The sequence below is a fragment of the Bacillus cereus group sp. N6 genome (genome assembly GCF_016483705.1).
Classification (GTDB): domain Bacteria; phylum Bacillota; class Bacilli; order Bacillales; family Bacillaceae_G; genus Bacillus_A; species Bacillus_A wiedmannii.
Genome location: NZ_JAEHBI010000043.1, coordinates 1 through 46,985 on the forward strand (window position 1 = coordinate 1; position 46,985 = coordinate 46,985).

A 46,985-nucleotide genomic window follows, 5' to 3' on the forward strand; every position below is an offset into this window, starting at 1 on the left:
TTCCGCAGTAGCTCAGTGGTAGAGCTATCGGCTGTTAACCGATCGGTCGTAGGTTCGAGTCCTACCTGCGGAGCCATGGCCCGTTGGTCAAGTGGTTAAGACACCGCCCTTTCACGGCGGTAACACGGGTTCGAATCCCGTACGGGTCATAAAAAAAAGAGTCAGCAATATGCTGACTCTTTTTTTATTTTGTGGAATCCTCCTTTATCAACTGATTTTCCTGAAATAAATAAAGGGATTTAGGAAAAGCTATGGTATGTATAAAAAGGAGGAGACAAAAATGACACGAGTGAGAGACTTTATGAGTACTGATGTTGTACATTGTACACCGCTAGACAATGTATATGAGGCTGCTGTAAAGATGAAAGAAGAATCGATTGGATTGATTCCGGTTGTTGAAAATGAGCAAGTTGTTGGTCTTGTTACGGATCGAGATTTAGTTGTTCGAGGGATTGCTGAGAAACATCCTGGATCTAATAAAATTACAAATGTAATGACAACAAACATTGTTTCAGTTTCTCCAGATGAACCTATTGAAAAGGCTACAGAGTTAATGGCACAGTATCAAATTAGACGATTGCCAGTAGTTGAGAGTGGTCAACTCGTTGGGATGTTAGCACTAGGAGATTTAGCTATAAAAGAATCGGCAGATGATCAAGCGGGATTTGCTTTAAGTGAAATATCAGAGCATACGGAATGAAGTGAGACTTTAATTAGTGGAATAAGTTACGTATAAAAATCAGATACATTATTCTAGTATATAGGGTTAAGCTAATATGTTAGCATGATGTATCTGAGCCATTATATAATAAGTATACAGTTAGTAATTTCAACAGTTTATTTAAATTTGTCATTCCTAATTTTAAATAAGAGAAAAAATGATATACTGATAGATATAAGTATTATGATAGATTTCGAATATAACAATATTTATTGTTAATGATGTAATAATGGATTAATATTTCCTATGTAGACAAAAGGGAAGGGGAATTATATGAGGGCTATACAGCGCGATCCAAATTGGAATTTGGTTACAGATACATATATAGAACCAAATAATTTCGCTGAATTATTTTCTTTACTTGTACCTTGTCATCCGAAAGGTGAAGGGAAAGAAAGAACTATATTAGTGTGGAAAGAAAAAGAATTTTATAAAGAAGAAAATTTAGCGGCATTTATCGTATATGGAATGGATAAAGCAAAAAATTTACCACAGTTTCATAAAGATGAAATTCCAACTTTATTACGTATTCTTCGTTTATGCCAAGAGATTGGCTGGTATGAAGAAGCAAATACTTTTATGGTAACTCAAGGCCTAGCTGAGTTTGTTCACACTTCATTGGAATATGAAACGTGGGATCTTTTGACACAAGCGGTTGCTTTAAACTATTTAATTATTAAATATCGTATTGGTGAATTAACTGATGAGGATGTAGCAATTTGGGATAGAGTTAAATTTAATGAGAAATGTATAACGGACTGTAAACATTTATTATCCCATAAAGAAGTATTAGAATTTACATTCTTTTATATGTGTAAGAGAGCTAAATCTCTATCAAAAGAGCAATTAAATAGTGATATGATGAGTCTAGCAATGTATTGTAATACTTTTGTATATGACTTATATACACATGACTTATTACGAAAATATCGTAAGTGTACAGACTTCCTATCATACTATGGACCTAGTCAAGCGGTGTTAGCTTGTCAAAGAGCTGTACTTTCTCAAATTTCAGATCGATTAGACCCACTCAAGACTACTCATGTAGATGATTATTTATATGTAATGAAAGATATGATGGAGCACATGACGATAGGAATAATGGATCGATATGATCATTTCATCGGAAAACTATTATCATATGTGCCATTTTTCGAAATGATTCAAGTTCCACAACATGCGTATTATTGTGAAGAATTATTGTATATTTGTAAGGGCATTGAATATAAAGAAGAAATATTACGCAATTATATATTTATACAATTACATGATTGTTTACCATCATTCTTTAAACTATTTCTTAAAAATAAGCGTTATGCAACAATTCATGATATTCTGTTCTATTGGTGTGATGATGAACAAAGAATGAGCTTAGAGAAAAAATATAATCTTAGCTTTATTTATGAAAAATATGCTTGCGGATAAAGAGCATTTTCTATATAAATTAAAAAGGATCTCAAGTTTATGTGAGATCCTTTTTTTATTAGTAAAGCAAGGAGAACGCAATTAAGACGAGAAATAACATTCCATAAAGGAGAAATTGTGCCGTATTACTTCCTTGTATACCAAAAAAAGTATTTATTTTTGTGTATAAATTCAATATATATTTTATCGGATTATCTTTGAAAGATCGGTACACAGTGTCTCCTCTTTCTAAGCTTCTTGTTCGTGTTTTTTGGTATTAGGGACATGAATGTATCTAGCTATGAATAATAAAACAGCCATAAAGAATACAGGAAATACGGTAGATAAATAAAAACCATTACTAATAATATTTGTTATTAGGGCACTTAATAGAAAGATGGCATTATATATATGAGCAATTTTTTGTTTTAGTTGTACTTGAAAGGATTCCATCATAATTTCTAAAGTAACAAAAGCAATGATAATAGATAAAAATACAGTGTTTGTATTGTAAATGATTAAACAACAGATTAAACCTAAAAAGGCGAAGTATTCAATTAAGAGAGGTATATTGATATTGCGTTGCATACAATTTACCTAACTAAATATGGCAGTGGGTTTACTGCATTTGTTTTTTCAAAATTCCATTCTCCATTGTGTAATTCAAAATGAAGATGTTGCCCGTATGAATGACCTGTGTTTCCCATATGACCTACTAATTGTCCAGCTTGTACTTGATCACCAGCTTGTACAGTGCGATCTTTCATGTGTGCATAGACTGTTGTATATAATTTCCCGTTTATTTGATGGGCGATGAACACAACATTGCCATAGCTAGCTGAATAATATGATTTCACAACTTTACCTGCAGCTGCCGCCTGGATTGAGACATTACCTTGAGCCGCAATATCTATACCATAATGCATTTGTTCCCAACGTATATCAAAGGTTGAGCTAATTCTTCCTTGAGTAGGGAATTTGAAAACTGCTGGAATGGAAGTAGGTTGAGCCGTTTGAGCTTGTGATTGCATTTGATTTTGCACCACATAATGTTTTGCCACGTATCCGTATCCTGTGCCAAAACGAATTTTATACCAAGTTCCTACAGTTTCCACTACTTGTATTTGTGTACCATTTTGTAATGAACCAAGTAGTGCACCACTTGTACTAGCGTTGCCACGTACATTAAGTTTAGGTGTTGCAACTGTGTATTTCGTATTAGTTTGAACTGTGATGCCTTTTACTAAAGGCTGTGAACCATTAGATACGAATGCTTTTTGTACGTAACCTGTTTTGCCATTATGTAAAATTTTATACCACTCGCCTTGTTCTTCTTGAATGGTAACGAATTTCCCATTTGGTAATACATCTAAAATTGAAGATTCTAAATTAGGTTCAGAACGAACGTTTAATGCATTGGCATTAACGATGTATTGATTATTAGATTGAAGTTTGTTTTTTAGTAGAATAGCATCTTTTTGTACGTAACCTACTTTATTATTAACAGATACTTTATACCAGCCATTAGTTGTTTCAAGTATGTTTACCTTCGTATTAAAGCGAATTGTATCAATTGATGAGCTATTTGCGTTATCTTTTGTATGTAAGGCTACTTGATCGACTTTGACATATCCAGTTTTCACATTAGATAATTGTTCAGCGTTGGCTGTTTGTACATTTGTTTCTCCCATAGAAGGAAGTAAAGAGGCAATTGCGACAGTAGTTGCTGTTAAAGCAGTAGCTTTCATATTCATATAATAGAGACCTCCTCTAGTTGTATAGTTGTAATTTTATTATAGTATAAAGATATAATATAGTGGGTGTATTCACATAAATGTAATATGAAATCAATATAAAAATAAATTTTTTGAGGATAATGATTCCTTTTTATCCAATTAATTAGGATAATAATTTCTAAGATAGAATATAAGTATTATATAGTTTTGTTATTTTGTTGACAATTGGGAAAATTAAAACAGTTGATGATGTCTTATTACGATGTTATACTGACAGTGTTAATTTCATAGTTTGCTAGGAGAGCTGGTGTTGCCAGCTGAGAGTAGGCCGTAAGCCTTTGATCCTTTTCATTACCTGATCTAGATTATGCTAGCGTAGGGAAGCAATTCGGACACTAATAATGAGTCCCCGTTTCTTTGCGTATAGAAACGGGGCTTTTTTGTTTGAAAATTTCATATTGAAACCACTAGGGGTGCTTGTTGTGCTGAGAGAGGAATAATCCTTAACCCTTACAGACCTGATCTAGGTAATACTAGCGAAGGGAAGTGGAACAACGAATAAATTATAATTTTATTTGCTGTAACCACTTCTTATTTAGAAGTGGTTTTTTATTTAGATATATAAATTGAAAGGGGATAGAGAAATGAAATTTTGCGATAGATTATTAGAAACTGTACAACCAGTTTGGGAGATGAGTCATAATCACCCGTTTGTAGTAGGTATGGGAGATGGCACGTTAGAAAAAGATAAGTTTCAGTATTATATTATTCAAGATTATTTATATTTGTTAGATTATGCAAAGCTATATGCGATTGGTGTTGTAAAAGCAACGAATCCACAAGTAATGGGGAAATTTGCTGAACAAATTGATGGCATATTAAATGGAGAAATGACGATCCATAAACAATATGCAAAAAGACTTGGTATTTCTATAGAGGAGATAGAATCTGCAAAACCATCTGCTAAAAATTTAGCCTATACAAATTACATGATGTCTGTATCTCAAAATGGCACACTTGCGGAATTAATAGCAGCACTTCTTCCATGTATGTGGAGTTACTGGGAAATTGGAAAGCGTTTAAACGATATTCCTGGAGCAAGAGATCATGAGTTCTTTGGTGAGTGGATTCAAGGATATAGTTCAGAAGAATACGGTAGCCTTTGTATTTGGTTAATAGATTTATTAAATGAAATGGCAGTTGGAAAGTCTGACAAAGAGTTAGATCGATTAGAGGAGATATTCCTATATTCCAGTCGATTTGAATATTTATTCTGGGATATGTCCTATCGTAAGGAGATGTGGGGATTTGAGGAGCAAGAACATACTACAGTTTCATAATGTTTCTTTTCATTATGATGAGAAAACAATCATCAATGAATTAAATGCTTCTATACAAGATAAAGAGTTTGTAAGTATTATCGGACCGAGTGGATGCGGGAAAAGTACTTTATTTCGCCTTATTACAGGTTTAGAAGAGGTGAGTACTGGACAGATAGAGCTGACAGAAACAAAGAGCCATCCTGTAGGCTATATGCCCCAAAAAGATATGCTCCTGCCATGGAGAACGATTATTGAGAATGCTGCCCTGCCGCTAGAGTGCCAAGGTGTACAGAAGAAAGAAGCGCAAATAAAGGCAAAGGAACTGTTACATAAATTTGGTTTACAAGGGTATGAGACAAAATATCCGAAAGATTTATCTGGTGGTATGAGGCAACGCGTATCTTTCATTCGAACTTTATTAACAGGCGGGGAGATATTGTTGTTAGATGAACCGTTTAGCGCGTTGGACGCTTTAACGAAGGCATCTTTGCAAGAATGGTTGTTTGAACAATGGAAAGAGTGGGAAAAAACAATTTTATTTATCACTCATGATGTGGAAGAAGCGTTGTTTCTTTCTAATCGAATTTTAGTAGTAGAGCAGCAACCGATAACTACTTTAACCGAGAGGGTTGTACCACTTGATCGTAATCGAACAAGAAAAGATTTATATAAGCCTGAAGTGTTAGCGCTTAAAGATGAGCTTCTTAGTATGTTACAAAGGCAGGTACTCGTATGATGAACCGGTTGAAGGAGCTATTACCTGCCCTTACACTTACTAGTATTTTACTTGCCTTTTGGGAAGTAGGCGCAAGAATCATAGACGAAATGTACATTTTACCGTCACCGTCTGCAATTGTGATGAAGATATGGAAACTAAAAGATATATTATTTACGGTTCATTTGCCGGCAACCTTATCCGTCGTTTTAATAGGGGTGGCTATTTCTATCGTACTTGGGGTAGGGCTAGCGATGTTAATGAATGCGAGTAATTGGATGGAGAGAGCATTTTATCCACTATTAGTTGCCTCACAAACGATTCCGATTACAGCGCTTGCTCCGCTCTTCGTTTTATGGTTTGGATATACGATTTGGAGTAAGGTTGTTGTTACTGTTTTAATTACGTTTTTCCCAATTGCGGTCAATACGTATGATGGACTACGCAGTACGAAAAAAGAATGGGAGGAGCTATTAGTTACGTATGGGGCAACGAAAAAAGATGTTTTTCTTAAATTAAAATTGCCGTCTGCTCTTCCTTATTTTTTCTCAGCTTTAAAAATTGCAGTTCCGCTTAGTGTAATTGGGGCAGCAATTGGTGAATGGCTCGGTGCACAAGCTGGGCTAGGGTATTTCAGTAAAAGAATGATGACGCAGTTAGACGGCGCAGGTGTATTTGCACCCATTGTATTGTTATCATTATTAGCTATTTTCTTCGTCATACTTATTTCGATTTTAGAAAAGAAATTTATTAGTTGGAGGAAGCATGCATGAAATTTTTAAAACGCATCTTTGTGTTGACATTATTAGTTGCAATGATTACTGGATGTTCTAGTAATTCAGCGTCAGATAAGGGGAAAAAGGAAAAAGAAATAACGGTCATGCTTGATTGGTACCCAAATGCGGTACATAGCTTTATTTATGCAGCAATTGAAAAAGGCTATTTTAAAGAAGAAGGAGTAAAGGTGAATATAAAATTCCCTTCTAATCCGACTGATCCATTAACTTTAGCAGCTGCAGGAAAAGTAACGGTTGGCTTATATTATCAGCCAGATGTTGTCATGGCAAAAGCAAATGAACAAATTCCAGTGAAATCAATTGGAGCTGTCGTACGTTCACCATTAAATCATGTTGTATCGCTGAAATCAGCAGGCATTCAATCGCCAAAAGATTTAGAGGGGAAAACAGTTGGCTATTCTGGAACACCTTTAAGTGAGATGTATTTAAAAACGATGGTAAAAGAAGCTGGTGGTAATCCAGATACAGTGAAAGTAGTCGATGTTGGCTTTGATTTAGTACCGGCATTAATTACGAAAAAAGTGGATGCGGTAACAGGGGCATACATTAACCATGAAGTACCTGTTATGCGTCATGAAGGTCATGAACCAGCGTACTTTAACCCAGCAGATTACGGTGTACCGAATTACCATGAGCTTGTATTTGTAACAGGTGATAAAACGTTGAAAAAAGATAAAGAAGCGTTACAAGCCTTCTTACGTGGTACGAAAAAAGGCTATGATTTCATGAAGAAAAATCCAGATGAAGCATTAAATATTTTATTAAACCATCAAGAAAAAGAAAACTTCCCGCTTGTACCAGAAGTTGAAAAAGAGAGCATGAAAATTTTATTAGAGAAGATGGAAACGAAAGATGAGCCATTCTTATCGGATTCAAAAGAGTCATGGGAGAAACAAAATAAATGGCTGAAAGATAAAGGAATGACGAAAAAAATCGTTCCGGCCGATGAGTTATTCGAAAATATTTTAAAGTAGGCGAATGAATATGAAAAATGAGCTTCATGTAATCTCAAATGGTCACATGTCATTCGAAGAGTTAGTGAATGTAGCGATGCAAATTGAAAGTGAGGTTGACTATTTGCATATTCGTGAGCGTGAGAAAAGTACGAAGGATTTGTATGAAGGTGTGGAAAGTCTTTTGAAGAAAGGCTTTCCGGCATCAAAAATAGTGATAAATGATCGAATTGATATCGCTATTTTATTAAACATTCCACGCGTGCAGCTCGGATATCGAAGCGCAAATGTAAGGTCAGTGAAAGAAAAGTTTTCTTATTTGCATGTCGGCTATTCTGTACATTCTTTAGAAGAGGCGATCGATGCATTTAAGAATGGAGCGGATTCACTCGTCTATGGTCATGTATTTCCGACAGATTGTAAAAAAGGTGTACCAGCGAGAGGGCTTGAAGAGCTTTCAGACATTGCAAAGTGTTTATCCATACCGATTACAGCAATTGGAGGAATCACCACGGAAAACACTAGGGATGTTCTTGCTAACGGTGTCAGTGGTATTGCTGTTATGTCTGGGATTATAAGTAGTAGTAACCCGTATAGCAAAGCGAAATCTTATAAGGAATCAATAAGAAAGTGGGCGGAAAAACATGTGTAAGAAGTATGATGTAGCAATAATTGGCGGTGGTGTAATTGGTAGTTCAGTTGCACACTTTCTAGCAGAAAGAGGGCATAAAGTAGCGATTATAGAGAAGCAAAGAATCGCATCTGAAGCTTCGAAAGCAGCTGCTGGTTTACTCGGGGTTCAGGCAGAATGGGATGCATATGACCCGTTATTTGAACTTGCTAGAGAAAGCCGTGCTATATTTCCACAACTTGCAGCAGTTTTACGTGAAAAAACAGGCATCGATATTGGGTATGAAGAGAAAGGCATTTATCGCATTGCCCAAAATGAAGATGAGAAGGAAAGAATTCTTCACATTATGGATTGGCAGCAGAAAACAGGTGAAGATTCTTATTTTCTAACGGGAGACCTTTTACGAGAGAAAGAGTCGTTTCTATCGGAGTCAATTATAGGTGCTGTATATTATCCAAAAGACGGTCATGTTATTGCACCGGAGCTTACGAAAGCATTCGCACATTCCGCATCATTCTCGGGTGCTGATATATATGAACAGACAGAAGTGTTCGATATTCGTATTGAAAATAATAAAGTGACTGGGATTGTTACAAGCGAAGGTATTATCGCGTGCGAGAAGGTTGTGATTGCGGGTGGTTCATGGAGCACGAAGTTACTAGGTTATTTTCACCGCGAATGGGGTACATATCCAGTTAAAGGAGAAGTAGTAGCGGTAAGAAGTAGAAAACCACTTTTAAAGGCGCCTATTTTCCAAGAAAGATTTTACATTGCCCCAAAGCGTGGTGGACGTTACGTAATTGGAGCAACGATGAAGCCTCATACGTTTAATAAAACAGTGCAACCAGAAAGTATTACTTCTATATTAGAGCGTGCTTATACAATATTGCCAGCTTTAAAAGAAGCAGAGTGGGAAAGCACATGGGCAGGATTAAGGCCACAATCAAATCACGAAGCTCCTTATATGGGAGAGCATGAAGAAATAAAAGGTTTATATGCTTGTACTGGACATTATCGAAATGGCATTTTATTAAGCCCGGTTTCTGGTCAGTATATAGCTGATTTAATAGAAGGAAAGCAGGAGAATCATTTGCTAGATTCATTGCTTTCTAAACCGGTTTAGAAAGGGGATGGAAGTTTGAATTTAAAAATTAATGGTAATCAAATGAAAGTGCCAGAGAGTGTAAAAACAGTAGCTGAGCTACTTACACATTTAGAATTAGATAACAGAATTGTAGTAGTAGAGCGTAATAAAGATATTTTACAAAAAGATGATCATGCAGATACATCTGTTTTTGATGGAGACCAAATTGAGATTGTAACTTTCGTAGGAGGCGGTTGATTATGTTAAACATTGGACCATTTTCATTTCATTCTAGACTTTTATTAGGAACAGGAAAATTCCCTGATTTTGATGTACAGCAAAAGGCAATCGATGTATCTGAGGCTGAGGTTTTAACGTTCGCAGTACGTCGTATGGATATATTTGATGCAAAGCAGCCTAATTTATTAGAGAAACTTGATGTGAAAAAATATAAGTTATTACCGAATACAGCTGGAGCAAAAAATGCTGAAGAAGCTGTTCGTATTGCAAAACTAGCAAAAGCTTCGGGGCTTTGCGATATGATTAAAGTGGAAGTTATTGGTGATGATAGAACGTTATTACCTGATCCAGTAGAAACGTTAAAGGCATCTGAAATGTTACTAGAAGAAGGATTTATCGTTCTTCCGTATACATCTGATGATGTTGTATTAGCACGTAAATTACAAGAACTAGGTGTGCATGCAATTATGCCAGGAGCATCACCAATTGGTTCAGGACTTGGTATTGTAAATCCGTTAAATTTAAGCTTCATTATTGAACAAGCGACAGTACCAGTTATCGTTGACGCTGGTATTGGTAGCCCAGCCGATGCGGCATTTGCGATGGAATTAGGAGCGGATGGTGTGTTATTAAATACTGCTGTATCGGGAGCAAAAGATCCAATAAAAATGGCACAAGCAATGAAGTTAAGTATTGAAGCAGGACGATTAGGATTTGAAGCAGGTCGTATTGCACGTAAACGTTGTGCAACAGCAAGTAGTCCTTTAGAAGGAATGAGCGTAGTTGAATAATCGATATTCTCGCCAAGAATTATTTTCTCCAATTGGAGAAGAGGGGCAACGAAAGATAAGAGAAAAGCATGTACTCATTATCGGTGCAGGTGCATTAGGTAGTGCAAATGCAGAGATGTTTGTAAGAGCAGGTGTTGGCACAGTAACGATTGTTGACCGAGATTATGTCGATTGGAGTAATTTACAAAGGCAACAATTGTACGCAGAGAGTGATGTAGAAAATAATCTTCCGAAGGCTGTAGCGGCAAAAAAACGTCTAGCAGAGATCAATCGTGAAGTAAGAGTAGAGGCTCTCGTTCAAGATGTAACAGCTGAGGAATTAGAAGAGCTTGTTACAAACGTAGATGTAATGATTGATGCAACTGATAATTTCGAAACACGTTTTATTGTGAATGATATAGCGCAAAAACATTCTATTCCATGGATTTACGGAGCATGTGTAGGGAGTTACGGCCTTTCTTACACAATTCTTCCTAGTAAAACGCCATGTTTATCTTGTTTATTACAATCGATTCCGCTTGGCGGGGCGACATGTGATACAGCGGGCATTATATCACCTGCTGTATCTCTCGTCGTTTCTCATCAAGTAACGGAAGCTCTTAAATTGTTAGTGGAAGATTATGAATCACTTCGAGATGGACTTGTGTCGTTTGATGTGTGGAAGAATGAATATTCATGTATGAATGTGCAAAAGCTTCGTAAGCATAATTGTCTTTCGTGCGGAGAGAATGCGATATACCCGTATTTAAATAAAGAAAACACATCGAAAACAGCAGTTTTATGCGGGAGAAATACAGTTCAAATTAGACCACCTCATAAAGAGGAAATGGATTTTGAACGATACAAAGAGCTGCTGAATGATCGTGTGCATGATTTAAATGTAAATCCATATTTATTATCATTTTCTGTGGAAGAAAAGAGATTAGTTGCTTTTAAAGATGGTCGTGTACTTGTACATGGAACGAAAGATATAAGCGAAGCAAAAACAATTTATCATCGCTATTTTGGATAGAAAAGGATGAGTGGGATGAAAGTAAATAAAGCTTTAACAATTGCAGGATCTGATAGTGGTGGCGGTGCCGGCATTCAAGCAGATTTAAAAACATTCCAAGAGCTTGGTGTGTATGGGATGACGGCTATTACGGCAATTACTGCTCAAAACACGCTTGGCGTTCAAGGGGTATATCCAGTTTCGTTAGAAGGTATTACGGAACAGTTGAATTCAATTGGTACGGATTTAACACCAGATGCTGTGAAACTAGGAATGTTATTTAGCAGTGAAATTATTCAAATTGTAGCAGAACATATTAATAAATTTGGCTGGAATAATATTGTACTAGATCCTGTTATGATTGCTAAGGGCGGTGCATCATTATTACAACAAGAAGCAGTACAAGCATTAAAAGAATATTTATTACCAGTAGCAACTGTTGTAACACCGAATGTTCCTGAAGCAGAAGTGTTAACTGGAATGGAGATTCATAATATTGAAGATAGTAAGGAAGCTGCGAAAGTACTGCATGAATTGGGTGCAAAATATGTGCTTATGAAGGGCGGACATGCAGAGTATCAAGGTAATGAAGTAGTTGATTTACTCTTTAATGGTGAGCAGTTTATCGAATTTAAAAGTGAAAGAATTCCTTCAAAGCAAACGCATGGAAGCGGGTGTACATTTGCTTCAGCGGTTACAGCAGGGCTTGCTAAAGGATACTCAATTGAAGAGGCAGTTCAAGAAGCAAAACAATTTATTAGTATAGCAATTGAAGAGCCGCTGCATATTGGAAGTGGTCATGGACCGACGAATCATTTTGCATATAAAGTGAATAAAACGCGTGTATAAGTAAGTGGAAAGTCAGTTTTGTAACTGGCTTTTTTTCTGTTTACTTTTTCAAAATACAGGAGTAATATATCAGCCAGAATATATTTTTTGTAATACGCTGAGTCCAATTATATGGAGCGGAGGAGCCAATTTGTGCAGTGTCACTAGGGGTGAATCTTTCAGTTTTGAAAGTAGGGCTACTCTCAAAGTCCGAATCCGACAGCTAACTTCGTAAGCGTCTTGAGAGAGGACGGTGCCATGATGGATACATCACTTCATCGATCTGATTAGTATAGGGGAATATCAATCTATGTTTGAGTTCTTTTATGCTAAGGAGGATGAGGTATATGGAATTAACACTTATTTGTGTTGGGGAAGAAAGCAAGGTAAATAGTTTAAGAGATTTAGTAGCATTTCAACATGAGTTAATTATTTTTACAGCAAATGAAGAGATAGCTGCTGAAGTTAGGAATTGTGGGTTTGATTGGACTTATAGCTGTAGTAAGGCACAAGATTTTACTAGTATTTGTGAGTGTATTAAGAAGGTGATTTTACTAGGGGATGAGCTTCCAATCATTAGTTTCTTCACAGAACACATTCGCTTTTCTTTTCAAGCACCTATTACTGTTGTTACAAAGAATAAACGATATCCAACGAGGCTCTATGAAACAATTGGAGCTACATTTGTCGTGTTTACGAATTGTGATAATATTTCTTTTTTATTTTTTGAATAGGGCGGGGGAAAAAGATGAAGGTGTTGTTACTAGGAGATATAGCGAATCGTTGGGCGGTATCAGTAGAACGAGTTCAAGAATTGGTGGTGCTTGATCCCATTTTTCCGAGGCCCTATATCATATTGCCATCGAAAGATGCTTTATATTTAAAAACAGATGTTATCGAATATGAGCAGCTACATGCAGAATTGTCACAAGTTTATATTCGTGGGAGAAATTTGCGCGCGTTTTTGCGTGGAGAATAAATAGTGAAAAAAAAGAGCGAATGCTAAGTGCAACAAGCTATGCACTTCATGTCATTCGCTCTTTTTGTTTCGTATTTAAAAGATCATTTCTGTGAAAAAGAAAGAAAAGGCGAGAAAACAGATGAAATAATATTAATAACACTCAATGTAAGCGTTTAAATAGATGGATATTTTCTTATTTTAAGTAATTTGACTCTTTACAAGTTAAATATAGAGGAGTATATTTACTCTCATAAATCATTCGTAAAATTTCCAAAAAAACCTAAAATCGCTGAGTTCCAGAAATGGAGCGGGGGAACCAATTTTGTGCATCGTCACTTGGGGTGAATCTTTCAGTTTTGAAAGTAGGGCTACTCTTTAGGCCCGAATCCGACAGCTAACCTCGTAAGCGTTTAGAGAGGAGGTTTACTTTGTGTTGTTCATTTCGAACACTAAGTAGAGCTTAGTGTTCTTTTTTTAATAATTTAATGGTAAATTTTTACAGCAGGGAGAGGGGTAGCTATGTTAGATGTTGTAATGATCGGGATTTTTGTTGTGTTAGTCGCATCGATGGTAAGTCTTGCAAGTTGGTCAGATAAAGTTGTGAAAGAAGGGAAGCAATCATGACGGTTGCCTTATCGGTTATTGTTGCAGCAATTACTGTGTACTTAGTGTATGCATTATTAAATCCAGAAAAGTTTTAATTAGGGGGAATCATTCATTATGATTTGGGTCGCAGTTGTTATTACAATGCTGTTGTTTATTCTTGTGGCAAAGCCAATGGGGATTTATTTAGAGAAAGCCTTTCAAGGTAGTAAAAAGTTAGATAAAGTATTCGGGCCTTTTGAAAAACTTATTTTTAAAATTACGGGTGTAAAAGAATACAATCAAACGTGGAAACAGTACGCATTGTCATTAGTTTTATTAAATGGATTTATGATTGTTGTCGTATATTTCATTTTCAGACTACAAGGAGTATTGCCATTAAATCCAGCGCATATTGAAGGGATGGAGCCTACGCTTGCTTTTAATACAGCAATTAGTTTTATGGCTGATACAAACTTACAGCATTATAGCGGTGAAAATGGTTTATCTTATTTATCACAATTAATCGGAATTACATTTTTAATGTTTGCAGCACCAGCAACGACTTTAGCACTTGTAATGGCGTTTATAAGAGGGCTTGCTGGGAAGGAACTCGGTAACTTTTTCGTTGATTTTACGAGAGCTTTAACGAGAGTATTTCTTCCTATTGCGTTTGTTGCAGCGCTAATCTTTGTCGCACTTGGTGTACCACAAACGTTAGACGGGGCAGTTACAGCACAAACAATTGATGGGGCAAAGCAAAGTATATTACGTGGGCCTGTTGCATCATTCGTGTCCATTAAGGAACTCGGAAATAACGGCGGTGGATTTTTCGGAGCAAACTCTACACATCCTTTCGAAAATCCAGGGCAAATGAGTAATATTTTACAAATGATGCTTATGATGTTATTGCCAACAGCACTTCCATTTACGTACGGACGAATGGTAGGAAATAAAAAACAAGGTCGTATCCTTTTCGTATCACTATTCATGGTGTTTTTACTAGGATTTATAACGATTACTACATCTGAATTACATGGGAATCCAGCGTTAAATGGAATGGGCATCGAACATGTACAAGGGAGTACAGAAGGAAAAGAAGTACGATTTGGAACAGTATTTTCTTCCCTATACGCAACAGTGACGACAGCTGCTGAAACAGGAGCCGTTAATACGATGCATGATACGTTAACACCAATTGGCGGGTTAGTACCACTCGTAAATATGATGTTAAACACAGTGTACGGCGGCGTTGGGGCAGGTTTTGTGAACATTATTATGTATGCGATTATCGCAGTCTTTATATCTGGATTGATGGTTGGACGGACACCAGAGTTTTTAGGTAAGAAAATTGAAGGTAAGGAAATGAAATTAATTGCGGTAACGATACTATTTCATCCACTGCTTATTTTAGGGTTTTCAGCATTAGCTCTTTCAACAAGTTTAGGAACGGATGCCATTTCTCATTCTGGTTTCCACGGTTTAACGCAAGTGGTATATGAATACACATCGTCAGCTGCGAATAACGGATCTGGATTTGAAGGGTTAGCGGATAATACACCGTTTTGGAATATTACAACTGGCTTAGTTATGTTTTTAGGGCGCTATTTCAGTTTAATTACGATGCTAGCTGTTGCAGCTTCATTGAAAGAAAAGACGGTAGTACCAGAAACAGTCGGAACGTTCCGTACGGATAATAGTTTATTTGGCGGCATTTTCATCGGAACAATTGTAATTGTCGGTGCATTAACATTCTTCCCGATGTTAGTACTCGGCCCAATTGCAGAATTTCTTACATTGAAGTAATGGAGGGTAAATGATGAGACCGGTAGTAGTAAAAGAAAAGAGAGTAAATGAGTCACAAATACATGCTGTAGAAGATGAAGTTAGACAAGCGAAAACGATGGATCGTGATATCGTGAAACATGCGATGAAACAATCCTTTGCGAAATTGAATCCGAAAGTCATGATAAAGAATCCGATTATGTTTGTTGTAGAAATTGGATTTATCATTACGTTCATTTTATCGTTTCTTCCAAGTCGTTCTAGTAGTGTACCAGGATGGTTTAATATAACAGTTTCTCTCATTCTATTATTTACAGTTTTATTTGCTAACTTTGCAGAAGCGTTAGCGGAAGGACGGGGGAAAGCTCAAGCCGATTCTTTAAAACAGTCGAAGAAAGATGTGTTTGCAAATGTTGTAAAAGAAAATGGAGACATTGTTCAAGTTTCAGCAACTGATCTAAGAAAAGATGATGTTGTTATTGTAAAACAAGGAGAAATGATTCCGAGTGATGGGGAAGTAATTAAAGGATTAGCGTCTGTTGATGAATCTGCGATTACAGGGGAATCAGCTCCTGTAATAAAAGAAGCGGGCGGCGATTTTTGTTCCGTAACAGGCGGGACGATGGTCGTCAGTGATGAGATTACAATTGTCATTACGAGTAATCCTGGTGAATCATTTATTGATAAAATGATTTCGTTAGTAGAAGGAGCTGCTCGTCAAAAAACGCCGAATGAGATTGCTTTAAATACAGTATTAACAAGTTTAACGCTTATTTTCTTAATTGTTGTTGTGACGTTGCCGATTTTTACAAACTATTTAGGGTTTCAAATTGATACAGCTGTACTTGTAGCGTTGTTAGTTTGTTTAATTCCAACGACAATTGGTGGTTTATTATCAGCAATTGGTATTGCCGGGATGGATCGCGTGACAAAGTTCAATGTGTTAGCGATGTCGGGTAAAGCAGTAGAAGCTGCGGGTGATATTAATACAATCATTTTAGATAAAACAGGTACGATTACTTTCGGGAACCGAATGGCTCATACATTGCTTCCTGTAGGAAATGAAACGATTGAGCAAGTAGGAAAATGGGCTGCGATTAGTTCAGTTTTAGATGAAACACCAGAAGGTCGATCAGTTATAGAATATGTAAAAATGAAATCTATATCATATAATCGAGAAATTGCAGAACAAGGTGAGTTTGTTCCGTTTAAAGCAGAAACGAGAATGAGTGGTGTCGATTTACAGGACGGAACGAAAGTGAGAAAAGGTGCTGTAGGTAGCGTAATTGAATGGGTTAGGTCACAAGGTGGAACGATTCCGAAAGATGTAAATCAAAAAGCAGATTCCATTTCCAAAGAGGGCGGGACACCACTTGTAGTTGCAGTGGATAATCGTATTTACGGTTTAATTTATTTAAAGGATACAGTAAAGCCAGGTATGCGTGAGCGTTTTGAGCAATTGCGCCAAATGGGGATTAAGACGGTTATGTGTACAGGTGATAACCCGTTAACAGCAGCAACGATTGCAAAAGAAGCAGGGGTAGATGAGTTTGTTGCTGAGTGTAAGCCAGAAGATAAAATTGCGGTTATTAAAGCAGAGCAAGATAAAGGGAAACTTGTAGCGATGACGGGTGATGGTACAAATGATGCGCCGGCATTAGCGCAGGCTGACGTTGGATTAGCGATGAATAGTGGTACGACAGCTGCGAAAGAAGCAGCGAATATGATTGATTTAGATTCGAACCCGACAAAAATTATTGAGGTTGTAGGGATTGGTAAGCAATTGTTAATGACGCGTGGTGCGTTAACGACGTTTAGTATTGCGAATGATATCGCAAAATATTTTGCAATCATTCCAGCAATGTTTACACTTGCGATTCCGCAAATGGAAGCATTAAACATTATGAAACTAACATCACCACTGTCAGCGATTTTATCAGCATTAATATTTAATGCAGTTATTATTCCATTACTCATTCCATTAGCGATGAAAGGTATCGCATATAAACCGATGAGTTCGAATGCACTACTTAGCCGAAACCTACTTATTTATGGACTTGGCGGGGTTATTGTACCGTTCATTGGAATTAAAGTAATTGATATAATTGTCGGCTTGTTCATATAAGGGAGAGGGGAAAAAGATGGTGAAGAAACAAAGTATACTATCACCGATTGTCCGTATTACTTTTACATTTTTAGTGTTGTGCGGCCTTGTATACCCGCTTATTGTAACTGGTATTGCACAAGCGGTAATGAAGGATAATGCGGATGGAAGTCTAATATATAATGATAAAAATGAAGTGATTGGTTCTAAATTAATCGGTCAAAATTTCACAGATCCACGTTATTTTCATGGGCGTGTTTCTAGTATTGAATATAAGGCAGAAGCATCTGGTTCAAATAACTATGCACCGTCTAATCCAGATTTAGAGAAACGAGTAGAGAAAAGTATTGAAGAGTGGAAGAAACAAAATCGGGCTGTTCCGGTAACAGAAGTGCCGATTGATCTAGTGACGAATTCAGGTTCAGGGCTAGATCCTGATATTAGTCCGCAGGCAGCTTCTGTGCAGGTGGATCGTATCTCTAAATTAACGAATATTCCGAAAGAAAAGCTAAATCAGTTGATTAAAAATCAAACAGAAGGTGCTGCACTTGGCTTATTTGGAGAGAACCGCGTAAACGTTTTAAAGTTAAATTTAGAATTGCAGAAACTACTGAAATAGTAACAGTGCTACCTCAATCTAACGGATTGAGGTAGTGTTGTTTCGAAAGAAAGGTTGTGAGTGTGTTGTATGCGGATGACTATAAACCAACGTTTCAAAGGCGAACACCAGAAGAGTATTTAGAATATATTCGTCAGCAAAACCGCGGGAAGTTAAAGCTATACGTAGGAGCGGCTCCAGGAGTAGGGAAAAGTTATAAAATGCTACTTGATGCTAGAGAGATGAAAAAGGACGGTATGGATATTGTAATTGGTTTAATTGAAACGCATGGAAGAAAAGAGACAGAAGACGCAATTGCTGATTTAGAAAAGGTTCCTTTAAAAGAAATAGATTATAAAGAGAAAGTGTTTTATGAACTCGATGTAGAAGGAATTATAAAACGTGCACCACAAGTAGTTGTTGTGGATGAACTTGCGCATAGTAATATTCCTGGATCTAAAAATAAGAAACGTTATATGGATGTACAGGAATTGCTAGACGCTGGTATATCCGTATTATCAGCGTTTAATATTCAACATTTAGAAAGCGTACATGACATTGTAGCTCAAATTACGAATGTTAAAGTGCGAGAACGTATTCCAGATTTTATTTTACAAAAAGCAAATGAAATTCAGCTCGTTGATGCAACCCCAGAAGTATTAAGGAAGAGATTAATAGACGGGAAGATATATAAGGAAGAAAAAATAGAGCAAAGCTTACAAAATTTCTTCACGCTTAATAATTTAGGGGCACTAAGAGAATTATCACTTCGGGAAGTTGCCGATGATATGGACGAGAAAATTAGCCAAACCGTTATAGAACCGATTGGTGTGAAAGAAAAAATTCTCGTTTGTGTACAATACAGTTCAACAGCAGAGAAGTTAATACGAAGAGGTTGGCGCATGGCGGATCGGTTAAATGCTGAATTGTATGTATTAAATGTTGAAAGGGAAAATATAGAGTCCCTTTCAGCAGGGAAAAAGCAAACGATTGAAGAGTGGAAGTTGCTAACGAATCAATTTGATGCGAGTTTTGTTTTAGAAGAGGCAAAAGGAAGAAAGCCAGCGGATGTTATTATTGAAGTCGCGAAAAGGCTACAAGTAACGCAAATTTTACTCGGACAATCAGCAAGAACAAGATGGGAAGAAATTCGAAAAGGTTCAATTGTAAATGAAATTATGAGGCAAACGAAGTATATTGATATTCATATTGTTGCGGATCAAAGAGTTTAGAATAGAGACCATTTGTAGGTCTCTATTTTGCTTTTTGTGTGGCAGGGAAGCGTAGCAGTTTCATCGCATATAAGATTATGAGTAGAAACATAATTGCACCTATGAAGAAAATCCAAAAGTAATTTTGATTAAATAAAAGAAATCCACCTACAAGTGGTCCTGTTCCCATACCGAGATAGCGAATAAAGTTGTACATACCGATAGCAGTTGCGCGTTCTTGTACGAATTCTTCTGTTAATAAAGTAGTGTGAGTTGGCATAGAAAGTCCCATACTAAAACCGTATAAAGATGTAACGATAATGATGAATGAGATATTGATGTTATATGTGAAAGAGAATAAAGTGACACATATAATATTGAAGAAACTAGTGATGAATAAAGCTTGCTTTGTTGTGAGGCGTTTTTGCAAAAGCTTGTAGCAATAACTTCCTAACATAATAGAAAGGGACATCGGTACAAATATAAGACCAATTTCACTTGCAGTTAAGTGAAATAAATTTGTTAAAATGCTCGGTAAAAAAATGAGGAAGCAAAAGTAAATACAAAATTGAATAAAGCCAATAAGAGTAATAGAAAATCCAGTTTTATTTTTTAAGATAAACCAGTAATTCTTTTTTGCTTGCGGTTGCTTAATTACAGTGGGTTTTGTTTCTGGAAGTAGTGAAATGTTTATAATTAATAAGAGAATGCCAAGTGTAGATAAAAACAAAAATACGTATAAATGGCCATTTATACTGCCGAGATAACCACCTATAAGAGGGCCAATTGCAGGTGCGAGAGCAAGTAACATTTGATACAGGCTCATCGCCTCTCCGCGTTCTTTTCCTTCAAATAAATCACCGATAATCGTTGCTGCAACTACAGGTATAGCCGCTATTCCTATTGCTTGAACAGCTCTAAAAAATAGAAATAAATAAACGTTCGCCGAAAAAGCACATCCGATTGAACCAATTGTACTAATGATTAAACTAGGGATAAGGATAGATTTTCTCCCTTTTGTATCAATTAAAGGTCCATATATGAGCTGCATAATTGCAAGAACGAATGTGAATAGTGAAACTGTTAAATTTACTAGATAAAGAGAAGTGTGAAAAGAAGCTTGAATCATAGGCAAGATAGGTGTGTAAATATTTTGAGCGAAGGAACCGAGTAAGGCACTCATACAGACAACGTATAAAATGAAATGTAGTTTGGATTTTTTCATTATGTTAACCTCCTTGTGATTTAGTTTCCTTGGAAACTAAATTTATTTTAACATGTTTTTCTCACTTGTAAATATGAAAAAATGATTTTAAAATGGTATATAGTTAAATTGTTTCTTTGGAAACTTAGGGGGCGAACGGATTGGATCATGCAACGAAACAAATGGAAATACTTTCGGACATTCGTACACTTTTGCATAAAAAAGAAGAACATTTGAAAGAACAAAATGAGAAATTTCTTCGTGAGACAGGTATAAGTGGTATGTCTTTATCTGAATTACATGTTATCGAGTGTATCGGAAAAAATGCTCTGATGAATGTAACTGCTATTACGACAGAAATGGGAATGACGAAGGGTGCAATCTCTAAAATTTGTACAAAGTTGTTTCAAAAGCAATTCGTTGAGAAGATGCAAATGTTAGATAATCAAAAAGAAATTTTCTTCCGCTTAACGGAAAGCGGAAATGAAATATATAAAGCTCATGATAAATTGCATAAACAAGCTGAAGAAAAGTGGCTATTACTTTTAGATGGATATACGAAAGAAGAACAAGATTTTATTCAAAGGTTTATAAAGGATGTCTCCGGTCATTTGGAAATATAATTGGAAGAAAAAACTCCTTTATTTCAAGACTTTTGAATATAATTTCTAAAAGAACTCATATATAATAGAAAAAGATACTTAACATGGTGAATAATTAAAGAGTCAATATATAAAGAGGAGAGAATAACATGCTTGAAAATACGGGGTTAGTATTAGAAGGCGGCGGTATGCGTGGTGTATATACGGGCGGGATATTAGAATACTTTATGGAACAAGATTTATATTTTCCATATGTAATTGGTGTATCAGCTGGTGCTTGTCATGCAGCGTCGTATCTTTCCAGACAAAGAAATAGAAATAAAACGGTCAATATTGATTATGCATCACACCCACAATATTTATCGTATAAAAATTTATGGAGAAAACGCCAATTGTTTGATATGGAGTTCATTTTTCATGAAATTCCAGAAAAACATGTCCCGTTTGATTTTGAAACATATTTTAATAGCCCAGAGCGTTTCCTTGTAGGAACAACAGATTGTGAAACAGGACAGTCTGTTTATTTTGAAAAAGAAGGAACGAATGATGATGCACTAAATTTATTACAAGCATCTAGTTCATTACCTTTCATTGCACCTGTAGTAAATTACCGTGGTAAGCAGTTATTAGATGGTGGGATTTCTGATCCAATTCCAGTTCGTAAAGCACAGGAAGATGGGTTTAAAAAATCAGTCGTTATTTTAACGAGAAATCATGGTTACGCGAAGAAAAAGTCAAAGTTTGGATGGGTGGCAGCGAAAGCATATAAAAAATATCCGAACCTTGTGAACACGATGTTGAATCGTTATGAAGTATATAATGAAACACTTCACTACATTGAAAAAGAAGAGCAAGCCGGGAATTTATTTGTTATTCGCCCAGAAGTGCCGCTTCAAGTAGATCGTATGGAAAAAGATACAGCAAAACTACAAAATCTATATGAGCAAGGCTATGAAGATGCAAAGAGACAGTTTGCAGATTTACAGTCGTTTTTACAAAAATAAGTATTAGACTGCGGGGAAGAGTTTCTCCGCAGTCTTTTTTGTATTGCTTGCTTATCCGTTACTTTTTAAAAATGTATGAATGTTTAAGTGTTTAAAGAGTTTGTAAAACATATGGGTGTCTTATTGAGGAGAATTTACTTGAGAGGTATTATGACGATGTAGCGCTACAAAAAACTATTTAATTTACGAGGTGATTGTTAATGAAGGGAAAGTTTTTTTCGATTACGACTTTAGTATTATTAGCAACATCAATCTCAACAAGTGCATTTTATCCAACTTTAAGTGGCCACAAAAGCGGTAACTTACTATCTTACAGAGCTCAAACGACTACGAATCAAAACGCATCTCGCTGTTCAGTAGCGATTTCTTTTATTAATTCAAAAGGAAGTTATTCATATATTGAAAGTGCTTCGGATAAATTAGGATCACATGAATCGGGAAGAGCATTAAATGCCACTGTTAGTAATGGCGCATATAACGCCTTTGGTGCAAAGGGGCTATATTCTGAGCATTATGCCAATGAGAATAATGACTATCAAGAAGATACACACAAAGGTACTTTTGATAGTAACGGTAACTTACGATTACAGTGGTAAAAAATATTAAATAGTTGTCTTTATAAATATTTGGATAAGGAGAAGGGGATGTGCATCATCTCCTTCTTATCTAAAAGGAGCAGAGACATGTATTTAGCTTTTAAAAATATAAAAAACAACAAACTGTTTTCAGTCATTCTTCTTATGTCATTTTTTATTTCGTTTCTTTCTATATCAGTAGCTGCGCTTTTAACAGAATCTAAACGAAATTTCATATCTGCTTTTCAAATCGGCTTTCCAGAAAAGAATCAAACGTTAACTGTTCCGATAGCGAATACAACTGAATTGGAAGCGATAATTCCTGTCATACAAGATATTTTTGTAAAAAGTGATATTTACGTAGAGCATTTAAAAGCATTAAATAGTTCAGGTGCAATAAAAATCGTAGCTGTGAATTTAAAAGATGATTATTATTGGAAGCCATATATTTCTGAAGGACAATATTTTTATCGTGAAAATGTAAACGATATGGTTGTTGGCGATCAAACGAATGTAGAGGACTTATATGAATTTGATGATACATATAAAAAAATAGGAACTATATCGAGAAAAGACAGTGACGTCGGTGTATCAGACATATACATCCCACTTCAAAATTTACCTACTATATCTAAAAAAGGTATTATCGCGAGTAAACAATTACAATTAACAGTTGTTAATCCTACATCATCTATTCATAACGAAATAAAAAAATTTATGGGTAGGAGTAAAGAAGTGCTTTCGGGAGATGTTCAAATACTGAATGAACGAGATCTTCAGGAACTACATGTGACACATATAGATCCAGCAAATAAGTATTATTATAAATTTATTCTTGTTGCAATTGTTTCTGGCATTTCTGCGGTTTTATTTTGGATTTATAAAAAAGAAAGAGAGATTTCATTAAAAAAAGCAGTAGGTGCTTCTAATATATCTATTTACTACGAACTATATATTCAAATTTTGTTTATTTCTCTAGTAGCGATGTTCTCAGTTTTTTTTACGCTAGAAATATTTTCGGGAACAATTCATACGTATTTTCAGACATACTTATTAAAACCGTTAACACTATATGTATTGATATATAATGTTGTTTTTATAATTTTTCTTACAATATTTGTTACTGTAATTCCAATCAAGCACATCATAAATATATATCCTTCAAAACATTTAAGAACGTAGGTGGTCGTCATGTTTTTTATATTTGATTCTATACGATCTATGAAAAAACGGTTGTTACCAAGTTTAATTATAGTAATTTCTTTAATTATTGCATTTTCTTCATCTATAGAATTTATTAGTAATCTGTCGGGATATCGAAAAATGATGACGGTAGCAAATCATTTATCGACTCATAAAAATTTCTATGAACTTTATGCGACGCAAGATATAACATTGTTTAGCGAAGAAAAAGCGAGAAATGATTATCAACAATTCATTCAAGGGTTATCTAATACGATACCAATAAAAAATACAACAAATTATTTGCTCCGTAACTATTCACTTAGCTTAAAAAAAGAAAATGGAACGATAAAGACTCTTATTATTGATAAAGATATTAATAAGTACTTTCATATCCGACTTTCACAAGGAAGGTATTTTGAGGAATCGGAATTTCATAAATCAGTATTTGATATTAGACCTGTTATATTAGGGGCTAATTATAAAGAGAAGGTATCTATTGGTGAGGTTATACCATCTGGAAAAATGAAGCTAAAAGTAATTGGCTTTTTAGAAAAAAATTCACCATTTACATATCCTCGGAGCGGTGAAATATCGGATAATCGTATTACATTATTAGATGACATGGCAATTTTACCAATTGGAACGGAAGAAATAGAGTTCTATAGTGTAGACCTGTTATACAATGGGTTAATTATAGAAACAAATGAGAATATAAATATAAATGAATTTCAAAAGAAAGTATTAAAGGTAACGGAAGGTAAGGGATATTCGTATTATGTTACAAATCCGAATAAATTGTTAGAAAACGAAAAGCAAGGTATTGATAATATGTCATACCCCTTATTATTAAGCGGTACAGTCTTATTTTTTTCATTTCTATCTATCGTATTAACATCAATGGCCGCACTTTATATGGAGCGTAAAAATATTTCTATTAAATCAGCGTTAGGTGCAAGTACTTTTCAAATATGTCTTCCATTTATTATTGAGTATATGTTGTTATTCATTTTATCGATATGTATAGGAATTATGTATTTTCAATGGGAGAATAGCGGAGTAATTGAAATTCAAAAAGAGCTAGAAAATAGTACCATATCTTTTTTTGGAACGTTACAAGTCTCTATAGAATCATTGGTTGTTATAGGTGCTCTATCAATTGCAATGATCCTCGTTATATATACAATCATTTATTTCAATGTACTAAAAATAAAAAATACATATATGAAAGAGGTGTTATAGATGATTCAGCTCGCAAATGTGGCTAAGGGATACGGAAAGAGTAATTTTAGTGCTTTAAAAGATATTAATCTTACAATAGAAAAAGGCGAAATGATAGCTATTATGGGACCCTCTGGTTCGGGGAAATCTACTCTCCTTAACATTATTGGCTTAATCGATAGCCCCTCTGCTGGAAAGTATTTTTTAGATGGAATGGATACGAGTACATTAAAGGCCAACTATCATAAGTATAGAAATAAGGAAGTTGGATTTGTGTTTCAGAACTTTTCGCTACTAGATGATTATACAGTTATTGAAAATGTAATGCTCCCGCTTATATATAGAAAAATCTCTCATACGAAACGTATACAAATATCAAAAGAAATGCTGGAAATGGTAGGGCTGGAGAGACATATTAACAAGTATCCTCACGAATTATCTGGAGGAGAGCAGCAAAGGACAGCGATAGCGAGGGCATTAGCACAAGATACAAAAATTATACTTGCTGATGAACCGACTGGTGCTCTCGATCAAGAAAACGGAGAAAAAATTATGAGCATTTTAAAAGAGGTTCATAAACAAGGAAAAACGGTGCTAGTTGTTACACATGATCAAAAGGTAGCTGCATACTGCCAGAGGACAATACGTTTGCTCGATGGATGTATGGTATAATATGGATAAAAGTATGTGAAGAGGTGATACATATGGAAAATGTATATAAAGGTCTTAGGCATACTGGATTTACTATGATGTTTATTTTTGGTGGTGTATTTTTACTGCGCTGGTTCATTCATGATGAAATGCTACTGGATCAGCTTATTGGATTTAGTGTAGGGATGGTAATGGTTATTTCATCCGTTTTCATTCAAAAGTATAGTAAAGAAGTACAGATGAATGAAAAATATTAATAAGTTTTAACTTCTTTTATATTGTTCATAGTTTAGGAATAGTGGAGGCTTTCGTATGATTTTCTTATTTGTAGTATATTTTGTGATCATTATGACATTAGTAATTACGTTTCTTCTTTCAAAAAAATCATATAAGAAGCCTATTATTAAATATATACCAACGTTAATATTGTTTATTTTAGCTTTCATTTCTTCTGTTATGTTTGTATTGAATAACGGAATGGGAGAGCTGATAATAGCGGTATTTTTAGGGATTGCAGCGATAGTGAACGGTCTTTTACTTCTTGTATTGAAAGTAGTTCGTGTGATTGTTGCAAAAGGAAAATAGAGCATCGAAATTCGATGCTCTATTTTTTTATACATAAAAAAAAATCCCTCTTTATGAGGAATTTTAATGTGGTAAGAAAATCAATTGATAAGCGAACAAGATTCCGAATACATACACAAGTGGGTGAACAGAACGGAATTTACCTTTTGCCACTTTCATAAGTGGGTATGAAATAAATCCAAGTGCGATACCTGTTGCGATACTTGATGTAAGTGGCATGCTTAATATTACTAAGAATGCTGGGAATGCTTCATCAAATGTGTCCCAATCGATGTGGCGAACTGATCCCATCATAAGACTACCAACGATAATTAATGATGGTGCAGTAATAGCTGATACGCCAGAAACAGCACTTACTAATGGTCCGAAGAATGCTGCTAGTGCAAATAGAACAGCTACTGTAACAGTTGTTAAACCAGTACGACCACCAGCTGCAACACCAGCAGATGATTCAATGTACGCTGTTGATGGTGTTGTTCCGAACATAGAACCGATTGTTGCTGAGAATGAGTCAGATAGAAGAGCTCGTCCAGCTTTTGGAAGCTTTCCATCTTTCATAAATCCACCTTGTTGAGCAACTCCAAGTAATGTACCTGTTGTATCAAATAATGTAACAAGGAAGAATGAAAATACAACGCCGTACAATCCGTAGTTAATTACATCAGATACAGCAGTAATTGGATTGGAAACGATGATTCCTTCTGGTAATCCAGGCATTGATGTAACGCCGTTTGAGAACGATAATTGTCCTGTGAAGTAAGCGATAATACCAGTTAATAGCATTCCGATAAATAGTGCACCATTTACATTTAAAGACATAAGGACAATTGTAATTCCAAGTCCAGCTAATGCTAGTAGTACTGGAGCAGAGTGAAGATCACCAAGTCCAACTAAGTTTGCTTCATTTTTTGTAACGATACCTGTTAAACGTAAACCGATAAAGGCGATGAAAAGACCGATACCAGCAGTAATTGCATGTTTTAAGTTTTCAGGAATTGCTTCCATTAATTTTGTACGGAAAGATGTGAATGATAACAAAATTAAAATCATACCTGCTACGAATACAGCAGAGAATGCAATTGCGAAAGTCATGCCTTCATGAGCTTTTACAACAGAGTAAGAGAAGTAAGCATTTAATCCCATACCTGGTGCGATTGCGATTGGTAAGTTTGTAAAGATTGCCATAAATAATGTTCCGACAACAGCAGCGATAATTGTTGCTGTAAATGCTTGTTCAAATGGAACACCTGCATCCCCAAGGATGACAGGGTTTACGACAATGATATATGCCATTGTTAAGAAGGTAATAATACCTGCCATAATTTCAGTTTTAATAGAAGTTTTATGTTTTGAAAGGTTAAACATATAAACATCCTTTCTGTTTACGAATAATTTTCACAACAGTTATATATAATATTCGTTTTTTAACTATTTTGCAATAGTTTTGCATAAAAAGTTTACAACAATTCATATTTTGTGTCTTAAATTCGAATATTAATCGTAAAACGATGTGTGAATTTCAGTTTTTATTGTGCGCATATTATAAGGAAAAGGAGTTGAAAGAAGATATGCCACAGCAAAAAAACTTTGTAACAATGCCAGCGCAACATCAAAATAAACAACCTGGTATTGAATCGTTAATGAATCCTCTACCACAGTTCGAAGACCCAAATTATAAAGGAAGCGAAAAGTTAAAAGGAAAAAATATATTAATTACAGGAGGAGATAGTGGGATTGGACGCGCTGTTTCCATCGCTTTTGCGAAAGAGGGAGCAAATATTGCGATTGCGTATTTAGATGAGGAGGAAGATGCAAATGAGACGAAACAATATGTTGAGAAAGAGGGGGGGAAATGTGTATTGTTGCCGGGTGATTTAAGTAATGAACAGCATTGTAAAGATATTGTAGAAGAGACCGTTCGGCAGCTAGGTAGTTTGAATGTTTTAGTAAATAATGTCGCGCAGCAATATCCGCAGCAAGGGCTAGAGTATATTACAGCAGAACAGCTAGAAAAGACTTTTCGTATTAATATTTTTTCTTATTTTCACGTTACGAAAGCAGCACTTTCTCATTTAAAGCAAGGGGATGTCATTATAAATACGGCGTCTATCGTTGCGTATGAAGGAAATGAAACTTTAATTGATTATTCCGCAACGAAAGGAGCAATCGTAGCTTTTACAAGATCGCTTTCTCAATCGTTAGTGCAAAGAGGGATTCGTGTAAATGGTGTTGCGCCGGGACCAATTTGGACACCACTTATCCCATCGAGTTTTGATGAGAAGAAAGTCTCTAAGTTTGGAAGCAATGTTCCGATGCAAAGACCTGGTCAACCATATGAACTAGCGCCAGCATATGTATACTTAGCGTCTGATGATTCATCCTATGTTACCGGACAAATGATGCATGTAAATGGAGGCGTTATTGTAAATGGATAGTTTTCATTGATAAGAGCAAAGTAAAGTTAATTCCACTAATTATATTGAGCGCTAGGGGAGGGATATAGATGAAAAAATTATATTTCGTCATACTATTATTTTTCATCCTACCGGTTAGTGCTTTTGCTGATACAGATCATTTAATATTAGTGAATCTTACGACAAACCAGTTGTCTTTTTTTGAAAATGGAAATTATACAAAAACATTCCCCGTAACAACTGGAAGAGATCGTACACCTACGCCTGAAGGTAATTTTTGTATTATAACTAAATTTAAAAATAAAGAATACCATCGAAAAAAAATAGCTGGTGGTGCACCGAATAATCCTCTCGGTACGCGTTGGTTAGGTTTGGATAAAAAGGAGTATGCGATTCATGGAACAAATCGGGAATGGACGATTGGAAGCCGAGAGTCGAATGGCTGTATTCGCATGCATGACCGGGATATACAATGGTTATATGATCGGGTGCAATTACAGACGAAAGTAATCATTTCTCGTTTTCATACGAGCCCTGAATATGAAGCGAATAAGCTTGGTTACCGCGTTGTGAGCTGGAATGGTCGTAAAATAGAAGAAGAGCAAATTGGCATGCTTACGTTAGTAGACCGTGCTGATATATATTGGCAAGAACCAAATGGGCAGTTAACGAAAGTGAAAACGGTATTGCCGAACGAAAGATATGCAGTGTACTCAAAACGAAAAGATGGAATATATTATATAGGAAACAATTTGTATATTGTGGATGAAACAGGAGAAAAAATTCGTTATGAGCAAATTCCTGCCTCGACTTTAAGTAATATATATAAACGGAAATATAATGTTCCATAATGGCTACCGTATTACAGACGGTAGCTTATTTCTACTTCGAGTTTAACTGCAACTATTGTATTTTGCTGAATATAATACAGTACAGATAGGGGGCGGTTACATTATGAAAAGTGAATTTGCTTTTAAAGTTTTCTTAGTAACGACCTGTTTATTTATCGTGTATTTGTATGCGTTTCTCGTCTTTTCTTTTTATGTTCCATATTTTGATTTAATATTATTTTTCGGATTTATTTGGGCATTTGTGAAAGCGAGAGAAGGAGAGAAGAGTATATATCGGCGCATTACCTTATGTGGGACAGTTGTTCTCGTTATTTTGTACTTTTTTATCATGCATGATTTTTGGAGAGGAATGTAAAAAAAGCATACGAGTAATCGTATGCTTTTTATGTTTAATATTTTGGCTTAAATGTATGACAACAAGTTTCTACACTCGTTGCTACAGAACTTTCTAGCGTCTCGTTTGTTAAAACCGCACCTGTATACGAATCATTTGCATTCGAACCGGCCTCTTGTGCATCTGGTTGAACAACGATTGCACTTGCTTGACAAAAGTTACCTTGTCCCCAAAATGAGCAATTGGAAACAGAACATTTCACTTCTGGCATAAAACCCCCTCCTTATACATTAGTTTGGGATTTTACGCCCATTTCATGTGTAGAAGGAGTTTCCTTTTCGCATTATTTTTTTGTTTGCTCAAGCCATTCTTTTAATTTGTCTTTCGGTTGTTCACCACTAATACGGCTTACTTCTTTGCCATCTTTAAAGTGAATGATTGTTGGAGTTCCTTTAATTTTATATTCATCCCAAGGAGCATCTAGTTTTTCAATATCCATAACTTTCATATCAACGTTCAAGTCTTTAGCCATTGGTACTACGACAGGAGATAGCTTTTGGCAATGAACGCAAGATGTTTGATAAAAGTATACTGTTTCTTCTTTTTTCTCTTTTAAATTCTTTTGAAGATCTGAAAGAGAGATTTTGTTTGTATAGTAGTCAGGGCCATTTGTTTTACTATCAGTAGCATTATCAATTTTTTGACTAGTAGCATTTTTTTCTTCCATTTGTGTGACAGCGAAAATTGCTGCAAACAAAGCGATAATAATACCACCAAATATAAGCATTTTTTTCATTGTTTCATCTCCTTATTTGTTTTTTATTACAATAAAACTACATACAGCGATTGTAATAAAGCCGATAAGTGCTAAAAACGGGATTGTAATAAAACCAAACCAGTTTATGAATTCTCCGGTGCAGGGTACACGGCCGCAAGCTGCTCCAGCAGCTGAAAATGCTGGGACTTTTTGAATTGCATAGTGATATAAAGAAATACAAGCACCGATACTTGCAATTGGTAAAGAATAACTTGCGATGCGATAATCTTTCTTTGCTACAGCGATACCAAGCCATAAAACGAATGGATACATAAAAATACGTTGATACCAACAAAGTACACAAGGTTCAAATTTCATGATTTCGGAAAAGTACAGACTTCCTAGTGTAGCGATAAAAGAAGCTCCCCATGCGGTAAGTAAAGCATATTCTTGCTTTTTTTCTCGTCCCATATTTTATACCTCTCTTATAATAGTTACATACTAAATTATAGTATGAAGTAGCACAGAAAAGAAAGAAAAAATATGTTTATCAATAAAAGTTTTATAAGGGGAAACTTTTATTGATATAAACATTTTAAAAAAGCGCTATTCTCATAAAGAGAATAGCGCTATATTTTACATTTGAATTTGCTCTACTTCTTCTATATGTGACTTTTGGGATGCATGGTCAATATATTGAAATAGGAGCTGCAATTGTTTATCAACTTCTGGCATTTCTTTACTGTATTGATAAGCGTGTAAAAAATGTTCAATACGCTTAGAAAATAGTTGATCGTTCGTTTGAACCATAAGAACGAGTAATTTATCCCAATTACAGCTATACGTGTAATAGAGAGCTTTGTCATAGTCGTTATATGTTTGCACTGTGTACCCTCCTTACTGAGGAGTTATATATAGTGTGTGACAAGCAAGGAGAAATACACTTGAAAGAATTTGTTAAGAAAAAAAGCGAATGAAAAGAAAAAACGAGGAATATCCCCGTTTTTAAGCTTTTGGCATTGGCGTAGGTGTTGGCTTGCCGTAGCCCTCTTTATATTTATTGTCGATATAGTTACGAATTTCGAGCGTTGATTTTCCTTTTTGTTTCATGGAAGCAGATTCAACCGCGATTTCTAAGCAATTGACGCAAGTCGTTGCATGGGAGTCCCAAACAACTTCACCATTCTTTTTCATTTCACGAATAAAGCAGTTTTTATTATTTTTATGTCCCACACTCTCACCGCAACCGCAGTAACATGGAATCCAATCTAATAGCTCTGCATTTTGCCCAGCGACAGTGTAGATATCTTTCATTTGTGGATCAAGCTTGTCTAGGAAGGTAGGAAGTGTGTCGACTCCTTTTGTTTTTTCTTGAATGTCAGCTTGCTGAGTGTGCGATGCGTGGTCATGCTCTTCTTTTGATTCAGATGATTTCTTTTCATTTGTACTAGTAGCTCCGCAACCAGCAAGAATTAAACTTAGTACTGCAAGTAAAGAAAATACATATTTCTTCATACGCTTGTCCCCTTTACAAATGTATTACTCAAATTGTATCAGAGATTATGGTGTATCGGTTGAAGATTTTTTCGACGGATTTTTGAAACGCCATCGTACTGAATGGAATAGAAATAAAATTGGGATATAAGCGTATACAATATATAAACCCGCTTTAGATAGTACTGTATTTAATGTGTTGATACTTTCACGATTTGTGAAAAATAAGGAAGCTGTAAAGACCATGAAAATAAAAAATGGTAATGTGAATGTAAAGGGAATATGGAATGAACGCTTCATCGTTTGACATGATGACCAAATGGTTAAACAAAGGTTTGGCAAAATAATTAAAAACCAAACGAAAATAATAATATATTCAAAGCGTTGAATGAAAGGGACTTTAATGATTTTTAACATTGTTAAAGTAGGCCAAATCGTGTGATTTAATTGGCCCTCGCTATAATACATAAAAGATACGATGGCTAAAACTACATAAATTAAGGTACTAAAAGCAATACCTGCATGAGCCCATCTTTTTAAGGATTTTCCTTTTTCAATAAATGGATAGAAGATTAAGATTGTCTCAAAACCAAGAAACTCTAACGCAGAGTGTTTTGCAGATATAAGCATGTCAAAAGGTGAATGTGTAAAAATAGGTAAAATATTGCGGAAATGTGCATATTTCATTGGATAAATTAAAAAGAATACAACGAAAATAGGAAGAACGACTCCCCAAAAACATATTCCCGTCACAGAGCGAAATCCTCCCTTTATAATATAGTAAGTCACTAATAAAAACATAAGGGTTAGTTTCCATAACTTAATGGTAGGGAAAATCCAAACTTGTATTACTTCCATATATGTACGAAGAACAGTAAGGCAAAATAATAAGCAATAAAGAGTAAAAATTACAGAAAATATAGAACCGATCCATTTTCCAAAGCTCGTTGTATGAATGCTAATTAAATCGCCATCTTTTTCTAACATTTTTAGCATGCAAAACAGTACAATATGAGTTGCAATACCTGCTATGATTAGAGATATCCAAGCGTCATAACCAGCATTTTTTAAAATTACCCGTTGATATCCTAGAATTCCTATTCCAATTTGAAGAGAATGTAACAAAACAAATGCAAAATATGGAGAGACAGTCTTTGTTTTATTCATTGTATGCATTGCTTATTTCACCTCACTATTCTCCAATTCCAGATTGTACAATGTTAATATCTAAATTTATATCCACAGCTATATTCGGGTACATATTTCGAATTTGGTTTATATTCCATTTTCTCGTATGGCTTCTAATTTCATCGCGTATTCCTAAAGGATCAATTCTCTTTTGTTGAAATTGTTTTATTAATTCTTCACAATCTTGTTCAACGTTTCGTTCAATTTGTTTTTTTATATAATTGATATTTGTTTTTTTTCTTAAATCAATCCAATTAGGGGAGTTTTTAATTAGTCCATTTAGTTTTAAATGGATTTTTACTTTTGGTATGTCACCAGTTTGATCAATATCATACTTGCTTTCCCCAGCTAAGTTTTGTATGACAACCATACCTTTATGTTTGTTCTTCTTTATCGCTGCTTCGTAACGTCCATTTTTCGTAGGGTTAATAAGTAATTTTGCTAAAACAGAATGTCTTTTATCTGTATACATAACGACTTTATCACCTTTTAAAAAAGCAAGTCCTTTGACAGCCACGGAATGATTATCGTCCATTTTAATATAAGGAACATACGCATCACATACAGAAGAGTAGTAATTATATAAAAAAATGTTTAATGTGGTTTGTGGAATGTTCTCGTTTCGTATATTTTGTTCAAGTAAATCAGCAATGTATAACGAACCATTTTTTTTTACATAATTTAAAAGCTCTTCAGCCGAGCCATCTACAATTGCTAGTTGTACATCACGCCCGATATTTGGGTCACGTTGTAAGTTAGTAATAATTTCCCCCATTCCTTGTTCTCCTAGATCTTTTCCAAATAAAACGACACGCATTTGACCTACAACTACATTGTGGGGGGATTTTGCATTTAATCGTGAAGCGATTGTTTCAAGTGAGCGGGCAGATGTTGATTGAGTTTCTGGTTTCGATTTTACACCATGTGTATACTCTGGAAATAAGATCGTTCCTTGGAATCTTTTGTTTTTTGTGATGTCAAATCCAGCAATATGAATAATACGCTGTGTATCCACTATATACGTTTGTGTACAGCCAGTTTGTAGAACAAAAAGGGGTATAATAAGGAACAATAAGAGTTTTTTCATTCATTATCACCATCACGTTTTTGCTTCGCTTTGTTCGGATTATAGCGCCATTTAGATTTTGGTCTAAGGAAAGAAGGCCTTTGTGCAGTTTGGCTAAACGGTAAACGGAAAAAACCTTCCGCTGTACCTAAACCACGAAATGGGTATAAAGGTAATAAATAAGGTGATCCAAGTGATTTTAATTTAATTAAATGAGCTAAAATAAACACAAACCCGACAATAAGACCTAATCCACCAAATGCACCAGCTAAAAGAATAAGCGGAAATCGTAACAACCGAATAGTAGAAGACATTTTTACAGTCGGCGTTGTGAAAGATGCAAGAGCGGATAAAGCAACTGCAATTAATAAAATCGTACTCGTTAAAGCGGCTTCAACAGATGCTTGCCCAATTACAATCCCGCCAACAATACCAATTGTTTGTCCGACTTTCGTCGGTAAACGTGCTCCCGCTTCACGAAGCAATTCGATTGTAATCTCTAGAAAGAGTGCTTCTAGAATAGGCGGGAAAGGTACGTTCGCTCTCGAGAAAATAATAGGTCCTAGTAAATCAGCAGGAATCATTTGATAATGATATGTTAAAGCCGCTGTATAAATAGCGGAGGAAAAAAGAGAAAATATAGCTCCGAAAAAACGGATAACGCGAAAGAACGATCCAATCATCCACGGTAAATAATAATCTTCTGGTGAAATGAAAAAATCTAGTAACGTTGTCGGTCCTAATAAAGCATATGGAGAGCCATCTGTTAAAATTAAAACTTCCCCGTTAATTAATGCAAATACGGCTCGATCTAATCGTTCTGTAGGTAATAGAACAGGGAATGGTGAATTGCTATTATCACTAATAAATTGCTCAATCATAGTCGAATCAAATGGAACATCAAAGTCAATGTCTTCTAGTCGTTGTATTGCAGTGTTGATAAATTGTTCATTTGTAACCCTTTCAATATAAGCAACTGCTACTTTCGTTTTTGACATAGATCCAACGATAACTTCTTTGAAAATGAGTTGCTCCGTTACAATATTTCGGCGCAATAAGTGTATATTTGTATCAAGGTTTTCAACGAAACCGATTTTAGGTCCAATTACGCTATACTCATTTTCTGTATCGTTATATAATCGTGTTCCTAAAACAGTACTTTCGGCACGAATTAAAGCATATTGATCGGGATTCGAATTGCTTTTTAAGCGTACTAAAATATATCCACCTAATAATTTCTCACGAATATCATCAATAGAGGGAGAGGTAATAATATCTTCAATGGAGACAATATTACATAGGTCAGAGATATTTTGAATATGTTCTGATTCCTTTTTCATAGGAGTTAAAATAAACTGTTTAATAATAAGTGCTTCCACGACAGATTTATAATAAAACAAGCATAACGTTTCATCTTCAAGTACGTTATAAGAGACAAAATCGCTAGATTCTTTCATGGTATGTATAAATTCTGGAATAGAACAAAGTGGTTTTGCCGTAGTCTTTTTGGATTTTTCAGATGAGAAACCGAACATTTTTACCCCCCTGACATATATCATTTACTTATGTTAGTTTTTGGGAAAGGCGGGAATTTATACTTGAAAATTGAAAGTTCATAAAGAAAAGGAAGGATATTGGGAATCCCTTCCTTTTTTGGCGTATTAATTTGTTTTCTTTTCCTTAATAGACTTCACTAATTTAATCATTTCTGCTCGTATATCTTCTTTTTTTACATTTAATTTTTCTGCAATTTGTTTAATGTCCATTCCGTCTTTTTTCATTTTTAGTACATCATCAAGAGGAGTGTTACTTTTTTGAGAGATGATTGTTAATACCGTGAGCTGACGTAATCCGATATTATAATCTTTCATTTTTTGTTTTAGGCCGTCTGGTGTAGATTTTTGCATATTTGCTAATTCTTGCAGCAGTGCTTTTTTCGTCTCTTTATTCATATGATGCTTTTTTAATTTACTTGGATCTACACCGAAATGCTGGGCTGTTTTCTCCCAAGATTTATTTTGCTTATAGTAAGCTAAAACGTCTTTTATTTCTTTTTTACCGGTTCTTGCAATGTGAGCAGCTTTCCAAATTTCATGTTTGTTATAGCCGAGTTTTTCGAGCGACTGCATTTCTTCTTCTGAAATAGGCTTATGATGGTGCAATGTTATTTCTTTTGGCGTGGCAGCGAAAGTAGGGAAGACGGTTGCCCCGAATAATAATGTTGCCATAGTCATACTTACTGCGATTTTTTTGTACATATAAACTCCTCCTAGATGGATAATGTGGAAAACTGTACATATATCATTTCCATAAAATGTGAAATACTTGTGAACAAGTTAAGTTTTTTTATTCACAGTATAAAATGACGTTTTTGGAAGTTTTCCAACATAAAACATTGATTAATAGTAAAAAACTAAGGTATAATCGAAATTGAAAATCAATATCAATAACAAATGTATACATATAGATGAAAATAAGGGAGAGAAAAATATGACTACATATACTTCCATCGCAAATGTGATTAAAGAAAGACGCTCTGTACGTACATTTACAGATAAAGCTGTAGATAAAGAGTTATTAATTGAACTATTAAACGACGCAACATGGGCACCGAATCATAAACACCGTGAACCATGGAATTGTAAATTATACATTGGAGAAGGCCGCAAAAAATTAGTAGATGCAGTATTAAACTCTTTCACAGAAGAAGAAAGAGCGAAACGCGGCAAAATTTTATCAGATCGTTTCTTAAGCACGCCGGCACAAATTGTTGTTTATATTAATGAAGATCCACGTCAAATTCAACGCGACGAAGATTACGCTGCAACATGTGCATTTATGCAAAACTTCCAACTGCTTGCTTGGGAACGTGGCTTAGGTTGCGTTTGGAAATCAGGCGGATTAAACTACAATCCATTATTTATAGAAGGACTTGGTTTAACAAGAGGTCAACGCATCGTTGGAATTCTTCACCTTGGCTATTTCGATAAAGCACCAGAAGGAAAAGCTCGTACGCCGATTACGGAGAAGATGGAGATTATTGAAGGTTAATAGATGAGACATTCTCGTTTTTATGAGGATGTCTTTTTATTATGCAATCAATCCTCATGAAAGCTTGTTCCTCATCATACACTTTCTTAAGGGAAAGTGTAAGGAGGGAAAATAATGAGAGCAAGTGAAGATAAAGCGCTGCAATATGCGATTGCGGAAATTACGGAAATTGCGACTGGATTTGGGCTTGATTTTTATCCGATGCGTTATGAAGTATGTCCAGCGGAAATTATTTATACATTTGGTGCATATGGGATGCCGACGAGGTTTTCGCATTGGAGTTTTGGAAAGCAATTTTTCAGAATGAAATTACAATACGATTTAGGACTTAGTAAAATTTATGAACTCGTTATTAACTCTAATCCATGTTACGCCTTTTTATTAGATACGAATTCTTTAATTCAAAATAAATTAATCGTGGCGCACGTTTTAGCGCACTGTGATTTCTTCAAAAATAATATTCGTTTCTCTAATACGAAACGCGATATGGTGGAGAGTATGGCAGCGACAGCAGATCGTGTGAAGGCGTATGAACATAAGTATGGAAGAGAAGAGGTAGAAACGTTCTTGGATGCAGTACTTGCCATTCAAGAACATATTGATCCATCGCTTATGCGTCCGAAACTTGCTTGGAGTATTGGAGATTTAGAAGAGGATGTAGAAAAGAAAAAGATATCACAGTACGATGATTTATGGAATTTAGATGATCGAAACAAAAAGAGGGAACGACCTAATATGCATAAAAAGAAGAAAATCCCACCGCAGCCAGAAAAAGATTTACTCCTCTTTATTGAAGAATATAGCCGTGAGCTAGAAGAGTGGCAGCGCGACATATTAACGATGATGCGCGAGGAAATGTTATATTTCTGGCCACAGCTTGAAACGAAGATTATGAATGAAGGCTGGGCTTCCTTCTGGCATCAACGCATACTTCGTGAAATGGACTTAACATCTTCTGAAGCGATTGAATTCGCAAAGCTTAATGCAGGTGTAGTTCAACCATCAAAAACAAGCATTAACCCATACTACCTCGGTATTAAAATGTTCGAAGATATTGAAGAACGCTACAATAACCCGACAGAAGAAATGAAGCGACGCGGTGTAAAACCAGGATCTGGTCGAGACAAAATTTTTGAAGTACGTGAAATTGAGTGGGACGTATCGTTCTTAAGAAACTACTTAAATAAAGACCTCGTAATGAGAGAAGATATGTACTTATTCCAGCGCCAAGGAAAAGAATATAAAGTGATTGATAAAGAATGGGAGCATGTGCGTGATCAACTTGTAAATATGCGTACTAATGGAGGTTTCCCGTACTTAGTAGTAGAAGATGGAGACTACTTAAAGAATGGGGAATTGTACATTAAACATAGCTATGAAGGAATTGAACTAGATTTAAAATACTTAGAAAAAGTATTACCGTATCTTCATCAGCTATGGGGAAGAACGGTGCATATGGAGTCCATTGTGGAGAGTAAGGGCGTTGTGTTTTCTTATGATGGGAAGATGGTGCATCGGAAGTATGTGTGATGAAAAGAACGGACATAGAATGCTATGTCCGTTCTTTTTTATTTGGAACAAGGTCAAATATGCTATTCTTGAAAAAGGGAGTTACATAGAGAAATGGAGCGATTCAAATGAGCAAAATAGGGGTATGCAAGGTGGATATTACGCCGCCTGTCGGTATTGATTTTGTCGGATACCATAGAGAGACAGGAATAAATAATATTGAAGAGTGTATTTACGGGACGGTCTTTGTATTTGAAAAAAATGAAATGAAAACGGTGTTTATAAGTGTTGATAACATCGGGATGTTAGTAGAAGATACGAATGTTATTCGTGAGCGAGTAGCTAGTAGGCTTCATGTGCCATTTGAGCGAATAACAGTTGTTTATACACATACACACTCTGGTCCAGAAACAGTCGGTGAGCAACCTTTAGTAAATTCGTATAAAACGAGTTTAGTAAATAATGTAGTGCAAGGTGCGGTTACTGCGGATAACAACTTGAAGCTCTGTGAAGTTGGCTGGGGTGTTACGACAGGTGATATTGGGGTCAACCGAAGAGAGAGAACATCTGATGGAAGAGCAAAGATGGGAACAAATATAGAAGGTGTTGTAGATAAACGAATTGGTATGTTAGCAGTAAGACATGCTGAAACGAAGGAGCTATCTGGAATTATTGTATTTTGTACTGCGCATCCGAATGTTTTAAAAGGTGATAGCGATGTATTATCAGCGGATTATCCTGGAATGACGAGGGAGATTCTTGAGAAAATCGTAAACTGTCCTGTTATTATTATGCAAGGAGCTGCTGGTAATGTAAATGCGAAGCATCGTGGTTCAAGGGAAGCATTAAAGAAAATGGCTTACACACTTAGTGGACATGTATTAACGATGTTGCCAATAGTTACATATAGCCCAATTGTAAATTTAAGAACAGTTTCGAGTATGATGCAAATGAAGTTGAAAGATATTCCAGAAATTCATGAGATACGAAGAATGGCTCAATTAGCGGAGAAGCAGTGGGGTGTGAACACGGATGAATGGTTTACTATCGTTTTAGAGAAATATAAGCAAGGTATTCGGCAGTTACGTATTGATTTGGAAGTTCAACTGTTTCAAGTTAATGATGGTATGTTCTCTGGTATACCGATGGAACCTTTTTCAGAAACTGCGTTAGAAGTGAAAGAGAGTCTTCAAAATGAACTAGCTTTCTTTGGTGGATATACGAACGGATATATTGGTTATTTACTTACAAAGGAAGAGTATGTATATGGTGGATATGAAGTGGAATTAAGTCCTGTCGTATATGGGCCAGCTACAAATTTGTTGATGCCACCGGAGGAGAATACGGCGAGTTTGATTGTGCAGAGAGTTATGAAATCATATAATGTTTAAAATATAGACTTTCATGTATTTAATATAAAATTTAAAAGAAACAATAATTATTAATAAAACTGTAAAAAACGAATCCATTTTGAAAAAGAATAATCAAAATGGATTCGTTTTTTATATGGAGTTTTTGTTTACCAAACAGGGCGTATATTTGATGATAATTTTCCTGTATTTTTTTTAGTAACGAATGTTGTTAAATCTTCTTTAAGCATTTGCATTCGTTCTGCACCTATGTTTTCAATCCATCGCTGTTCTATTTCAGCTATTATTTCTTCTTTTGCTTTCATTACTGACAAACCACGTTCGGTTAAAATAATGATCTTACCTCTTTTATCAGTAGGATGCGTTTTACGTGTAACGTAACCACTACTCTCAAGAGAATCTACCATTTTACTTACAGCTTGTTTGGAAATCCCTAAATACTCAGCTAGTTCTATACCAGTTGCTCCATTAGGAAGAATGCGTTTGAACATAAAACCATGTGCTGGCCTAATATCTTCAAATCCTAATTCACTTAATTTTTCATGTAGTTCAGTAATTAATGTACTGAAAGATAATGATAAAAGTGAAGTAAGGTCTAGTTCGTTAAATGTTGAATGATCCATGTATATAACCTCCGTAATTATGGTCAATTAAGTTGACTACATGTGAAACCTATTGTACTATACGGAATATAGTCAATCAAATTGACTATATTCCGTATAGTACAAATAATGATTTATATAAATAGAATCAATGGAGGTTTCACATGGTTAATATCGTTAAAATTAGAGGGAGTGTATTTGCACCATATGCATCGCTGGAACCTATTAAGGATTCTGCAACAGGAAGAGTGTTTGAATATGCTGGAGATGCACGTGAGTTTACACCATACGCTGTGAACACAAAGCGTTCAAGATTAGAACAAGAAGTGAATATTGATTTTTATAAAAAAGAAATTTTCACATATGCAGATGCTTGTATCGTCACTGTGAAGATTACAAATCCAGATGGCTCAATTGAGTATCAAAAAGGAGAAACAAGTACAGAAAGCATTGTATGTACAAATATTGTATGGAGTGAAGATGAAGTTTCATTTGAAATGAGAGCAAGTGCAAGTAATCCGTTAAACACGACAGCACCTGCAGCTGACTATTTTTTGACTATACGAGTTAATGAATGTGGTACTGTGCATGTTGAAGGTGTACACGATGGTTTCCCTTGCTATGAATTTTATAAACAAATAGACTTTGGTTTATTTGAATTAATATACACACATGATTTCAGAGAAACGGATGATACCCCAGCAGCACTAGCTGGAGAAATGGAATATAGTTTTAAAACGACAATCTAATAAATATAGCGCTATTTTTCAGAAGGAAGTAGCAAACGTTAAAAGAGAAATCTATTGATTATGGGACCGAAATTGTGATCTGTTTTACTCAATGATATGCAGTATTTAAAATAAAATTATAGAGGTGTTTCTTATGACTAATATCGTTAAAATTAGAGCCAGTGTATTTATTCCAATGTCTTGGACTGAAGCTAAGAAGGATATGGAAACGGGAAAAGTAATCCAATTCGAAGGTGATTCCCGTGAATTTACACCGTATGCGGTAAACGCTATGCGCTCTAGAGTTGAGCAAGAGGTAGTAGTGGATTTTTATAAAGAAGAAGTGTTTTCATATGCGGACACGGGTATTACGACAGAGAAGGTTACAAACCCAGATGGTTCGGTGAATAAAAGAACAGGAAAAGCGAGTACTGAAAATATTGTGTGTACGGATATTGAATGGAATTCTGATGGTGTGCAATTCAAAATGAGAGCAAGTGCAAGTAATCCGTTAAATGTGTATGCTCCTCCTGTGGACTATTTATTAACTGTATGTGTGAAAAAGGATGGTAGTATTAATATTCAAGGAGAACATGATGGTTTCCCTTGCTATGAATTTTATAAGCAAGTAGATTTCGGTTCATTTGAACAAATTTATACACATGATTTTAGAGAAACTGGTGATACACCTGAAGCGTTAGGTGGAGAAATGGATTATAGTTTTACAAAGAGTTTATAGGAAGTATGACAAATTACTTCATCCGTAAATGAATTCAGCCGTCAAAAATAAGTATTACTCCATACTACGCCGCCTTTAGGCATGGATTTAATCATACAGAAAGGAACCTGGAGATATCTAGGTTTTTTTGTTTCGAATTTGTGAACAAAAGATATATATATTGAAAATGATTTTTGTATATTTTATTATATACCCATACGGGTATAGGTTTTCTGTTTTTGATACATTAAGAAAATAAATAAGATGGAGGTTTGAAATATGTCTAGAAAAATTGTAGTAGTAGGTGGAGTTGCCGGCGGGGCATCAGTAGCTGCAAGGCTTCGTCGTTTAAGCGAAGAAGATGAAATTATTATGGTGGAGCGTGGTGAATATATTTCATTTGCAAATTGTGGCTTACCATACTATATTGGCGGTGTCATTACAGAAAGACAAAAGTTATTAGTACGAACTGTTGAAAGGATGTCAAAGCGTTTTAATTTAGATATACGTGTATTGAGTGAAGTGGTAAAGATAAATAAAGAAGAGAAAACAATTACTATAAAGAATGTAACTACAAATGAAACATATAACGAGGAATATGATATTTTAATTCTTTCACCAGGGGCAAAACCAATCGTTCCACCTATTCCAGGTATTGAAGAAGCGAAGGCGTTGTTTACGTTACGAAATGTACCTGATACAGATCGTATTAAAGCGTACATTGATGAGAAGAAACCACATCATGCGACGGTTATTGGTGGCGGATTTATTGGAGTAGAAATGGTTGAAAACTTAAGAGAACGAGGAATTGATGTTACTCTTGTAGAGATGGCAAATCAAGTAATGCCACCAATTGATTATGAAATGGCAGCATATGTGCATGAGCATATGAAAAAGCACAATGTTGAGCTTGTTTTAGAAGATGGTGTAGATGCATTAGAAGAGCACGGGACTGTTGTACGTTTAAAAAGTGGTTCAATCATAAAGACAGATATGATTATTTTAGCAATTGGTGTGCAACCAGAGAGCAGTTTAGCGAAGGATGCAGGGTTAGCACTAGGAGTTAGAGGAACGATAAAGGTAGATGAGAGTTTTCAAACGTCGGACCCGCACATATATGCAATTGGTGATGCGATTGAAGTAAAGGATTTTGTTACAGAAACAGAAACGATGATTCCGTTAGCGTGGCCAGCTAATCGTCAAGGTCGCATGTTAGCAGATATTATTCATGGTCATACGGATTCTTTATATAAAGGTACGATGGGAACTTCTGTAGCTAAAGTTTTTGATTTAACAGTTGCTGCGACGGGAGTAAATGAGAAAATATTAAAACGATTAAATATACCCTATGAGGTAGTACATGTACAGGCGAATTCGCATGCCGGATATTATCCGAATGCGACGCCAGTGTTAATAAAATTAATTTTTAATAAAGAAAGCGGAAAAATTTATGGGGCGCAGGCGTTAGGGCGTGACGGTGTAGATAAGCGTATTGATGTTATTGCAACGGCAATGAAGGCAAACTTAACCGTAATTGATTTGCCAGATTTAGAATTATCATATGCCCCGCCTTATTCTTCTGCAAAAGACCCAGTAAACATGGTGGGGTATGCGGCAAGTAATATAGTAGATGGTTTTGTGGACACAGTACAATGGCATGAGGTAGATCGTATTGTTGAAAATGGTGGATATCTTATTGATGTTCGAGAGCCTAATGAACTCAAACAAGGAATGATTAAAGGTTCTATTAATATCCCCTTAGATGAGTTACGTGATCGTTTGGATGAAGTACCGGTAGATAAAGAAATATATATTACCTGTCAACTTGGTATGAGAGGTTATGTCGCAGCGCGCATGTTAATGGAAAAAGGATATAAGGTAAAGAATGTAGATGGTGGCTTTAAATTGTATGGGACAGTATTACCAGAACGTGTTGCGTATTAATATTTTTTCATCTTCCACTTCAAAATTTAGTGGAAGATGAAAGCTTATGTATTAAGGTTTCACTTTTTGTTTTGTGAATATATAAGATAAACATTAAAAATAGGGGTTTACAAAATACCCTATAGGGTATAATATATTGTCATAGGTTATAAATAGTGACATAATGGTAATGAGGTGATTATAGAATGGAATATAATCAAGATATGAAAAATAGATTGAAACGTATTGAAGGTCAGGTTCGTGGTGTGCTTCGTATGATGGAAGAAGGAAAAGATTGCCGAGAGGTTATTACACAGTTAACGGCATCTCGTTCTGCACTTGATCGTACAATTGGACTTGTTGTGGGAACGAATTTAGAGCAATGTTTGCGTGAGCAGTTTGAAAGCGGTAATGGTTCAAATGAAGAGTTAATTAAAGAAGCTGTTCAATTACTTGTAAAAAGCCGATAATCTGTCAAACATAAGTGTTGACAGATTTTCAAAAACATTTTAATATACCCCTACAGGTATATGTGTATAAATTATGGAGGAATCGACTATGAGTATAAAAGTGGATATGAGTTTAGATTGTAAAGGTTTGGCCTGTCCGATGCCGATTGTGAAGACGAAGAAGGCGATGGAAGGCTTGACATCAGGGCAAGTGATTGAAGTTCAGGCAACAGATAAAGGGTCTACTGTAGATATACAAAGTTGGGCGAGTAAAGTAGGTCATCAGTACATCGGGACGAAACACGAAGGTGATGTATTGATGCATTACGTTAGAAAAGCACACGAGCATGAAGTGAATGAAGTAGTGAAATATCCTCAAACAATTACGAATTCGGAATTGGAAGAGATATTATTAAGTGGTGAAGAGTGTATTGTAGTAGATGTTCGTGAAGCGGCGGAATTCGCTTTTGGTCATATTCCATCGGCTGTTTCCGTGCCGTTAGGGGAATTAGACAGTGCAGCGTTAGATCAGAAGAAGCAAATTTATGTTGTTTGCCGAACTGGTAACCGTAGTGATGTAGCTTGCCACATGTTGAAAGAGAAAGGTTATGCAAATGTGAAAAATGTCATTCCAGGCATGTTAGAGTGGCAAGGCAATGTGGAAAAATAAAATTTTTTAAATAAAAATATACCTATGGGGGTAATGAGATGAACGTTAAACCGTTACAAGCAAAAGATGTTGCAGAGAAAGTTTTATTCGGAGAGTTATTTATTTTAGATGTTCGTAATGAGGCGGATTATGAAGATTGGAAAATTGAAGGAAAAGAAGTTACTTCAATGAATGTGCCGTACTTTGATTTATTAGAGGGTGTAGATCATATTGTAAGTGAACTACCTAAAGATAAAGATGTTTTAGTAGTATGCGCAAAAGAAGGGTCTTCTATATTTGTGGCAGAGCAATTAACAGAGGCTGGATTAGAAAATGTTTATTATTTATCTGGTGGTATGAAGGCTTGGAGTGAATATATAAAGCCTATAAAAGTTGGAGATTTAAAAGATGGCGGAAGTATGTATCAGTTTAACCGTCTTGGAAAAGGTTGCTTATCTTATATGGTCGTTTCAAACGGTGAAGCAGCAGTTATTGATGCAGTAAGAACAGTTGAAGCGTACGAAGAGTTTGCGAAAGAGCATGGTGTTACGATTACGAATGTAATGGATACACATTTACATGCAGACCATATTTCTGGCGGACGTAAGTTAGCGGAAAAAGTAGGTGGTACGTATTGGTTGCCGCCAAAAGATGCGGAGGAAGTTGTGTTCTCATATAAACCACTTGTTGAAGGATCTGTTATTACGGTGGGGGGTACTAAAATTGAAATTGACGCATTATACTCACCGGGGCATACGATTGGAAGTACGTCATTTATTGTAGATGATTCCTATTTATTATCAGGCGATATTTTATTTGTAGATTCAATTGGGCGTCCAGACCTTGCTGGGAAAGCTGAAGATTGGGTAAGTGATTTACGTACTACTTTGTATAGCCGATATAAAGAACTATCTCAAAACTTAGTTGTGTTACCGGCTCATTATTCAAAAATAATTGAAATGGACGAGAGTGGCATTGTTAGTGCTAAATTAAAAGATTTATTTGCGTATAATGCAGGATTAAATATTGAGGATGAGGGAGAGTTTCGTAAAGTTGTAACAGAGAATTTACCACCTCAACCGAATGCATATCAAGAAATTCGTCAAACAAATATGGGGCGATTAAATCCAAGTCAAGACGAAGAGCGTGAAATGGAGATTGGTCCAAACCGTTGTGCTGTTCATAATTAATTCGGTTTCAAATGAAATAAAAATAGGAGGTATATAAGATGAAGGTGAAAGAAGTATTAGATGTAAAAGGATTAGCATGTCCAATGCCAATTGTGAAAACAAAGAAGGCGATGGAAGCATTACAATCGGGGGAAGTTTTAGAAGTACACTTAACAGATAAAGGTGCGATTAAAGATATTCCAGCATGGTCACAAAAAGGCGGTCATGAAGTGTT

55 protein-coding genes, 2 tRNA genes and 4 riboswitches are annotated in these 46,985 nt (G+C 35.5%); of the genes, 43 read left to right on the forward strand and 14 right to left on the reverse strand.

Annotated elements, in window-relative coordinates; all coding sequences use genetic code 11:
• Window position 1: 1 nt before the first annotated feature.
• The 4 genes from JDS99_RS23435 (at window position 2) to JDS99_RS23450 (ending at window position 2,146) form a co-directional block, all read left to right on the forward strand.
• A tRNA-Asn gene (locus JDS99_RS23435) sits at window positions 2-76 on the forward strand.
• A gap of 1 nt (window position 77) precedes the next feature.
• A tRNA-Glu gene (locus tag JDS99_RS23440) sits at window positions 78-149 on the forward strand.
• Between the two features lie 131 nt (window positions 150-280).
• The gene (locus tag JDS99_RS23445; protein ID WP_087985846.1) at window positions 281-700 is read left to right on the forward strand and encodes a CBS domain-containing protein; all 420 of its coding nucleotides are present in this window, start codon (window positions 281-283) and stop codon (window positions 698-700) included.
• 294 nt (window positions 701-994) lie between these two features.
• A complete protein-coding gene (locus tag JDS99_RS23450; protein ID WP_088061960.1) occupies window positions 995-2,146 on the forward strand; it encodes a DUF3965 domain-containing protein in 1,152 nt (383 codons plus the stop codon).
• Window positions 2,147-2,374: 228 nt separating this feature from the next.
• On the opposite strand, the gene JDS99_RS23455 is transcribed toward JDS99_RS23450, so the two are convergent.
• Window positions 2,375-2,713, reverse strand: a complete 339-nt coding sequence (locus JDS99_RS23455; RefSeq protein WP_088061961.1) for a hypothetical protein — start codon at window positions 2,711-2,713, stop codon at window positions 2,375-2,377.
• Window positions 2,714-2,718: 5 nt separating this feature from the next.
• A complete protein-coding gene (locus JDS99_RS23460; RefSeq protein ID WP_088061963.1) occupies window positions 2,719-3,879 on the reverse strand; it encodes an SH3 domain-containing protein in 1,161 nt (386 codons plus the stop codon).
• A 269-nt stretch (window positions 3,880-4,148) separates the two neighbouring features.
• Window positions 4,149-4,260, forward strand: a riboswitch (TPP riboswitch).
• 60 nt (window positions 4,261-4,320) lie between these two features.
• Window positions 4,321-4,423: riboswitch (TPP riboswitch) on the forward strand.
• Window positions 4,424-4,505: 82 nt separating this feature from the next.
• On the opposite strand from JDS99_RS23460, the gene tenA reads away from it, so the two are divergent.
• The 18 genes from tenA to kdpDN all read left to right on the forward strand — a co-directional run bounded on the left by tenA (window position 4,506) and on the right by kdpDN (window position 19,475).
• A complete protein-coding gene (gene tenA / locus JDS99_RS23465) occupies window positions 4,506-5,201 on the forward strand; it encodes a thiaminase II (protein ID WP_000666832.1) in 696 nt (231 codons plus the stop codon).
• Window positions 5,170-5,919 (forward strand): ABC transporter ATP-binding protein, encoded by a 750-nt coding sequence (locus JDS99_RS23470; RefSeq protein ID WP_088061965.1) that lies wholly within the window; start codon window positions 5,170-5,172, stop codon window positions 5,917-5,919. Before tenA ends, JDS99_RS23470 begins: the two co-directional genes overlap by 32 nt.
• Complete coding sequence (locus JDS99_RS23475; protein ID WP_199695813.1) at window positions 5,919-6,671, forward strand: ABC transporter permease; 753 nt, start codon at window positions 5,919-5,921, stop codon at window positions 6,669-6,671. The genes JDS99_RS23470 and JDS99_RS23475 overlap by 1 nt, the downstream gene beginning before the upstream one ends.
• Window positions 6,668-7,669, forward strand: a complete 1,002-nt coding sequence (locus tag JDS99_RS23480; RefSeq protein ID WP_088608404.1) for an ABC transporter substrate-binding protein — start codon at window positions 6,668-6,670, stop codon at window positions 7,667-7,669. Before JDS99_RS23475 ends, JDS99_RS23480 begins: the two co-directional genes overlap by 4 nt.
• Window positions 7,670-7,679: 10 nt before the next feature.
• Complete coding sequence (tenI, locus tag JDS99_RS23485) at window positions 7,680-8,300, forward strand: thiazole tautomerase TenI (protein ID WP_000787186.1); 621 nt, start codon at window positions 7,680-7,682, stop codon at window positions 8,298-8,300.
• Window positions 8,293-9,402 carry a glycine oxidase ThiO gene (thiO, locus tag JDS99_RS23490; RefSeq protein WP_000335169.1) on the forward strand — a complete coding sequence of 370 codons (1,110 nt, stop codon included), beginning with the start codon at window positions 8,293-8,295 and terminating at the stop codon, window positions 9,400-9,402. Before tenI ends, thiO begins: the two co-directional genes overlap by 8 nt.
• Before the next feature lie 15 nt (window positions 9,403-9,417).
• Window positions 9,418-9,621, forward strand: a complete 204-nt coding sequence (gene thiS, locus JDS99_RS23495; protein WP_001049513.1) for a sulfur carrier protein ThiS — start codon at window positions 9,418-9,420, stop codon at window positions 9,619-9,621.
• Window positions 9,622-9,623: 2 nt separating this feature from the next.
• Entirely contained in the window at window positions 9,624-10,394 is a 771-nt protein-coding gene (gene thiG / locus JDS99_RS23500) for a thiazole synthase (RefSeq protein WP_000931990.1), read from the forward strand.
• Window positions 10,387-11,406, forward strand: a complete 1,020-nt coding sequence (gene thiF, locus JDS99_RS23505; protein ID WP_001065458.1) for a thiazole biosynthesis adenylyltransferase ThiF — start codon at window positions 10,387-10,389, stop codon at window positions 11,404-11,406. Before thiG ends, thiF begins: the two co-directional genes overlap by 8 nt.
• A gap of 6 nt (window positions 11,407-11,412) precedes the next feature.
• Window positions 11,413-12,234, forward strand: coding sequence for a bifunctional hydroxymethylpyrimidine kinase/phosphomethylpyrimidine kinase (gene thiD, locus JDS99_RS23510; protein WP_002006945.1), 822 nt, complete (start codon window positions 11,413-11,415; stop codon window positions 12,232-12,234).
• An 85-nt stretch (window positions 12,235-12,319) separates the two neighbouring features.
• Window positions 12,320-12,467, forward strand: a riboswitch (cyclic di-AMP (ydaO/yuaA leader).
• 93 nt (window positions 12,468-12,560) lie between these two features.
• The gene (locus JDS99_RS23515) at window positions 12,561-12,947 is read left to right on the forward strand and encodes a hypothetical protein (RefSeq protein ID WP_000424084.1); all 387 of its coding nucleotides are present in this window, start codon (window positions 12,561-12,563) and stop codon (window positions 12,945-12,947) included.
• A gap of 14 nt (window positions 12,948-12,961) precedes the next feature.
• Window positions 12,962-13,192, forward strand: coding sequence for a hypothetical protein (locus JDS99_RS23520; protein ID WP_000866315.1), 231 nt, complete (start codon window positions 12,962-12,964; stop codon window positions 13,190-13,192).
• Window positions 13,193-13,451: 259 nt separating this feature from the next.
• Window positions 13,452-13,597, forward strand: a riboswitch (cyclic di-AMP (ydaO/yuaA leader).
• Between the two features lie 96 nt (window positions 13,598-13,693).
• Window positions 13,694-13,798, forward strand: a complete 105-nt coding sequence (locus tag JDS99_RS23525; RefSeq protein ID WP_000887892.1) for a SipW-dependent-type signal peptide-containing protein — start codon at window positions 13,694-13,696, stop codon at window positions 13,796-13,798.
• On the forward strand, window positions 13,795-13,875 hold the full coding sequence (gene kdpF / locus JDS99_RS23530) for a K(+)-transporting ATPase subunit F (protein ID WP_000214976.1): 81 nt from the start codon (window positions 13,795-13,797) through the stop codon (window positions 13,873-13,875). The genes JDS99_RS23525 and kdpF overlap by 4 nt, the downstream gene beginning before the upstream one ends.
• A 19-nt stretch (window positions 13,876-13,894) precedes the next feature.
• A complete protein-coding gene (gene kdpA, locus JDS99_RS23535; RefSeq protein ID WP_088061982.1) occupies window positions 13,895-15,562 on the forward strand; it encodes a potassium-transporting ATPase subunit KdpA in 1,668 nt (555 codons plus the stop codon).
• 13 nt (window positions 15,563-15,575) lie between these two features.
• Entirely contained in the window at window positions 15,576-17,666 is a 2,091-nt protein-coding gene (kdpB, locus tag JDS99_RS23540) for a potassium-transporting ATPase subunit KdpB (protein WP_141555594.1), read from the forward strand.
• 16 nt (window positions 17,667-17,682) lie between these two features.
• Window positions 17,683-18,264, forward strand: coding sequence for a K(+)-transporting ATPase subunit C (gene kdpC, locus JDS99_RS23545; protein WP_088608406.1), 582 nt, complete (start codon window positions 17,683-17,685; stop codon window positions 18,262-18,264).
• Between the two features lie 56 nt (window positions 18,265-18,320).
• The gene (gene kdpDN / locus JDS99_RS23550; protein WP_088061988.1) at window positions 18,321-19,475 is read left to right on the forward strand and encodes a KdpD-like non-kinase potassium sensor; all 1,155 of its coding nucleotides are present in this window, start codon (window positions 18,321-18,323) and stop codon (window positions 19,473-19,475) included.
• Between the two features lie 22 nt (window positions 19,476-19,497).
• Here the strand turns inward: kdpDN and JDS99_RS23555 are convergent, their stop codons facing one another.
• The gene (locus JDS99_RS23555) at window positions 19,498-20,679 is read right to left on the reverse strand and encodes an MFS transporter (RefSeq protein ID WP_088061990.1); all 1,182 of its coding nucleotides are present in this window, start codon (window positions 20,677-20,679) and stop codon (window positions 19,498-19,500) included.
• A 140-nt stretch (window positions 20,680-20,819) separates the two neighbouring features.
• Here JDS99_RS23555 and JDS99_RS23560 point away from each other — a divergent pair, with 140 nt between their 5' ends.
• The 8 genes from JDS99_RS23560 to JDS99_RS23595 all read left to right on the forward strand — a co-directional run bounded on the left by JDS99_RS23560 (window position 20,820) and on the right by JDS99_RS23595 (window position 26,478).
• Window positions 20,820-21,281: a MarR family transcriptional regulator gene (locus tag JDS99_RS23560; protein WP_088608408.1), complete on the forward strand. Its 462-nt coding sequence runs from the start codon at window positions 20,820-20,822 to the stop codon at window positions 21,279-21,281.
• A 128-nt stretch (window positions 21,282-21,409) separates the two neighbouring features.
• Complete coding sequence (locus tag JDS99_RS23565; RefSeq protein WP_087985830.1) at window positions 21,410-22,264, forward strand: patatin-like phospholipase family protein; 855 nt, start codon at window positions 21,410-21,412, stop codon at window positions 22,262-22,264.
• A gap of 200 nt (window positions 22,265-22,464) precedes the next feature.
• Window positions 22,465-22,860, forward strand: coding sequence for a hypothetical protein (locus JDS99_RS23570; RefSeq protein ID WP_137012262.1), 396 nt, complete (start codon window positions 22,465-22,467; stop codon window positions 22,858-22,860).
• Window positions 22,861-22,947: 87 nt separating this feature from the next.
• Entirely contained in the window at window positions 22,948-24,021 is a 1,074-nt protein-coding gene (locus JDS99_RS23575) for an ABC transporter permease (RefSeq protein ID WP_088608409.1), read from the forward strand.
• Between the two features lie 9 nt (window positions 24,022-24,030).
• Complete coding sequence (locus tag JDS99_RS23580) at window positions 24,031-25,263, forward strand: ABC transporter permease (protein ID WP_142310409.1); 1,233 nt, start codon at window positions 24,031-24,033, stop codon at window positions 25,261-25,263.
• Entirely contained in the window at window positions 25,264-25,914 is a 651-nt protein-coding gene (locus JDS99_RS23585) for an ABC transporter ATP-binding protein (protein ID WP_088061998.1), read from the forward strand.
• On the forward strand, window positions 25,902-26,150 hold the full coding sequence (locus JDS99_RS23590) for a hypothetical protein (protein ID WP_088062000.1): 249 nt from the start codon (window positions 25,902-25,904) through the stop codon (window positions 26,148-26,150). Before JDS99_RS23585 ends, JDS99_RS23590 begins: the two co-directional genes overlap by 13 nt.
• Before the next feature lie 55 nt (window positions 26,151-26,205).
• Window positions 26,206-26,478, forward strand: coding sequence for a hypothetical protein (locus JDS99_RS23595; protein WP_000576485.1), 273 nt, complete (start codon window positions 26,206-26,208; stop codon window positions 26,476-26,478).
• Between the two features lie 63 nt (window positions 26,479-26,541).
• Here the strand turns inward: JDS99_RS23595 and JDS99_RS23600 are convergent, their stop codons facing one another.
• Entirely contained in the window at window positions 26,542-27,843 is a 1,302-nt protein-coding gene (locus JDS99_RS23600) for an NCS2 family permease (RefSeq protein WP_088062002.1), read from the reverse strand.
• Window positions 27,844-28,046: 203 nt separating this feature from the next.
• On the opposite strand from JDS99_RS23600, the gene JDS99_RS23605 reads away from it, so the two are divergent.
• The 3 genes from JDS99_RS23605 to JDS99_RS23615 all read left to right on the forward strand — a co-directional run bounded on the left by JDS99_RS23605 (window position 28,047) and on the right by JDS99_RS23615 (window position 30,098).
• A complete protein-coding gene (locus JDS99_RS23605) occupies window positions 28,047-28,913 on the forward strand; it encodes an SDR family oxidoreductase (protein ID WP_199695807.1) in 867 nt (288 codons plus the stop codon).
• A gap of 68 nt (window positions 28,914-28,981) precedes the next feature.
• On the forward strand, window positions 28,982-29,743 hold the full coding sequence (locus JDS99_RS23610; RefSeq protein ID WP_088062006.1) for a L,D-transpeptidase: 762 nt from the start codon (window positions 28,982-28,984) through the stop codon (window positions 29,741-29,743).
• Between the two features lie 103 nt (window positions 29,744-29,846).
• On the forward strand, window positions 29,847-30,098 hold the full coding sequence (locus JDS99_RS23615) for a hypothetical protein (protein WP_088062008.1): 252 nt from the start codon (window positions 29,847-29,849) through the stop codon (window positions 30,096-30,098).
• A 34-nt stretch (window positions 30,099-30,132) separates the two neighbouring features.
• On the opposite strand, the gene JDS99_RS23620 is transcribed toward JDS99_RS23615, so the two are convergent.
• The 9 genes from JDS99_RS23620 to JDS99_RS23660 form a co-directional block, all read right to left on the reverse strand.
• On the reverse strand, window positions 30,133-30,348 hold the full coding sequence (locus JDS99_RS23620; protein WP_088062010.1) for a DUF1540 domain-containing protein: 216 nt from the start codon (window positions 30,346-30,348) through the stop codon (window positions 30,133-30,135).
• 72 nt (window positions 30,349-30,420) lie between these two features.
• Complete coding sequence (locus tag JDS99_RS23625; RefSeq protein ID WP_088608414.1) at window positions 30,421-30,873, reverse strand: thioredoxin family protein; 453 nt, start codon at window positions 30,871-30,873, stop codon at window positions 30,421-30,423.
• Between the two features lie 12 nt (window positions 30,874-30,885).
• A complete protein-coding gene (locus tag JDS99_RS23630; protein ID WP_000532264.1) occupies window positions 30,886-31,305 on the reverse strand; it encodes a disulfide formation protein C in 420 nt (139 codons plus the stop codon).
• A 165-nt stretch (window positions 31,306-31,470) separates the two neighbouring features.
• Window positions 31,471-31,719, reverse strand: a complete 249-nt coding sequence (locus JDS99_RS23635) for a YhdB family protein (protein WP_001195461.1) — start codon at window positions 31,717-31,719, stop codon at window positions 31,471-31,473.
• A gap of 120 nt (window positions 31,720-31,839) precedes the next feature.
• Window positions 31,840-32,349: a PCYCGC domain-containing protein gene (locus JDS99_RS23640; protein ID WP_048545771.1), complete on the reverse strand. Its 510-nt coding sequence runs from the start codon at window positions 32,347-32,349 to the stop codon at window positions 31,840-31,842.
• Between the two features lie 45 nt (window positions 32,350-32,394).
• The gene (locus JDS99_RS23645; protein WP_088608416.1) at window positions 32,395-33,504 is read right to left on the reverse strand and encodes a GerAB/ArcD/ProY family transporter; all 1,110 of its coding nucleotides are present in this window, start codon (window positions 33,502-33,504) and stop codon (window positions 32,395-32,397) included.
• Between the two features lie 16 nt (window positions 33,505-33,520).
• Window positions 33,521-34,603: a Ger(x)C family spore germination protein gene (locus JDS99_RS23650; protein ID WP_060487580.1), complete on the reverse strand. Its 1,083-nt coding sequence runs from the start codon at window positions 34,601-34,603 to the stop codon at window positions 33,521-33,523.
• A complete protein-coding gene (locus JDS99_RS23655; protein WP_199695808.1) occupies window positions 34,600-36,117 on the reverse strand; it encodes a spore germination protein in 1,518 nt (505 codons plus the stop codon). Before JDS99_RS23655 ends, JDS99_RS23650 begins: the two co-directional genes overlap by 4 nt.
• A 126-nt stretch (window positions 36,118-36,243) precedes the next feature.
• Window positions 36,244-36,840, reverse strand: coding sequence for a hypothetical protein (locus tag JDS99_RS23660; protein WP_199695809.1), 597 nt, complete (start codon window positions 36,838-36,840; stop codon window positions 36,244-36,246).
• 232 nt (window positions 36,841-37,072) lie between these two features.
• On the opposite strand from JDS99_RS23660, the gene JDS99_RS23665 reads away from it, so the two are divergent.
• The 3 genes from JDS99_RS23665 to JDS99_RS23675 all read left to right on the forward strand — a co-directional run bounded on the left by JDS99_RS23665 (window position 37,073) and on the right by JDS99_RS23675 (window position 40,533).
• Window positions 37,073-37,633 carry a nitroreductase family protein gene (locus JDS99_RS23665; RefSeq protein WP_000214808.1) on the forward strand — a complete coding sequence of 187 codons (561 nt, stop codon included), beginning with the start codon at window positions 37,073-37,075 and terminating at the stop codon, window positions 37,631-37,633.
• Between the two features lie 114 nt (window positions 37,634-37,747).
• Window positions 37,748-39,163, forward strand: coding sequence for a stage V sporulation protein SpoVR (gene spoVR / locus JDS99_RS23670; protein ID WP_001202728.1), 1,416 nt, complete (start codon window positions 37,748-37,750; stop codon window positions 39,161-39,163).
• 107 nt (window positions 39,164-39,270) lie between these two features.
• Complete coding sequence (locus tag JDS99_RS23675; RefSeq protein ID WP_199695810.1) at window positions 39,271-40,533, forward strand: neutral/alkaline non-lysosomal ceramidase N-terminal domain-containing protein; 1,263 nt, start codon at window positions 39,271-39,273, stop codon at window positions 40,531-40,533.
• 128 nt (window positions 40,534-40,661) lie between these two features.
• Here JDS99_RS23675 and JDS99_RS23680 read toward each other — a convergent pair whose 3' ends face one another.
• Complete coding sequence (locus JDS99_RS23680; RefSeq protein WP_098133089.1) at window positions 40,662-41,135, reverse strand: MarR family winged helix-turn-helix transcriptional regulator; 474 nt, start codon at window positions 41,133-41,135, stop codon at window positions 40,662-40,664.
• A gap of 143 nt (window positions 41,136-41,278) precedes the next feature.
• Here JDS99_RS23680 and JDS99_RS23685 point away from each other — a divergent pair, with 143 nt between their 5' ends.
• The 7 genes from JDS99_RS23685 to JDS99_RS23715 all read left to right on the forward strand — a co-directional run.
• A complete protein-coding gene (locus JDS99_RS23685) occupies window positions 41,279-41,863 on the forward strand; it encodes a DUF3238 domain-containing protein (protein WP_088608420.1) in 585 nt (194 codons plus the stop codon).
• 133 nt (window positions 41,864-41,996) lie between these two features.
• On the forward strand, window positions 41,997-42,581 hold the full coding sequence (locus JDS99_RS23690) for a DUF3238 domain-containing protein (RefSeq protein WP_088608421.1): 585 nt from the start codon (window positions 41,997-41,999) through the stop codon (window positions 42,579-42,581).
• A gap of 258 nt (window positions 42,582-42,839) precedes the next feature.
• Window positions 42,840-44,504, forward strand: a complete 1,665-nt coding sequence (cdr, locus tag JDS99_RS23695; RefSeq protein ID WP_199695811.1) for a CoA-disulfide reductase — start codon at window positions 42,840-42,842, stop codon at window positions 44,502-44,504.
• Between the two features lie 185 nt (window positions 44,505-44,689).
• Window positions 44,690-44,953: a metal-sensitive transcriptional regulator gene (locus tag JDS99_RS23700; protein ID WP_000456206.1), complete on the forward strand. Its 264-nt coding sequence runs from the start codon at window positions 44,690-44,692 to the stop codon at window positions 44,951-44,953.
• An 88-nt stretch (window positions 44,954-45,041) separates the two neighbouring features.
• Window positions 45,042-45,602, forward strand: coding sequence for a sulfurtransferase TusA family protein (locus JDS99_RS23705; protein WP_088062026.1), 561 nt, complete (start codon window positions 45,042-45,044; stop codon window positions 45,600-45,602).
• 38 nt (window positions 45,603-45,640) lie between these two features.
• Window positions 45,641-46,771 carry an MBL fold metallo-hydrolase gene (locus JDS99_RS23710; protein ID WP_088062028.1) on the forward strand — a complete coding sequence of 377 codons (1,131 nt, stop codon included), beginning with the start codon at window positions 45,641-45,643 and terminating at the stop codon, window positions 46,769-46,771.
• A 38-nt stretch (window positions 46,772-46,809) separates the two neighbouring features.
• Window positions 46,810-46,985, forward strand: a 176-nt coding sequence (locus tag JDS99_RS23715; RefSeq protein ID WP_199695812.1) for a sulfurtransferase TusA family protein, incomplete at its 3' end; no start/stop codon positions are given.

Bases quoted from the DNA above. Each gene is read 5' to 3' on its own strand.
- JDS99_RS23650 (WP_060487580.1), bottom strand. From the start codon at position 34,603: ATGAAAAAACTCTTATTGTTCCTTATTATACCCCTTTTTGTTCTACAA.
- JDS99_RS23515 (WP_000424084.1), top strand. From the start codon at position 12,561: ATGGAATTAACACTTATTTGTGTTGGGGAAGAAAGCAAGGTAAATAGT.
- JDS99_RS23575 (WP_088608409.1), top strand. From the start codon at position 22,948: ATGTATTTAGCTTTTAAAAATATAAAAAACAACAAACTGTTTTCAGTC.
- JDS99_RS23625 (WP_088608414.1), bottom strand. From the start codon at position 30,873: ATGAAAAAAATGCTTATATTTGGTGGTATTATTATCGCTTTGTTTGCA.
- JDS99_RS23480 (WP_088608404.1), top strand. From the start codon at position 6,668: ATGAAATTTTTAAAACGCATCTTTGTGTTGACATTATTAGTTGCAATG.
- tenA (WP_000666832.1), top strand. From the start codon at position 4,506: ATGAAATTTTGCGATAGATTATTAGAAACTGTACAACCAGTTTGGGAG.
- spoVR (WP_001202728.1), top strand. From the start codon at position 37,748: ATGAGAGCAAGTGAAGATAAAGCGCTGCAATATGCGATTGCGGAAATT.
- JDS99_RS23660 (WP_199695809.1), bottom strand. From the start codon at position 36,840: ATGTACAAAAAAATCGCAGTAAGTATGACTATGGCAACATTATTATTC.
- JDS99_RS23445 (WP_087985846.1), top strand. From the start codon at position 281: ATGACACGAGTGAGAGACTTTATGAGTACTGATGTTGTACATTGTACA.
- JDS99_RS23680 (WP_098133089.1), bottom strand. From the start codon at position 41,135: ATGGATCATTCAACATTTAACGAACTAGACCTTACTTCACTTTTATCA.
- kdpA (WP_088061982.1), top strand. From the start codon at position 13,895: ATGATTTGGGTCGCAGTTGTTATTACAATGCTGTTGTTTATTCTTGTG.
- JDS99_RS23675 (WP_199695810.1), top strand. From the start codon at position 39,271: ATGAGCAAAATAGGGGTATGCAAGGTGGATATTACGCCGCCTGTCGGT.
- thiG (WP_000931990.1), top strand. From the start codon at position 9,624: ATGTTAAACATTGGACCATTTTCATTTCATTCTAGACTTTTATTAGGA.
- JDS99_RS23520 (WP_000866315.1), top strand. From the start codon at position 12,962: ATGAAGGTGTTGTTACTAGGAGATATAGCGAATCGTTGGGCGGTATCA.
- tenI (WP_000787186.1), top strand. From the start codon at position 7,680: ATGAAAAATGAGCTTCATGTAATCTCAAATGGTCACATGTCATTCGAA.
- kdpB (WP_141555594.1), top strand. From the start codon at position 15,576: ATGAGACCGGTAGTAGTAAAAGAAAAGAGAGTAAATGAGTCACAAATA.
- JDS99_RS23595 (WP_000576485.1), top strand. From the start codon at position 26,206: ATGATTTTCTTATTTGTAGTATATTTTGTGATCATTATGACATTAGTA.
- JDS99_RS23555 (WP_088061990.1), bottom strand. From the start codon at position 20,679: ATGAAAAAATCCAAACTACATTTCATTTTATACGTTGTCTGTATGAGT.
- thiO (WP_000335169.1), top strand. From the start codon at position 8,293: ATGTGTAAGAAGTATGATGTAGCAATAATTGGCGGTGGTGTAATTGGT.
- JDS99_RS23655 (WP_199695808.1), bottom strand. From the start codon at position 36,117: ATGTTCGGTTTCTCATCTGAAAAATCCAAAAAGACTACGGCAAAACCA.
- thiD (WP_002006945.1), top strand. From the start codon at position 11,413: ATGAGTGGGATGAAAGTAAATAAAGCTTTAACAATTGCAGGATCTGAT.
- cdr (WP_199695811.1), top strand. From the start codon at position 42,840: ATGTCTAGAAAAATTGTAGTAGTAGGTGGAGTTGCCGGCGGGGCATCA.
- JDS99_RS23610 (WP_088062006.1), top strand. From the start codon at position 28,982: ATGAAAAAATTATATTTCGTCATACTATTATTTTTCATCCTACCGGTT.
- kdpC (WP_088608406.1), top strand. From the start codon at position 17,683: ATGGTGAAGAAACAAAGTATACTATCACCGATTGTCCGTATTACTTTT.
- JDS99_RS23590 (WP_088062000.1), top strand. From the start codon at position 25,902: ATGTATGGTATAATATGGATAAAAGTATGTGAAGAGGTGATACATATG.
- JDS99_RS23700 (WP_000456206.1), top strand. From the start codon at position 44,690: ATGGAATATAATCAAGATATGAAAAATAGATTGAAACGTATTGAAGGT.
- JDS99_RS23460 (WP_088061963.1), bottom strand. From the start codon at position 3,879: ATGAATATGAAAGCTACTGCTTTAACAGCAACTACTGTCGCAATTGCC.
- JDS99_RS23605 (WP_199695807.1), top strand. From the start codon at position 28,047: ATGCCACAGCAAAAAAACTTTGTAACAATGCCAGCGCAACATCAAAAT.
- JDS99_RS23585 (WP_088061998.1), top strand. From the start codon at position 25,264: ATGATTCAGCTCGCAAATGTGGCTAAGGGATACGGAAAGAGTAATTTT.
- JDS99_RS23455 (WP_088061961.1), bottom strand. From the start codon at position 2,713: ATGCAACGCAATATCAATATACCTCTCTTAATTGAATACTTCGCCTTT.
- JDS99_RS23645 (WP_088608416.1), bottom strand. From the start codon at position 33,504: ATGCATACAATGAATAAAACAAAGACTGTCTCTCCATATTTTGCATTT.
- JDS99_RS23450 (WP_088061960.1), top strand. From the start codon at position 995: ATGAGGGCTATACAGCGCGATCCAAATTGGAATTTGGTTACAGATACA.
- JDS99_RS23525 (WP_000887892.1), top strand. From the start codon at position 13,694: ATGTTAGATGTTGTAATGATCGGGATTTTTGTTGTGTTAGTCGCATCG.
- JDS99_RS23685 (WP_088608420.1), top strand. From the start codon at position 41,279: ATGGTTAATATCGTTAAAATTAGAGGGAGTGTATTTGCACCATATGCA.
- JDS99_RS23615 (WP_088062008.1), top strand. From the start codon at position 29,847: ATGAAAAGTGAATTTGCTTTTAAAGTTTTCTTAGTAACGACCTGTTTA.
- JDS99_RS23640 (WP_048545771.1), bottom strand. From the start codon at position 32,349: ATGAAGAAATATGTATTTTCTTTACTTGCAGTACTAAGTTTAATTCTT.
- JDS99_RS23705 (WP_088062026.1), top strand. From the start codon at position 45,042: ATGAGTATAAAAGTGGATATGAGTTTAGATTGTAAAGGTTTGGCCTGT.
- JDS99_RS23570 (WP_137012262.1), top strand. From the start codon at position 22,465: ATGAAGGGAAAGTTTTTTTCGATTACGACTTTAGTATTATTAGCAACA.
- kdpF (WP_000214976.1), top strand. From the start codon at position 13,795: ATGACGGTTGCCTTATCGGTTATTGTTGCAGCAATTACTGTGTACTTA.
- JDS99_RS23690 (WP_088608421.1), top strand. From the start codon at position 41,997: ATGACTAATATCGTTAAAATTAGAGCCAGTGTATTTATTCCAATGTCT.
- JDS99_RS23630 (WP_000532264.1), bottom strand. From the start codon at position 31,305: ATGGGACGAGAAAAAAAGCAAGAATATGCTTTACTTACCGCATGGGGA.
- JDS99_RS23475 (WP_199695813.1), top strand. From the start codon at position 5,919: ATGAACCGGTTGAAGGAGCTATTACCTGCCCTTACACTTACTAGTATT.
- JDS99_RS23620 (WP_088062010.1), bottom strand. From the start codon at position 30,348: ATGCCAGAAGTGAAATGTTCTGTTTCCAATTGCTCATTTTGGGGACAA.
- JDS99_RS23580 (WP_142310409.1), top strand. From the start codon at position 24,031: ATGTTTTTTATATTTGATTCTATACGATCTATGAAAAAACGGTTGTTA.
- JDS99_RS23665 (WP_000214808.1), top strand. From the start codon at position 37,073: ATGACTACATATACTTCCATCGCAAATGTGATTAAAGAAAGACGCTCT.
- JDS99_RS23710 (WP_088062028.1), top strand. From the start codon at position 45,641: ATGAACGTTAAACCGTTACAAGCAAAAGATGTTGCAGAGAAAGTTTTA.
- JDS99_RS23600 (WP_088062002.1), bottom strand. From the start codon at position 27,843: ATGTTTAACCTTTCAAAACATAAAACTTCTATTAAAACTGAAATTATG.
- JDS99_RS23565 (WP_087985830.1), top strand. From the start codon at position 21,410: ATGCTTGAAAATACGGGGTTAGTATTAGAAGGCGGCGGTATGCGTGGT.